Source organism: Sphingobacterium sp. PCS056 (assembly GCF_023273895.1).
Classification (GTDB): Bacteria; Bacteroidota; Bacteroidia; order Sphingobacteriales; family Sphingobacteriaceae; genus Sphingobacterium.
Window position 1 is genome coordinate 1,326,441 of record NZ_CP096883.1, and the last position, 57,671, is coordinate 1,384,111.

Genomic DNA, 57,671 nt, shown 5'->3' on the forward strand with positions numbered 1-57,671 from the left:
TTGTCACATCACTGCCCACCGTATTGCTGAGCTCTGTATTTAATCTTCTATAGTCAATTTTTAATCTTTAGGTTAAGAGATCATCAGCGTAATTGTGTGTTTTTTTCTTATGCTTGCATATGACATTATATTGTCCTATTTTCTTTTATAAAGCTTTTGATCATTCGTTTTTATACTGTTAAACCAGCTATTTGCCACGCTGTCTCTTTTTTGTCCCCCTTTTGTCCCCTTTGTAAAATTGGTACTCGACTTCGTAAAAATTATATTTGCCTTCGAGTTTTTAGAAGTTTGATCATCTTCTAAGGAATTAAATATCTGTATTTTTTATTTTAAATTAATATGTTTTACATCTTTGTTTCTATTGCTGTTTTGATTCTTTTTGCTGGTTTTTATTTTTGGAAGAGATTCAACCTATCCCGACAATTTTTAGATCGTGCTTCATTGACATTGCAATATCGATTTTATCCTCTAGAAAGTGATAGCTCCCCATCGGGCAAATCAAAGAATGGTGCGCTTTTATTTTTAGTGAAAAGAATAAGTCTAGATACACGTAATATTGTGATCAAAGAAGTAAAGCTGGATCATGCTGTTATCCATGTGAGTTTAGATCAGTTGATCATGATTACATTTCCCGCAGAATCAAATCAAGCTTACGAAGCTTCAATTCGTTTTCGCATTCGAGGACAATCGCGCCCATCTGATTTGATGAACCAGCGTCATGCTACCGTCGTAGGTTATATCACTTCCGAGTCAGCAGGTCGTATTCCTTTTCGCATTCAGATTCCTGTTTCACAATTTATAGAGGAGAGTGAGCAGGTTAGAGGATAAATCGCGGTGGCCAACGATTCGCTCGGAATGTTTTAGCAGTTTACTGCATGGGTGATTAGCTTGTATTGTTTTATGTTACATTCATAGTTAGGATAAGGCTTATTCACCATCTACCCAAGTTTTATTCTTCATGCCCTGATTCGTCAGGGCATTTTTTATGCTAGATTATTTCTATTTCCATTTGCTTTTAACTAGATCTTGCAGGAAATTATCTACCACGCTTATTTCTTTTAGAAACAATCGTCACATAGACAGGTCATCACCTATTAAGTTCTATTTTATGCATTTTGCGATCAATATCAACCCTAGATTGCAATCAGGTGTCATATTGAGGATCAAATTTGCGACATATGCTTGTTGCATATAAGCTTCTATTTATATAAGTTTGTATATCTTATAGATTTAAATATGAAATTATTTTCAATGCAAATTTTAGAGAAAGGATTATTTTTTTCTCTGGTTGCACTTTTTTTTATTAGCTGTAAAAAGAATAATCCACAGCCAGAGCCCGAACCAGAGCCCGTAGTACGTACGAGCGATCAAATGATTCGGGACAGTATCTACTACTACTATAAGCTATACTCGTTATGGGCAGATCAGTATATTCCCCAATATGATAATACTTTTGAATTTACAGATCAATATACGTCTGCCGATGCGATTTTGCTCGGACTGAAGAGTTTGACCCCTGCTTATCCCAATTATGCTAGTTATGGTGGTTTTCTCGATCGTTTTTCCTTTCTCGATGGGCTCAATAATTATCATACCGGAACACAGTCGCGATTGAGAATGGATAGAAATAGCGGCTATGGTTTGTATATTTCTATGGGTACTGCCGACTCCAAAGTCGCCAGACCTGTTATTTATTTTGTTGAAGGGGGATCACCTGCAGATAAAGCGGGTTTAAAACGTTCAGATATGATTACCTCCATTAATGGAGATAATGACTTTGCTGTTGCAGTTACCTGTGATGCTTCAGGATGTAAACCCGTTGATCAAAACGCGCTTAACCAGATGAGAACTCGGGTATTAAATGCATTGGAGGGCGGTGGGCTTCAACTTGAATTGTTGCGTCAGGATCAATCCACCTATAGTCAAAAGCTCGCCTATACTTCTTATATTATTGATCCACTTTATCGCGACACTGTGTACCAATACTCAACTAAGAATGTCGGTTATCTTGCCCTATCTTCTTTTGAAGAAATAGAAAATAATAATGACAATCAGCAAAAAATTGATGCTGCATTTCAGGGTTTTGAAAACAAACATATTGAGGACCTGATTGTCGATTTACGCTATAATACTGGCGGATATGTCGATGCAGCCGTATATGTGGCCAATAAAATCGGCGGATCGGTTGCAGCAGGAGAGCTGATGTTGACCTATATTTGCAATGCCTATATGGACAAAACACATAAGGGAACGAACGGCATGTTTAGCGATACCTATTATAGAAAGACAAGTAATCTGAACCTGCGTAAAGTTTATTTTTTAGTGAGTGAGACAACTGCCTCAGCAGCAGAAATGCTTATTAATGTACTGAAGCCTTATCTTGATGTCCAGATTATCGCTACAGGTACACATACTTACGGCAAACCAGTTGGTTTCTTTGAGCAAATTATTGAAAATAAGGTATCTTTTTGGCCAGCCTCTTTTCAGTTGAAAAATGCCGCTGGCTTTTCAGATTATTGGGACGGTCTTCTGGCAGACAGAATAGATGTCACCGATTATATCTTTTTAGAATCCGGAGATACTCAAGAAACCATGTTAGAGACTGCTTTGGAAGATGCTGTACCAGGCAGTAAAAAGAAGGCTAATGCTCGAAAATCGACCAATCAAATTGCACCTCGCATGCTGCAGGATCAGCAACAGATCAATCGAATCCCCGAAAGAGGGCTATTGAAGAGTCAATAAGAACGTATTCCTCTAGCAGATCCTTTGCCATCGTGATTTTCTGTACGCTGTTCACCATTAGAAATTGAGCGAGCTGTAGGCAAAGTCTGGGCTAGCCTCTAGAATAAAAGATCAAAAAAAGCTAGGAGCTTTTGTCTTTGCTTTATTGTTGAGGGCAACACTCTTTACTAGACAGCGCTATCAAAAATACGTTCGTGACACAGCTCAGCTGCAGCCTGATCCGGTAAGCATTTTAGAAAACCCACTTGTACTTTGCTTATTACTTTTTCGAGCGTTGTATTCATTTCGGCAAAAAGATCTTTGTTCCATCGGATTGCTGTACAGCTGGGCAATACCGCAATGAAACCCTTAATGCCTGGCATTAGGTCGAATTTATTTTCAGGAGCCTGCTGCAGTCGTACAAAAGCTTTTAATACAATACTTTCATTTTTATAACAGGGAGTCTTACCGCTCCAAGGTGTTCCGTAGATCAAGACGCCATCCTCCTTGATCCGTATCGCAGGATTATCATCGTTGAGCAACGAGGTTTCCGGGATATGCGATAGCCAAAGGCGACTATGGGTACTTTTGCCTGTTCCGCTCTTCCCCAAGAAAACAATACCCTGCCCATTTAGATTAATAACCGACCCATGGATCATGATGACCTCATGCAATAGAGCAGCCTGACCAAATAGCATCATTAACATCCAGCAGATCACCGTACTTTGCTCGTACGCGCTACTTTGAGGAATATAAATAGTCGATTGTGCAAAATCGCGGTCGCTATAGAGATACCACATGCCATCCCCCTGTTCATTTACGATGGTGGTGATATAGCCTTTTTCCTTTTCATAAAAACAGAAGCGGTCGCCCCAGGAAATGGACAAGTCACTGCGAAGAACCCCCAGATCTGCGACCTCCGGAGCTTTATCTGTACTCAAATTAACTTGGATTGCGGCCTGATCTCCCTGCTTGTACCACTCAAAATCTCGGAATGTCGGCAAGAGCTTCTCCAGATCCAGATCCGTTGTATAATTGATCTGCAGGGTCAGATCTGCTATTTTATATTGTTTTTTTATAGTTTCAGTTGATGTTGTCAAAGTCATAGCGTGTTCTTTAGTCCAAGTATAGGCGTTGTTTGCATATATTGGCCAAGGTTAAGTCATGTGTTACAAAAAGGCATAATTTATTTTCCCCATAGTCGAGCAGTCTATGGATCAGTGTATCGGCTGTTTTACGATCTAATGCAGAGGTTACTTCATCAAATAACCAGATATCCCCGTCGTGCATGAGCGCACGTGCAATAGCAATGCGCTGTGCTTGTCCTTCCGATAGGCCCATTCCAGACTCGCCCACGACCGTATCGATCCCCTCAGGCAGTTCCATCACAAATTCGGCACAGGCCACCCACAATGCCTTTTGGATATCGATATGTTCAGCCTTTTGCACATGCAGCATCAGGTTTTCCCGAATAGTGCCACTAAAGAGGGAGTTGCCTTGTGGTATATAGGCAAAATTGATGCGGTGAGCAGCAGAGAGCGGTCGCGTACCCGCTCGATCTGTTAATAAGATCTGCCCCTTTTCCGCTTTGATCAGCGATAGCAGCAAGCGTATCAGTGTGGTTTTTCCTTTTCCGCTAGGTCCTACGACAGCAACGGGTTCGCCAGCACGTAAAGATAGATTAAGATGATCCAAGACCCATTTATCCTCATATCGAAAAGACAAATTCTGGATTTCTAGAGCAGCTATACCCCGCAGGCGTTGCTGATCCATCTGAGATTCAATTTCCCCAGACTTCAGTTCCAATAGCCGATCTGCCGCAACCCGGAATCGCACGAAACCAGGGATAAAGGTGATGAGCGCTAAGATCGGTGTCTGGATCCGGGCGACCAATTGAAGAAAAGCAGTCATGGTACCAAAGGAGATCTGCCCACTCTGCAGTCGGTAGATTCCCCAGATAAAGGTCAGTAGATAGCCCGCATTGATGCTGACTTTCATGACACTCTGTGTATAAGTCGAAAAGTTGAGCTGTTTCATTTTAAGTCCAAAGAGGTCTCGTTGGCTGTCGGTCAGTTTTTTTCTTCTCTTTGGGAATATGCCCATTGCGCGGATCAGCAAGCGAAACCGCAGGTTTTCTTGCAGGATATTGGAAAAATTACTTTCTTCACCCTTGACTTCCTGACTGAGCTTGCGCATTTTCTGAAAATAGATTTTTGAAAAAAGGAAGAGCGGCGACAGTGCCAATATCATCAGCGCCAACATCGGATCCATGTACCACAGAAAAGCCATCGATGCCAGCAGCTGTATAGCTGTGAGTATAAATGAAAGCAAAGTCTTCGCTATCATATTGGCGACTTCCTCACAGTCCGTTTGAATACGGACCTGTATATCACCGGTATGCCAGTTTTTGATGAGTCTCCATACCGATAGCATTTGTGCATCCAGCATATTGCGCTGCAGTTCGAACGTGAGCATCATTTTAATGCGTTCATTGAGCCAGCCCGTATAAGCACGTATACCAAGGCCAACACCTACAGTTGCCACAATCCCGATCAAGGTCCATCTGAGCGGAATATCTGTCGGAGAGATCGCCATATCCACCGCTTTTTTGGAGAGGTACACAAATAGCAGCGAGAGCGCAATAGCAAGCAACTCCAATACAAAATAGAGGAGGAGTTTAGATCGGTATCCCTGGCTGATGGACCAGGCCCAGCGGATATGATGTTTCAGGTTGTTATGCGTCATCAAAATAGCGGACTCTTGTGGTCTTTATTTCTCCAATAATCCCTGCTGTTCGAAATCCTGGATAAGGATCTGAGCATCTTTATGTGCTTGTTCGGCAGTCACATCATATTCTTCACAAAGAAGATCGACCACTGTCGCTTGAGAAAATGCGGTTCCCTGTAATTGTTCCCAAAGCCATGCTGCCGAATCATTAAGGGTATATACAGTAGAGAGGTCAACCATATCCTGACCTGGATCCACAATCATGTGATCCGGACCAATTGTTCTTAATACTAAATCTGCTCTTAATTTCATGCTGTAAGGTTTAAAAAATAATTACTATTAGGTTTAAAAAATAAGTATAATCAAAGTTAATCATTCATATTCAGTATAGAAAATCAGCTTAAAATCCTTCGTTTTAAGCTGGCAAATAGGCGTCTTACCATGCGCAAGTGATACCATATCATTCCTCTTAATCGAGGCCAGCGGCTGTTGATATTTCGCGTGGTATCACTGTTATTAGGGTAGTGTAAAGTCGCAATCGCCAAGATATGCGGAGCAGATACATATTCTTTCAAGACCAGATTGCCATCTCCAGCAAGAACAAATTTCCCATTTTTTTTTCCCACATATCGGTGAAAAACAAATTTCCCCTCATATTGAGCTAAAATAGGAGATCCCAATGGTAAAACAGTGCCAAGATGAGCTACCACGATGACTCGATCGCCATTTTTGATAAAAGGCATCATGCTGTTTCCCTTCACACGGATACAAACCTCCTTACCTTCCTTCAGTAGTCGCTGCACTTCTTCAAAGTAAAGATCATTATTGACCATCCGCGATTGTGTCTTGTTCATTGTGCTTAATTTAAGGAAGTTGGGTCATGATTTGTAGGGCAAGTTGCAGTTCGACATCTTTTAAGAGCACTCTTTTCATACCATCTAACAGATAGATCGTCGGTGAGGCCTTCGTGTCGTAAAGTCGTTGACGCTGAATTGTGCTGTTGTTATCAAATCCGTTAATCCAATTTTTCGCCAGATGAGGTTGGTAATTGATCCACCTGTCACGATCACCCCAAGGTTCGATCGTGACAATCTGGATTTGCTTCTTCTCAAATAGATCCGTCACCTCAGGCGTATCTTGAAGTAAAGCGATTATTTGTTTACAGTGGGCACATTCCGTGTCGTAAAATATGAGCAATATATATTTGGCCTTCACATCGGATAATTTCTGAATATGACCATCATAACGTTCAAAGCTGAAATCCTCCGCGACTTTCCCCATTTTATTACGCTGTACCAATTTATAAATAGGACGATAAGCCTCTTTTTCCAGATCCGTCAATTGATCTGACTTGATCAGGTACCGGAGCACCGATTCATAGCGTACATCATTGCGCATAGGGGAGTTTCCATCGTACAAATAATGTTCATATAATTTGATATAATAATCGAAACTAGTTTTATTTACTTTTGCCCTATCCAGCATGTTGGCAATAGCATGATCAGCAGTTGAGTCCGAAGTGCCGTTCAATGCGTTGAGAAAATCCGCCAATTTCTGTTCACCCATGCTTGGATCTTTTATTTTTGCCGTATCCCGCATATCCACCTGGTCCCAATAATGGAGTGCTTCAAGATCTGCGGCAGTATATACCGATGCGGTGGTATCGGTTGTAGCCATATCTTGTTTAGTCGATTTGTTGCGCTGGTTGCACGATATCAATAACCAAGTTGTCGCGCCAAAGAATAACCAAAGTTTAAAAGGTGAACATTTCATTATAATTGAGATTATGACAACAAACTTAAATAAATTGAACTTGATATACAATATCATTGAGGTGAAGTTAAAAATAATTGTTGCATGTAAATTTTTCAGCAGGACATACCGCTACTCATTGATTTAATTTGAAGCATCGTCAAAGAAAGCCAGGGAGGTCCATCCACATGCTTCAATTCAATAATTAGTTTGACGAGAACTTTTCATCACAGCTTTTGTTTTATAAATAATAGCTATCTTTGAGATAGCTAAAAAAGGAGCTTAATTAATTTATTTTTGTTTTAAATATGATTACAATACCTGCTAAAGAAATGCGTATTGGCATCACTTTCAGTGCATTTGATCTGCTTCATGCCGGTCATATTAAGATGCTCGAAGATGCTAAGCGTCAGTGTGATTATTTAATCTGCGGATTGCAGACTGATCCTACATTGGATAGACCAGAGAAAAACAAACCAACACAAACTGTTGTGGAGCGCTATATTCAACTCAAAGGCTGTAAATATGTTGATCAGATCGTGCCTTATGCCACTGAACAAGATCTACAAGATGTCTTGCGCTCCTTTAAGATAGATGTCCGTATCGTTGGTGACGAATACCGCGAACGTGACTTTACCGGACGTCAATACTGTGAGGAATCAGGTATCGAGCTCTATTTTAATAGCCGCGATCATCGTTTCTCCAGTTCCGGATTACGTCGTATCGTCGCCGAACATGAAGTTGAAAAAGGATAGAAAGTAACGGAGTGACCAAGTTAGAAAGTAACGGAGTGACCAAGTTAAAAAGTAACGGAGTGACCAAGTTAGTTATTAAATTAAAAGAATAGAAGACGTTTACATGAAAATAGGAATTACATTTGGTGTATTTGATTTATTGCATGCTGGCCACATTATGATGCTGGAAGAGGCGCGTCGCAATTGCGATTATCTGATCGTTGGGCTCAATACCGATCCTTCAGAAGTGTCACCAGAAAAATCAACACCTACACAGACAGTCGTTGAACGTTATATCCAATTGGAGGGATGTCGTTATGTGGATGAAATTGTTCCATACGAGACCGAACAGGATTTAATTGATATCATCAAAGCATTGCCCATTCAAGTACGTATCATTGGAGAAGAATATCGTGATATGGATTTTACTGGAAAGAAATATTGCGTTGAAGAGGGTATTGAGATTTACTATAATAAACGTACACATCGTTTTTCAAGCACAGGCTTGCGCAAAGAAGTTGCAGCAAAAGAAGCAAAGAAAGTTAGTCAGTAAGTAACCGAGTGACGGAGTGATGAAGTAACCAAGTGATCAAGTGATCAAGTAACGAAGTGACCAAGTAACGGATTTACACGGGTATTAAGTAAAAAAAAAGATTTATAAAAAAACAGAATGAGCAATATCGTACATGTGATTTTATCGGGTGGAGTGGGGAGCCGTTTATGGCCTTTATCTCGGAAAAGCTACCCCAAACAATATCTTTCCCTATTTAAAGAGGGATCGTTGTTTGAGATGACTGTCAACCGTAATCAGGGACTCTGCAATCAGGTGATTGTCGTGGGCAATAAAGATAACAATCAATTAAGTCGTGAGGTGATGGAAAGCAACGGTGTGGAGTATATCGATATTGTGGAGTCTACGCCTAGAAACACGGCAGCGGCGATTGCATTTGCTGCGTTTGCGGCCCAACCCGACGATATCTTGGTCGTGACACCCTCGGATCACGTTATCGTAGGTGACCAAGGCTACACAACAGCAATCCAAGAAGGTATTGAAAAAGCCAATCAAGGCTATATTGTCACCTTTGGTATTCAAGCGACCAAACCGGAGACGGGTTATGGGTATATCGAATACAAAGGAGACCAAGTATTATCGTTTCGTGAAAAACCAAATAAAGAAACAGCTGAAGATTTTATCGAGAGGGGTAACTTTTTATGGAACTCCGGTATGTTCTGCTTTCGTGCAGATACGCTGTTGCATGAGTTGCAGCAATTTGAACCTCGTGTGTATGCAACCGCTTTAGCCGCATGGCAACATCAAAAAGATGGTATTCTCGACGAAGCACTGTCAAAAGAGATTCCTTCCATCAGTATTGATTATGCTGTGATGGAACGCTCTAAAAAGATTCGTGTTGTAGCGACCGACTTTACCTGGTCAGATCTCGGTTCATTTGAGTCGATGTATGACTACTTGAAGGAAACTGGACATCCTACCGATGAAAATGGTAACATGGTGATCGGAACTGATGTCTATAGTGCATTTGTCGGTCTCCGGAATACTATTTTTGTCTATACAAAAGATGCCTTTTTGGTATTACAGAAAGAAAGTTCACAAGACGTCAAAAAAATATACAATACCCTCGAGCGGCATCAGTCAAAACTGATCGATTAATAGCATACCGCGTTGTTATTTGCTGCTTACTAACAGATCAATACTAAAAAATAAGCGCTGCACATGCAGCATAATAGATCAAAAGAAAAGGAATTGGAACTTGGGTAGCCCTAAGATCCAATTCCTTTTTTAAGCGCTTTACTCTTCGCAATGCCTACGCATTAATTTGCTGATGTTCCGCTAGGTATGTCGCCTTTTCTTTTGATCTTTCCTGCTTTAATCGAGGCAGTTACAGCAAGTAACTATCGCTGAAATGATCAAGATTTTCAGCAGGCTATCTGCCGTATCTTCATATTCTAAATAAAAATAAACACTGGATTAAAAAAATTTCGAAGGATAATCCTACATTTGCACATGCATTACAAAATACACCATGCCACTATTTTATTGCTACTGGTATTTATTTCCTTAGGCTCATGCGTAAAAATGAAATCGTATGATATCGGATCGACCGTTCCCGATGCTGAAAAGCCGTCCAACCAAGGCGAGGTTAACCCCGCAGGTTACCTTTACCCATTTGGCAAAGAGGTACAAGGGGTCGAAGCAGAGATCAGCTTGACCTTAGCATCAGATGCACAGATAGGAGCAGATTTAATCGCCACCATACCTACATTAAAGTACAACAAGAATTTATTATTCATGTTAACACAGGACGACTGTAAGCAATCTGCCTTTAGCATGACTTGGGCTGCTATCCATGGAAAACCCATCGATATCTCCGATCCCAAAAGAAAATACTATTATGATATCGAAAACCTGGAGGCAGATGATTTACCTCCCAATGCCTATACATTAGGAAAAACATTGGGCAGTACAGATGGTTTTGGAAATGAAGTCAGGTTTCATTTTACAACGACACTGGCGCCAGAATGGGATTATATGAATGTGCCAACGACCGTAAGACCTGGGTTTACGGGCAACTATTACCGTTTCTATATGAAATCCGGTCTGCGTTGGAACAATGTTAGGGAGCTGTTAAATACGGGCAATGCGGTTGCTCTTCATGATGTTAAAACATTAGCCTTAAATGATGTCGATTCTTTAGTAAAACATTTTGCAATTGCACAGCAGATCACGCAGCAAGCGCTGGCGGGTCGGAGGGTGAAATTTCTTGCAGAACCCAATGGCAACAAAACTTATCTAGCTGCTGCGATGCAGTTTCCAGATATTCAGACCATGACCGCACAGTCAGGAGCATCCGTATTGATCCCCTATCAGGTAGCTAGCGATCTTCATAAAACAACCTTAGCACGTGTTTTTATCAACGATCCTGCGCAAGCAAAAGATCTTGTTCTTCGTGCACAATCGATGACGCCACAAGATCGTCCTGCTGTGTATCTGGGTGTACATGAGACCGATCGCGAATGGGCCGAATTTCTCTTGTGGTTAAACGATACGTATGGCAAAGATGGTCTCGACAACATCTGGTTCCCCTCACAAGAAGAGTATTATGAATATCATTATTACAGACAACATTGTGCTATAAATGTGAGCAGCCAGGGAGATGCGGTAAAAATAAAGGTAAAATTTCCGAGCCAACCGCATTTTTATTATCCAGCCTTGACATTAAATATCCCAGGTTTAAAAATGAAGATGATCAAATCAGTAACTTCCAGTGCATCCGTAACGGGATTATCCTATGGCGATTTTGATGAAGGTATCAGCATCAATTTTGATACGAGACAGTATCTTTTTGAGCACGCCGACCATTATGTCAAAAAGTACCTCTCCAAAAAATCAACAAGTAGTCTTGCTGATGCGTACTATCATATTGGTGCTTTGAAAAATAATGAGCAGAAACAAGAATTGCTAAAAATGTTGCCCTAAATAAAAACGCCAAAGTGCAGCCATCGATTGCGGGAGATTTCATTTAAAATTCATTATCTGGATTGGATCTTGTCGTTATATTTTAGCAATTATTCTCTGGGGAAAAACAGCGTTTAAGCAAGCGATACAAACACGTCAATAAGTAGAGCTATACAGGGTTTGATAATATTAAAATGGTATGAAATCAATCGTCCCCTTAATCCAGTTGAGAATTGCAGTTGAGGACGATTTATCAGTATTAGTTTACGAATTGAAGTCAAGCAATTTATGTAGCCGATTGATTGTAGTTGTAGCGCTACAACTTTATGAATTTACTTTACATTACGTCGTTTTTTATCCATCTATTTGAAATAAATTATAACTTTGTCATAAACAGTTTTAATATTATAATCAATTACTTACTTAAGACATAAAGAGCGGGTTTATTATTTATCCAAACTGTTTATATTAATCTATTATGTTATGTATAAAGGAAAAAGATTTCATCTCTTTTTAGTTAGCCTGGTTTTCGTTACGCTTATTGCGTCAAGTTGTTCCAAAGTGAAGGACTTGTATGAAGAGCCAGAGACTGATTCTTCCACATTATTTCCGGGTGGGGGTAATGTTCCATCAGACTTCAAATGGAATTCGGCGAAGTCTATGGATATTCGTGTTGCTATCGATGACAAGTTCGATGGTCAATTTTTTTATCGCGTAGAAATTTTCGATAACGATCCATTACTTGCGGCAGGGTCGAATTTATTGGCGGCAGGGCAAGCGAAAAAAGGGCAAGATTTTGTCGGCAAATTGATGTTGCCAACAATGGCCAAATATCTTTATCTAAGAGAAACGTCGCCTTTAGGTATTGCTTCTGTTACCATGATCGCGGTTGATGCCACTAAAGGCAGCATCAATATCACATCTGGCTCGACAACTTCAATTCTAAATTCCAATAAAGCGAGTGTAGCTCGAGCTGCAGTTCGTACAACGATTTCAAATACGAATTCATCCTCAGTAAGTACTCTTGTCGGACCTGCTGTTGTCGTTCCCAATGATGCTATTGAAATCAGCGGAAACGGAACGGTATCGGTTGTTGACAATAAATCCTATGTCATTAAATCAGGTACAACTTTTACCGGTAAAATTGATGCCAACAATGGGACGAGCAATGTAAAGATCTATGTACAAGGTAAATGGAAAAATCCAAGCTTTGAATTTAATTTAGGTAATAACAACGGTCTTTATATCACAGATGCAGGATCGCTCGAATTGATCAATGTGACGCAAAATACCAATGGCGGTTTTGTCAATTATGGTTCCGCAAATCTATCGAAGATGGAGACCAAAAACAATACGTTGTATGTCAATTACGGTACTTTAGATGCAGATAAAGCAGATATTACCAATGGTAGCTTTACCAACTATGGTGTAGCCACTATTCAAAACTTAAGTAGTACTACAACTTCTACAGTCGTTCGAAATGAAGGTACACTTGTCGTGCAAAATGCCAGTTTGACCAATGCGACATTAGAAGCTGTTTGTCATACCACCATTCAGTCGTTGACGACAAATGGTGCGACGATCTCGATATCATCAGGAGCGTTGCTAAGCTTGGATAAATTGGATGCAGGAGGTACTAAATTTAATTTAGCTTCTTCTTCTATCTTAGCCGTTACTACATTGGCCAAATTCAATAGCCAGGCAAGTACGATGCAAGGACCAGCGTCTGGACAGGCATTAGCCCGTTTAAAGAAAGTAGATGTCAATAACCAGTATATGGCGATTACCTATTCAGGTAATTTAGAAGTGGCTTGTTCTGATCATACTGCAAATGGACAGTGGAATACCTATTATGTGATCAATAGTCCAGCCAAATTAGTTCCTTATGACAAATCTACTGTTGTGATTGCAGGTACAGCTTGTAATGCGGGAGGAAATAATGCGCCAGGTGGCAATCCAAACGATCAAACAGTAACAGAAGTCAACTTAGGTACTTATTCGTACGCTTTCGAGGACAACTGGCCTAATAAAGGTGACTACGATATGAACGATTTTGTGGTGGATATGAATATCACAAAATTCCAAAATACGGCTAATAAGGTCACTAAAGTTACTTTAAAAGGGAAATTACGCTCTGTAGGCGCATCCAAACGTTTGGCGGCAGCGGTTCAGTTGGATGGTGTTCCTGCAGCAAATGTAAAAGCGGTCACCTATTCAAAAAAAGATCTGGTTGGAACAACAGTAGCCTTGGCGGCTAATGGTACTGAAACTGGACAGACCAATGCAGTGGTAGCGATTGTTGACGACGCACATAAAGCATTCGGTGTAGCAGATACACGTTTTATATCAACGCAGAGTGGTGCATATGCTCCAATTGATGTTGTGATTACAATTGAATTTACAACCCCATTGGACAATTTTACTTACAGTACATTGAATATGTTTATTGTTAACTATGCGCAAAACATCGGTGGCAGAAACGAAATTCACTTAGCAGGTTATGCAGCAACCGATAAAATCAACAAAAGTTTAGTGTCAAGAGAAAGTGGGAAACTTTTATCAGCAACAGATCCTTTCAAAACACCGAAAGGTGATCCGTTTGCATTAGCAATCCCAGTTTCATTCAATTACCCAGCAGAAGGTGTTATTATCAATAAGGTATATCCTTACTTTGAGACTTGGGCGCGAAGCGGTGGTATTGAGAAAACAGACTGGTATTTAAACCGTAAATAATTGAAATAATATTTCCTATATTACTAAATTAAGTACTCCAGATTATTGGGAGTACTTAATTTTTTTGCTCCAAAATATATCGGGACAGTTTGTTAGATAGATTTTGGAAAAAATAGTTACTTTTATATGCTAATATAATTCATGAAAAAGAAAATACTGATCATTGATGATAAGCCGGCAATAGGACAGTTGATAACCTTATACTTAAATGCGGATTATGAATTTCATTATTTTGCAAGTGCCATGGCTGCTTATAACTGGCTTAAAGATGGTCATCTCGTAGATTTGATTCTGTCGGATTATACGATGCCCGAAATGAATGGGTATGATCTCTTGGTGATGATCAAGCAAAATGAATTTTTAAAAAATATTCCGGTCATTATTCTTTCGGGAGAAGATAACACCAATACGCGCATCAGTCTATTAGAAGCTGGCGCAGATGATTTTATTTTAAAACCTTTCAATCCGTTGGAATTAAAGCTGCGAATTAAAAAAGCATTAAAATAATGCCACATTATAGCGATTATATTTACTATGGTAATAGTCTGGAAAACTTCGACTATTTTCAACTTCAAGTGCAGGACACTTTGGGGGTAGAGTTAAAACATTTCAGTTCTTTCGAGACCATGGATAAATATTTTCAAGAGTATAGGGGGCAGTTTGTCTCGGTTATTTTTTATGAACAGAGTTCAAGCCTGATGACCGATCTTCGCCAACTGACCAAGTTGAATTCCTACGGCAAAGAAACTGTAATTTTTTTGGTCGGCAATGGCTTTTCTATGCTGGAAAAGAAATCTTATCTTGAAGCTGGGGTGACCAATACCATCAGTCCCAAGGCCAATAAGGATGTTTTTCAATCCCTAAAAAAATATATTCATCTCTATTTTGAGGCGACTGCTCAAACAGAAAGGTTTACAGCTCCGGCATCTTCCTTTCCTAAGATTAAGATCCCAATAGGGAAGAGGCTGTTTGATATTGTCGTTTCTTCTTTCCTGATTTTGATGTTATCTCCGATACTCATCACCGCATACCTAGCCATTATCATTGAAAGCAAGGGTCCTGCGGTATACCGTTCCAAAAGAATTGGAGCTGGATATTATATGTTCGACTTTTACAAATTCAGATCCATGTATGCCGATGCGGACAAGCGGCTAAAGGAGTATATGATGCACAACCAATATGCCAAACAAGAGACTGCAGCGAACAGCAATTCTCAATCCTATGCCAATGCCGATATACCACAGTTTACCATCGATGAATTACGGGATGTATTGATTGATGATTATACCGTAGTCAAAGGAGCGGATTTTGGCGGCAAGCAAAAAAAGGCGGCCTTCTTCAAATTGGAGAAAGATCCACGTGTCACCAAGGTGGGCCGTATCCTGAGAAAATATAGTATTGATGAATTACCGCAACTGTTCAATACCCTGTTTGGCGATATGTCTATCGTCGGAAATCGTCCACTTCCTTTATACGAAGCCGAAATGTTGACCACCGACGATAGTGTCGAGCGCTTTATGGCGCCGGCTGGTATTACCGGTTTATGGCAAGTGGAGAAAAGAGGCGACAACGGGAGCATGTCCGATCAAGAGCGTATCAACCTCGATATTGATTACGCTAAAAACTATTCCGTATGGATGGATGTTAAGATATTGTTTAAGACATTTTCTGCCTTTATCCAAAAAGCAGATGTGTAGTTACACCGATAAATAATTATTTCAATGAATAAAGTATATAGCAGGTTATTTTTGTTTGTTTGCTTGATGTCCACCGGGATGCGATCTCAGGCTCAATCCGCCATTGATCAAATGGATATGATTGATTTGACGAGATTGACCCTACCGCCTTTGGAGACACTTTATGAAAATGCAAAGAATAGTCCCAGTGTCGAAATGTATGAGGCAAAAATCGAAACAGAACGTAGTAAAGTGATCACCGAGAAAAGAAACTGGTTAAAATACTTTAAAGCAGGCGGATCCTGGCAATATGGTAATATCGCCATCAACTCTTCATTTACCAATGAAAATACCCCATTATTTTTTCAATCATCTGGACAATCCCAAAGTTCGTACTATGGAACTGTAGGCGTTAGTGTTCCTTTTGATGATATCTTTGATCGTAAGAATAAGGTGAAAAGACAACAAACTGAACAACGTTTTGCAGAACTCGAAAAAGGAAAATGGCTAGATGAACAGCGGATTCGTATCGTAACTGCTTATGTGAAAGCCAAAACCGCCTTAGCGATGCTTAAGAAAAATGTCGAAGATCATAATGTGGCTTTAACAAATTATCGAATGATAGAAAACGAATTCAAATCAGGTAATGCCAATATTACAGATCTCAATGCCGCCAAGAAATTGGAAACCGAAGCTTACGAGTTATTTAAAACCAGTGAAGCTAATATTGTCAGTGAGATTCTGACTTTAGAGATTTTGAGTAGAACCAAAATAATTAGTCAATAGCGTAATATGAATATTTTCCATTATATTTTTCGTGCCGTATTTAGGATCAAATGGTGGCTTTTGATTTTGCCATTGCTATTTGCTCTACTGGCCATATACATGACTCGCAATTTGGATAGGCAGTATAAAACTGACGTTACGATCTACACAGGGGTTATTTCCAGTTATGGAAGCGATCCGGGCGAATCCAATGCATCGTCCAATTGGAATGTGCTGAACAATTCAATTCAGAACATCATCAATACCATCAACTCCAAAGAGACACTTAAACGCTTGTCGTTAAACCTCTATGCCCGTTTGATGATTCATGGTGACCTTAAAAAAGACAATGTCTACATCTCAGCAAAACATTATAAACAATTATTGGACATCACTCCAAAAGATGTGCGAGCATTGATAGATAAAAGTTCGGAGGAAAATACCGTACGCAATCTAGAAAGATATGAAAAGCCTGATCGCAATAATTTTGTCTATGGCTTATTCAATTGGAATCATCCCTACTTTAGTTATGGTGCGCTCAAGGAAAATATTAAAATCTCCCGGATTGATAATAGCGATATCCTGCAAGTCAACTATCAGGCAAATGATCCCGGTATTGCTTATCAGACGCTAGAAGTATTGAGTAAAGTCTTTGCTATCGAATACACCAACTTGCAATTTGGAAGTACCAATAATGTGATTCGCTATTTCGAAGCAGAGCTGGCACGTTTAGGGAGAGAATTGCGTGGTCAAGAAGACTCATTAACAAATTATAATGTCGAAAACAGAGTCATCAACTACGATAAACAGACCGAAGCTATTGCCGTTTTGGATAAAGAATATGAGTTGCGCTACCAAGATGTCGTATTTGCTTACAATAGTGCTCAGGCAGCATTAAAACAGTTGGAGTCCGGTATGGATGCCAATATGCGATCGATCAAAAATAATTCCGAATTCCTATCTCGGATGAATCATATCGCTGATCTGAACTATGATATTTCTAGGATCAAAACTTTAGGTGCAGATTCCTTAACCCTACAAAAGGCCGGAAGTATCAATACACTATCGAGCGAACTGAACAAACAAGAAAAGGAATTCCGAACCTTTATGGATCAGTATTCTTCTGAAAAATATACGCGCAATGGATATCCAAACGCCAATTATGTCAAACAATGGGTGGAAGAACTATTGAAGTTCAAAAGTGCAGAAGCCGAGTTGAATGTGGGGAAAAATTTTAAACAAGAACTTGATCAAAAATATACCCAGTATTCACCAATAGGTTCGGTACTGAAGCGTAAAGAAAGAAGTATCAACTTTTCGGAGCAGAGCTATTTGTCGATTCTGACTAGTTTAAATGCTGCACGCCTCCGATTGAAAAGTTTAGAGATGAATTCGGCGACCTTGAAAGTGATCAATCCGGCAACTTTCCCGCTCAATGCACTTCCTTATGGTCGCAAGGCGATCGTGATCGGTGTTTTTTTAGGTACAATCGCCTTTATATTAGGTATCCTACTTATTTTGGAGCTTTTTGATCGTACATTACGGGATAAAATACGCACGGAGCGCATCACTAAAGGCAAGGTTGTGGCTGCATTTCCAAAATTATTAAAAAGTAAAAACCTCCCTGCAATAGAAGAGCGTGCTGTACATGTATTGGCCAATCGCCTTTATGGCTATTATGACAATGACTCAGCGGTCAATTTTATCAATGTCGTCAAGCTATCGACCACCTTAGACTCCAGTCGTATCACGGAATTATTGACCGATTATTGGTCAAAAATGGGATTAAAGGTGAGAGGATATTATGAAGGACAGGATTTTGAGTCTCAATCTCGGGAATATCTGGTCGGTCAAGAATGGGTCAATCAATTGGTAGACTACGATCTTTCGCTTGTTCAGCATGGTTCAATGGCTTTAACCCCCATACCCAATGTCTTCTTGGAAAGAGGGATGGCCACATTGCTTGTGCTGCGGGCAGATACCGTTTGGAAGACAGAAGATGAATTGTTATTTTCAGATTTATTAGAACGATCAGCAGGCAGACCTATTGTCATCTGTTTGATGAATGCACAAAAATATGTCGTAGAGGAATTTACAGGGATGCTACCTCCTTTTACATTTTTGCGTCGTTTGGAATATCAACTGGCCAATTTTGGTCTGACCTCTTTAGGTAAATAAAATAGGACAGGTATGATGCAATCCGATCATAACAAGTGGTCAACTTTAATTACAGAAAGTCATATGCTTCTGCTTATACTCATTTTGGGAGGGTTAGCAGGAGCATACCTATTTGTATTTGCGGGGATGTCGGTGGGGCTGGCATTCTATTTAGTACCGCTCCTGCTGTTGTTTATCATATTCTGCCTATCATCACCCGTATGTTGCTTCTTTCTCTTATACAGCGCATCCTATTTTGTTATGGGGGTAGCACGTTACGTCACATTTCCCATGCCTGCCGGTGTGATACTGGATATCTTGATCTTATTTAACTTCCTGTGCCTGTGCTTGCATTACATTCGAGGAAATCCCATCGGAAAGCTCTATTTCAATCCCTTTTTGATGATATCTATATTCTGGATGCTCTTCTGTCTGTTAGAGATTATCAATCCCATGTCCAGCTTTTCCAATTGGATCACCACGGTAAGGAATATCGGTATCCATATCGTTGTATTTCAATTGCTGGTGTTTCTCAATCTGGACAACCTCGATAAGCTGCGCTTGTTTTTTGGTTTATGGGGTACGCTCATTGTCTTAGGAGCATTAAAGGCCATTGGTCAAAAGTATATCGGTTTTGATCGCTTCGAGTCTGCTTGGTTATACACCTATGGAGCACATACACACGTCATTTACAGTGGTATCCGTTATTTTTCTTTCTTTACAGATGCCGCAAATTTTGGTTGTCATATGGGATTGGGGATCGTCGTTTTTACGATCTTGTCATTTTATGAAAAAAGAGTCAATAGGCGTCTTTTGTATATTGCTGTTGCCCTGATTGCTTTCTACGGTTTGATGATCTCCGGCACTCGAGCGGCAATAGCTGTACCTTTTGTTGGTTTTGCTTTTTTTATTGTTTTAGTCAAAGAGTGGAAGTGGATCGTCATGGGCGCTGTCTTCTTAGCTCTTGCCTTTTCCTTTTTTAATCTGACCACCATTGGCAATAGCAATGGCGATATCCGCCGTATGCGGACTGCGTTCTCCTTTTCTCAAGATGCTTCATTTAACGTGCGTTTGGAAAACCAAAAGAAGATGCGTCTCTTCATGAGCGATCATCCGTTCGGGATCGGCCTAGGTGCTTCCAAACATGCCAATGAAGGCGATCTGATCCATGGTATCGCGACCGATTCCTCTTTTGTCTTCATTTGGGTGGAGACCGGGATCGTCGGTTTGATCCTGTATGTCTTGTTGTGTTTGACCATCCTCGGTTTTGGCACTTACTACGTGCTAGTTGTATTACAAGATACCCGCATCAAATCAATTGTAGCAGCTTCTACTGCAGGTCTTGCCGGAATTATGGTCGCGGGTTATGCCAATGAAGTACTCCATCAGATGCCCACTGGGCAGACTGTTTATATCCTGATGGGTATTATTATGCTATCTCCTGTTATTGATAAAAAGTTAGCTCATGACACTTCAACCGTATAAACTTTCCTTTATTACTGTCAATTACAATGGACTGGAAGATACCCGGGCATTTCTAGCGCGTATCGAGAATATCACATTTTCGTTCTCATATGAAGTGATTGTTATTGACAATGGATCGCGACAAGACGAGTATGCGCTATTAAAAGCTGAATTTCCGTTTATTACAGGATGTTATAGCTCCGCTAATCTGGGTTTCGCAGGGGGCAATAATATCGGAATACGGATGTCTCAAGGTGAATTTTTGTATTTCTTAAACAACGATACCTTGCTTCCTTTGGAAGCCGACACACAAATAACGGAGATGCTCTTCTTTTTGGAGCAGCACCACGAAGTAGGAGGGATAACACCTAAAATCAGGTATATGGATCCGCCCGATATGATCCAATTTGCAGGTTGCACTCCTCTGACCGCCATCACACTGCGCAATAAGCAGATTGGTTACCAAGAGATGGAGCTTGGACAATATGAACAAAATAGCGAAATTCCGTATCTCCATGGAGCTGCAATGCTGATCCCCCGTCGTGTTGTTCAACACATCGGCTTGATGCCCGAGGAATTTTTTTTATATTATGAAGAACTTGACTGGTGCTATCGGATCAATAGGCATTATTCCTTATTTTACTATGCGGGAGCTTTGGTTTATCATAAAGAAAGTGCCTCTACGGGAATTGATTCGCCTTTTAAAACCTATTACCTCACACGCAATAGGTTACTATTTGCTTATCGCAATCGGGTTGGAATGACACGGATTCTGTCCTTGTTTTATCTCGTATTAGTCGCAAATACTTCAAAAATGTGTAGCTTTATACTGAATGGAAAGTGGAAACATGTCTTTTCCATCTTCTCCGGCACACGCGCTGCCTTCAAGCTGTTTAAATCAACGTAATTAGGACTATGGAATTAGTATTGCACATTGTCGAAGGAATCTTTTTTATTCCGTTTTTGATCTGGATCGTCTATTTTTTGATATTTTCCATCGGATACCGTATTCCCAGAAATCAGCAATTCAAGCAAGCTGCTCATCAACATCGGTATTTAGTTATTTTCCCAGCATACAAAGAAGATGCGGTTATTGTAGAAAGCATTCGTTCTTTTTATAAGCAAGATTATCCTGAGGATTTATATGAAGTTGTAGTGGTTGCAGATAGCATGCAGGACGATACGAACGCTGGGCTGCGTCAGTTGGGAGCTACTGTTCTGATTCCAAATTATGAACCCCGATCCAAAGCTGCAGCCCTCAATTTGGCCATCACGCATACGCAAGGCCAGCCATTCGACGCAGTTGTTATTCTAGATGCAGACAATTTGGTGTATCCGGATTTTCTAAAACAGGTCAATCAAGTATTCGATTCAGGTTGCAAAGCCGTACAGGCACATCGCATCGCCAAAAATGATAATACCGATACCGCCTATCTCGATGGAATCAGTGAGGAGATCAACAATTCCATTTTCCGACAAGGTCATGTCAATCTCGGACTTCCTGCAGCATTGACCGGCTCGGGTATGCTGTTTGAAATCAATTGGTTTAGGCAAGTGATGCCCAAAATAAGCTCCATGGGTGAAGATAAAGAATTAGAATATCACCTTTTATTGGAGGGTATCTTCACCAATTATTTAGAAGATGTGTATGTTCTCGATGAAAAGGTACAGAACCGAAAAGATCTTTCCAATCAAAGGAAAAGATGGATTGCAGCGCAAATCGATACTTTTTTAATTGCCTTTAGTGGATTGGGCACTATTTTGAAGACCCGTAACTGGCCGATGTTGGATAAGGTGGTACAATGGTCGATCCCCCCACGTATTATATTACTCGGGTTCGTCCCCATTTGGATCTTTATTTTATATGTCTTAGCACCCATATTGATGTATAAATGGCTGATACTTTATCTGTTGTTCCTGATAGCACTGGGCTTGGCCGTTCCAAACCGATTCTATAATAAGCGAACATTAGTGTGCTTTTTGAAATTACCCTTTATTTTTATGGCGATCTTGCGTAGTTTTATGGGAATTAAATCAGGGCGTAGTACTTTTGTTCACACACCACATGGCGAAAAAAAAGAAGATTATAGTAATTGAGGCACAACGCATATTCCGCAAGAATAAGCATGGAATGGACTTTGTCGCATTGGAAATGATTCGTGGCTTACAGCAACTGGATCCCTTCAATCAGTATGTTATTGCGGTTGGCCCTGGTGAAGACCGATGCCTCAGCGAAACGCAAAACTTTAGCATTGTTGTATTGGATAGTTCCAATTACCTCATTTGGGAACAGTTACTCCTTCCTCGGCTCTTAAAGAAGGTAAAGGCCGATCTGTTGCACTGCACTTCCAATACCGCCCCTTTGAACATGCATATTCCGCTGGTACTGACGCTGCATGACATCATCTTTATGGAAAAGAAGATCGGTAATAACGCCTCGATGTATCAAAATCTGGGTCGTATCTACCGCCGCTGGGTGGTCCCCAAGATCTTAAAAAAAGTCCACACCGTAATTACGGTTTCCGATTTCGAACAACATAATATTGCAACAGCTTTTCCACAATTGCGTCAACAGATAGTCACTGTTTATAACGGCGTCAGTTCGCGATTCAAGCCACTTACCACCTTTGTAGATCCTCGATTTGCATCATGGGAAAAAGGAAGCTATTGGTTGCTTTTAGGCAATACAGATCCTAAAAAGAATCTTAAAAATACACTCAGAGCTTACGCTTATTATTTACAGGAAAGCAGCCTTAAGAAAAAATTGCTTTTAGCAGATCTTGATCCACAACATTTGGATAAGTTATTAACCGAACTGGATTTACAGGGCATCAAAGATTACCTGATCGTCGAAGAGTATATTGCACACGACCTCTTGGTCCAAGTGTACAATAAGGCTTTTGCATTTCTCTATCCTTCGATTCGAGAAAGTTTTGGCCTACCGCTCTTGGAGTCGATGGCCTGTGGTACTCCTGTTGTGACTTCCAGCACATCTGCCATCCCAGAGGTTGCGCAGGACAATGTGGTGTATAGCAATCCCCACGATATCGCTTCCATTGCTGCAGGCATGCTGCAGTTGGAACAGGACGGTCCATTGTACGACAGTTTAGTGGCTAAAGGACTAGCAAGAAGTACACAATTTGACTGGAATCAAACAGCAGCAAAAACATTGGATATTTATGAAGCAGTACATCTATCAAAATAAATCGCTGAAGCACTTGGTCCATTGGTTGATCATGAGCCCAACACGGACCAGGCCTCGGTGGTACTTGCGTATGTTGCAGTTTTTGTATGTAAAAAGAGGTCGTGGATCCGTTATTTACAACAGCGTACGTCGCGATCTCGTTCCTTTTCGCCAATGTTCTATAGGTACACGATCGGTCGTCGAATCATTTTCTGTGCTCAACAATGCTGTAGGCGATCTCCACATCGGAGATTATACACGCATCGGTATTGGCAACACGATTATTGGTCCTGTTAGCATTGGCCATCAGGTCAATATTGGGCAGCATGTCTTGATTTCGGGATTGAATCACCGCTATGAAGATGTTCAGATCAGTATCGCAGAGCAAGGAGTTAGCGTAGCCCCTGTTACGATAGCCGACGATGTATGGATCGGAGGAAATGTCGTTATTTTAGCAGGTATCCGCATCGGTCAGCATGCCGTGATCGGAGCCGGATCTGTTGTGACCAGAGATGTCCCAGCCTATAGTGTCGCAGTGGGCAATCCTGCAAAAGTGGTCAAAACATATGATTTTAATTTAAATTGTTGGGTAAAAGTATGAAAGAACAGCCGTTGATCAGTGTTATTATGCCTGTTTATAATACAGAAGCGTATCTTGATATGGCTATTCAGAGCATATTAGAACAAACAGAGAAAAATTTTGAGCTGATTATTATCAATGATGGCGCGACCGACGGCAGCCCGGACATTTTGTTTAAATGGCAACAAAAGGATCAGCGCATACAGATCATCGCTCAAGATAATCAAGGCCTTTCTGCTGCGCGCAACACTGGATTGCGGCATGCCATAGGAACATTTGTCTATTTTATGGATAGCGATGATTACCTGCGCCCAGATACCTTAGACAAATGCGTACGTTATGCAGAAGATTCGGTACTGGATCTCGTCTTTTTCGATGCTGATATTTTAGACGATCAAAATAAGGAAAATCAGCAGTCTGCTACGTTTCATTATATCCGAAAAAAAACAGCCCCGTATCAAGTGATGAAGGGAAGTGAAGCCTTAGCGCAACTATTGGATCACCAAGAGTTTTTTTCTCCCGTCTGGATGCTCTTCATTCGACGGAGTTTGATTTTAACCGAAAATTTACAGTTTGAAGTCGGTATTATCCACGAGGATGAATTGTTTACCATGCAGGTATTTTTGCTTGCCCAGCAAGTGGGTTACTTACCCGAACCGTTCTTTTTCCGACGTGTACGGGCCAATTCCATTATGACCAGTGCCTTCAAGTGGTACAATATATCATCCTATTTAAAAGTTGCCGAACAACTGCAATTATTTGTGCAGCAACATCCAGTTTATCATGCCGTGGTCGATCAATATCTCGCACGGATGCTCAATGCTGCGGTCTGGAAAGCACACGGATTGCCTCCTCATCAACGCGTTAAGCTTTTATTTATCCTCATCAGCCGCTGGAATAAATACATGAATATCCGTACGTACGGAGTCTTATTATTCAAAAAGAAAAAATAGATGAAAGATATACAAGGACAGTTGATCTCAGGCGTGTTTTTTACCGCACTGGCCAAATACGCCAATCTGATCATTTCGTTGGTCGTAACAGCCATATTAGCCCGATTACTTGCTCCCGATCAATTCGGGGTAGTCGCCATCGCTACTGTGGCTATTGCTTTTCTCAATTTGATCGCCGATATCGGATTGTCTGCAACGGTTATACAGCACAAAGAATTAGACCGAAAAGCTTTGAGCGCTTTATTTTCGCTATCGGTCTATATTACCCTGTTGCTTTCCTTGATTTTCTTTTTATGCGCAGGGGTCTTCGCCAACTGGTATGATCAACCTGAGCTTCGCCCTATCTGCCAGTGGCTTGCCCTCAGTTTGCTTTTTTCTGGGATCACCGTGGTGCCCAATGCTCTTTTTTATCGGGATCGCCTCTTCAAGGCCATAGCTTTACGGAGTCTGGTCATACAGCTTGTCGGTGGCGCGATGTCAGTCGTGGCCGCTTATCAGGGTTATGGGGTATATGCGTTGATCATTAATCCGATCTTCTCTTCCATCCTGATCTTTGGGATATCGTATGCCAAGTTTCCATTGAAATTTACGTTTAGCTTCTCCTTACAAGCACTGCGACCGATTTTTTCCTATTCATTCTATCAATTTTTATTTAACATCATCAATTACTTTAGTCGCAATGCCGACACCCTATTGATCGGTAAATATTTGGGTATGGTACCTTTAGGTTATTACGATAAATCCTATCGCCTCATGTCCCTGCCTCTTCAGAATATTACACAGGTGATCACGCCCGTTATACATCCAATTTTGAGTCTGCATAGCAAAGATCTGGGATATTTAAATCGAGTCAACCTCAAACTGGTCAGTTTTCTAGCTTTAATCGGGTTCCCCCTGGCCATCTTTCTGTATTTTTCTTCAGAAGAACTGATCCTGTTATTCTTTGGACCGCAATGGGAATTGGCCATTCCGACATTTAAAATATTGAGTCTTACCGTTGGTATCCAACTGGTATTGTCCTCTTCAGGCTCTATTTTCCAAACTGCAGGAGATACCAGGAGCTTATTTATCTGCGGATTATTTTCAGCAGTCGTCAATGTCACCGGTATCCTACTAGGTGTATTTTATTTCAAGAGTATCGAAGCTGTAGCCCAATGCCTGCTGGTCACATTCGCGATCAATTTTGTACAGACCTATTGGCTCATGTATATGGTCATATTCAAAGCAAGTATCGTCCCTTTTTTGACCTGTCTGTGGAAACCTGTTCTTTTTGCAGGTATATTAGCCGGGCTGTTATATAGCGCAGACCTAATCTTCAATTGTAACCAGCAATTGTATAGCTTTCTATTCAAAAGTTTGGTATTTGTCCCATCATTTGCATTGTTGGTCTGGTTTGGAGGGTACCAAGCAGATATTAAGCAGTTTATAAATAGAAAAAGAGGAAATAACTAAAAACATGTTTTTTACTTGCGATGTTTGCCTATTTTTTTGTAATTTCTTGGAGTCAAATAAAGGCCATTAAATAAAATTAGATGTCATGGGGTTGAAGGTGCTTTTTTTTATCTTTCATGGTTTTAGTGAACATAACGGGATCAGTAAAAAGATCTGGGGACAGATCAATGGGCTTCAACAAAATGGTGCCCAAGTTACTTTATGTCACTATCAGGTCACGTCCGATGGACATCGGGTATGGAAGATCGATGAAAAGGTCCTCGCGGATTTGGGTACCGGACCAAGGGCCAAGATTCGGAAACGGATCGATTATAGCGCTATCGCTAATTATGTCTTAGCAAATCATTTTTCACTTATTTATATGCGCTCCGATCACAATGCCAATCCATTTACGATTCATTTAGTAAAAAAGATGCGTCGATCTGGAGCAAAAGTCATTATGGAAGTTCCGACTTATCCCTATGATCAGGAGTACAATACACCCAAAATGAAGTTGGAATTGTTTGTAGATCGGTTGTATCGAGATCAGCTGGCCAAGCATCTCGATGCGGTGGTCACTTTCTCCAATGTCGATGTTATATTTGGTCAAAAGACGCTCAAGATTTCTAATGGGATAGATTTTGATGCTATCCCCATTCGTCATCCCCGTGCTACACCGCAGCAAGAGATTCATCTGCTGGCCGTTGCCGAGATCCATTACTGGCACGGCTTTGACCGGCTCATTCAAGGTCTGGCGCTGTACCAACAGCAGCATCCTTCACGTCAGGTGATCTTTCATCTCGTGGGCGAACTCAGCGGTGAACGCGAGCGTCAAGATATTCTCGTCCCCATTCAGCAGCATGGTCTGCAGCAGCAAGTCATCCTACATGGTGCACTTTGGGGTACAGCACTCGATGCGCTATTTGATCAGGCAGATTTTGCGATCGGAAGTTTAGGGAGGCACCGGACCGGTATCGATGTGATCCGCACCTTGAAAAACCGGGAATATGCGGCACGCGGTATCTCATTTATATACTCCGAATCAGATCCTGATTTTGATGACCGCGATTATATTATCAAAGCAAAGCCCGATGAATCACCTATAGATATTCAGCAGCTGATCGCTTTTATAGACCAACATCAACCATCGCCAGAAGCAATTCGAGCGAGCATTCAAGAACTGTCTTGGAAAGGACAGATGAATAGCTTGTTGCAATCCGACCTGTTACGGTAACGATTTTTTTAGCAGATCGCATTTAAATAGAAACAAAAGAATAGATGCCATTTTCAGGTTTGCATCAAGCAACAGCTGCATGACGGATCTATTCTCAAAAAAACATCATACTCGATACGATCAATAAAACCAAATATTTAATATATTTTTGTCATAAATACCGCGATCTCCTATGTTACAGTTTATATTTTGGTGCAGTTTATTCTTAGTCTTTTACACCTATGTGGGCTATGCCATAGTCATTTATGTATTAGCAAAATACAGGGCTTATCAACCTCATGTACAGGTACATTGTCTTAGCGAAGAGGAGATGCCGGAGGTCACGCTTTTTATTGCAGCCTACAATGAAGCCGATATTATTGCCGAAAAAATGGCAAACTGTAGGGCCTTGGCTTATCCCAAGCATAAGTTAAAGATCCTCTGGGTGATTGATGGCAGTAGTGATCATAGTGAAGTTTTATTGCAGCAGTATCCCGACGTGCAGGTCGTGAGTTCGCCCTCACGTAAGGGCAAAACTGCGGCGATCAATCATGGGATGAGTGTTGTCCATACCCCCATTGTTGTTTTTAGTGATGCCAATTGTTTTCTAAATACCGATGCCTTGACGATTATCGTCCATCAATTTAATGATCCGAGTATTGGTTGTGTGTCGGGCGAGAAAAGAGTAGCTTTTACAGACGATGATACCATCTCGTCCAAAGGAGAGGGCACCTATTGGCAATATGAATCACTGTTAAAAAAACTTGACTATCAATATTATTCGGCAGTAGGAGCAGCAGGAGAGCTATTTGCGATCCGTACGGCCTTGTTTACGATGATGCCAGAAGATACCCTTTTAGATGATTTTATGTTATCGATGGGCATTGCACAAAATGGCTACCGCATTGCCTATACACCAGATGCCTATGCTGTAGAATCTGGGTCGCTCAATATGGAAGAGGAAGCAAAGCGCAAGCGTCGCATCGCGGCCGGCGGCTGGCAATCCATCATCAGGCTATTGCCTCTGCTCAATATTTTTGATTATGGCAAACTAAGCTTTCAATATCTGTCGCACCGCGTACTGCGCTGGTCAGTCACTCCTTTTGCTTTATTTGCTTTATTGCCATTATCTTTCATACTAGGACTAGGATATGTATCACCTTATAATGTGTTTTATATCATTTTTGTAAGTCAGGTCGTGTTTTACCTTTGCGCAGGCATTGGATATCTCCAACGCGATCATCCAAATGTGTCAAAGTTGTTTTATATCCCCTATTATTTTATATTTATGAATATAAATGTAGTGCTGGGGATTTACTACCTATTGAGCAATCAGCACCGCGGCGGATGGGAAAAGTCTCAGCGGAAATAATTTAGCAAAACATGATGGAGCAAAGAGCATTACATAACTTAAAATATTTGGAGAAGATCTTAGATCTGACCAGCGATACTTTATTCTTGATCGATCAAGATAATGTATGTGTAGATGCCATTATCAAGACCGACAATCCGATTATCAATCCGCGTATCCAGTTGATCGGATCCAATCTGCTCGATCTTTTGCCGGCATCCACTGCGCAACTTATGGAGCAGGAATTTAGCAAATGCCGTCAGACTGGGGATACATCCAACCTGAACTACGATCTCCCGGCGAGCGATCAAACCTACTTCTTTAAATTTATTATCCATAAGTTTGACGAGGAGCATTTGCTGTGCCAGTATCGCGATATTACGCAGCGCAGTAATATGAAATACCGGCTCAAATCCGCTTTGCAGGCGCAGCTCGAGGTAGGTAAAGTTGCGCAGATCGGTCATTGGTCGTTTTACACCGAACAGCAAAAATTTTTCATCAGTGGTTTTTCTAATATTCGAAATACAAATATTTTAGAGCCTGAAATATTTAAGCTCAGTGATTTATTACCTTATATTCATCCCGATGACAGACAGAAGATCATAGATTTTTTAAATATGAATGATGCTGAATACGGTACGTTGGAATATCGCATGTTGCTTCCAGACAAACCTATCACTTATGTAAGGGCCACAAAATATGCCAAACATCTGGAAAATGGTTATTGTATCGTCGATGGATTCTCTCAGAATGTAAGTGATTTTATGAAGAATAGGAATGAGCTGGAAATGGTGTTGGCTGTCGTTAATAATGCTCCTTACAGTATTTTCGCTTGCCATTTAGATGGTCGACTGGCATTTGCCAATAAAGCTTGTCGCCAGCAAAATGGTCTGATCGAGGAAGGTGATATCAGTGCGCTTGTCGTATATGAAAGTCTGAAAAATTTTGATACAAGAAACCAGTGGTGTACGTTTATTGAAAAAATACAGCGTGCCCATGGATATTTGCAATATCGTTGTGATATTGCCTACCCGGAGTTTGATATGATTGGTTCCGAGTGCAGTTCGCTGATTATAAAAAATGGTATCGGTGAAGATATTGTATGGACCATCCAGCGCGATATTTCCGATCAGATCAGGTATGAAGAGCAGCTTTTGAAGTCCAAGGAGGCTGCCGAAGAGTCCGAAAAATTAAAGTCAGCCTTTATTTCCAATATGAACCATGAGATCCGTACACCATTAAGTGCTATTATTGGTTTTGGTAATATCATTGCCGACACACCAGATCCGGAGTTGCGCAAAGAGTATGGTCAGATTCTGACTACCAATAGCAGTCAATTGTTGCGGTTGATTTCAGATGTATTGGAGATGTCCCAGATGGATGCTGGTAAAATGCGGTTTAATGCAGAAGTGGTCTCACTCAAAAGCATCCTGAATGAGCTTTCATTAAGTTTCAGCAACTTAGAAGATCATCCGGTTCTTATTATCGATATACCCGAAAAAGAGCTCACGGTCCAATTAGACCGCGGTAGAATCATGCAAGTACTCGTCAATCTGATCAACAATAGTATGAAATTTACCCCCCCTCATGGAGCTGTTCATATCGGCTACCTCATAGGCGACGAATTTTTTGAGTTTTATGTCAAGGACAATGGGATCGGTATTCCCAAACATCTTCAGAAATCGATCTTCAACCGTTTCTTTAAGATCAATGAAGCGGCCAAAGGTACCGGGCTTGGACTGTCTATTTGCAAAGCAATCGTTGAGCAGATGCATGGTGAGATCACGGTTGAATCCGAAGAAGGTCAGGGAACCACCTTCCGTATCAAATTACCCCTTCATAATTCTGATTTATAAAGCTGATACTGATTTATGACCAACCATTCAATACCGAAACCGCTTCGCATCCGTGCATCATTGGGTAAAGTCGCTGCTGTTTTATTGATGGTGGTCACCTCCCTGTCTTTTCTGGCGTTATATGTCTCGCCGGAGACTTGCGTGTTTTTTCAATGGATCGGTGTTGTTTTACCGATGTTGCTTTTTTGCAATTTGTTTGTCTTAGTTATTGCCTGGTACAAAAGGAGTTGGTATAGTATTTGTCCCATAATTGCGATACTGGCCAATTTTCATTATTATCCGCATAAATTTCAGATGCATAAGCCGGAGGAGGATTATCAGGCCGAGATTAAGTTTGCGACATACAATGTCCATGAGTTTAAAATGATCTATAATTTATCTTCTATGGAACAGATCGCAGCCTATTTTTCGGACAACCAAGTCAATACGATTTGCTTGCAGGAGGTCCCTTCAGATTGCACAGAGGCAGATCTCAAGCAGATCTTTACAAATATGCCTTATGTGATCACAACAGGGGGGCTAGGTTCACACTTTCAATTGGCTATTCTCAGCAAATATCCCTTAGATTCTATTGCTACGGTTTCCTTTCCCGAACGTCCAAATTGTGCCCTATTGGCCGATATAAAGGTTAATAATGAAAAGATTCGTATTGGCAACTTTCATTTACAGACGACCAACTGGAACCAGGTCAAAGGGACACTCCTCTACCAGGAAGATACACGTCATAGCTGGACTGATGCCCTGGGTACAATCTCTAATAATTTCAAATTCAGAGGTCGACAAGTGGATTCCCTCAGGCGTATATTGGATCGCTCGCCCTATCCGTTGGTCGTGAGCGGAGATTTTAACAATACCCCCGTTTCCTACGGTTACAAAACGATCAAAGGGGATTTGGAAGATGCGTATCTTGAGGCCGGCAATGGCTATGGCTATACTTACCGTTATTTTATGAAGCTGTACCGCATAGATTTTGTTTTGTATTCGGGAATAAGACTGAGAGCGAAAAATTATCGAACCGGCGATATTGATTTTAGTGATCACTCCCCTGTATTGGTCGATATGGCCATAAATTGATCTTAGATGTAACAACTTTGGACAAAATCACGTTTATACTCTTAAAAACTTCGTTATTTTAAAAAAAATATTTTAATTTAATAGTAGCGAATTTTTTGATTTTAAATTATATTTACAAATAATGTTATGGATGTATTCCAATTATTGTGTAAGCTGCAAATGACTTATGGAAATTGATTTTTCACTTTATAATATCCTCATCGTCGAGGATTCAGATGTCAACCTCTACCTATTGAAGGGTATTCTTGAAAAGGAATCATTCAATGTGTTTTCAGCTTCAGATGCTGTTTCTGCGCTGGAGCATCTTCGCACAGAAACAATCGACCTGATTTTAATGGATGTCATGCTCGGTGAGATCAATGGCTATGAGCTCACCAAACAGTTGAAGTCGATCGCAGCCTATCAGTTTATTCCTGTTATATTTATCACAAACCTAAGCAGTCCCGAAGATATTGTACAAGGCTTTGATAGCGGTGGTGTCGATTATGTCACCAAGCCTTTTAATAAAATGGAGCTTCTGCAGCGCATCAAACATCAGATCCGCATTATCGCCTCCAATCATACCATTAGCCGACAGACGGCAGAGCTCAAAGAAGCTATTCTCAATCGTGACCGCATGTATGCGATCTTGGCACATGATCTGCGCAGCCCCATTTCCTCCCTCAAAATGATCCTCAATATCCTCACGATGCAGACCGAAACACAAGATAATGGCTATGCCGCGATGGTCCATACCGGAAATGATATTGCCGAACAGCTTTTTAGTGTACTGGACAATTTGCTCAAGTGGACCAAATCCAGTCTTGGTATGCTGAGTTATATTCCTCAAAAACTGAATCTGAATGAGCTCATTTTAGGAGTTGTGGAGACCTTATCGCCCACAGCGAAATTGAAGAATATCAAACTCGACATCGATCTGCAGTCCGGATTAGAGATCTTTTTTGATGTGGACATCATGAAAAGTATCTTACGCAATCTGTTGATCAATGCGGTCAAATTTAGTCATAGCGACTCTTCGGTTACAGTCAATCTATATCGGGAAGAAGAATGGGCAGTGGTCGAGATCATCGATACTGGGGTGGGCATGAGCCCTGAGATTCAGGAACAATTACGTAACCAGGTTTCGCGAGAGGGGTCGGTCACTCCGATGCATGATCAAGGGAAGGGCCTTGGACTGTGGGTTGTCTACCATTTTATTCACCGTCATGGAGGAAAGTTCTTTTTCGAATCCGAGGAATACCACGGATCCCGTTTTGGATTTAAGGTCAAGTTGGTTGCTCATGAGCAACCAACGATATAAAAACAACTTTTTATAGCCAAAATGCACCATATCCGTTGGATGGATACCGTGCATTTTTATTTAAGATAGAGATTTAAAATAAGCAATCGTCTTTTTAAGACCTTCCTCCAACTGGATCTTGGGCTCCCAATTTAATTTGGATTTTGCCAGGTCGATATCCGGTTTTCGTTGTTTCGGATCATCAGAAGGTAAAGGCTGGAAGATGATTTTTGACTTGGATCCGGTCAGTTCGATCACTTTCTCCGCAAGCTCACGGATACTAAATTCATTTGGATTGCCCATATTGATCGGACCGATCGTATCGCTCGTACTTCCCATCATTTTGATCATCCCTTCCACCAGATCATCCACATATTGAAAACTTCGGGTCTGTGAGCCATCTCCATAGAGTGTGATATCTTGGTTGTTCAAGGCCTGAATGATGAAATTAGATACCACGCGCCCATCATTCGGATGCATGTTGGGTCCATAGGTATTGAATATCCGGATGATTTTGATCTTGACATGATTCATGCGGTGATAGTCCATAAACAGCGTTTCGGCACATCTCTTTCCTTCATCGTAACAGGAACGGATACCGATGGGGTTGACATTTCCCCAGTACGATTCTGTTTGCGGATGCACGATCGGGTCACCATAGACCTCACTGGTAGAAGCTTGCAATATTTTGATGTTTAACCGTTTTGCCAATCCCAACATATTGATTGCACCCATTACCGAAGTTTTCACGGTTTTGATTGCATTAAATTGATAATGTATAGGTGAGGCAGGGCAGGCCAGATTATAGATTTCATCTACCTCGATAAAGTAAGGCATCGTGACATCATGTCGGATGGCCTCAAAGTATGGATTTGATAATAGTGGCGCTATATTCTCTTTAGACCCGGTAAAATAGTTATCCAAAGAAATGACCTCATTGCCCTCATCGAGCAATCTTTTGCACAAGTGCGAGCCAATAAAACCAGCTCCGCCCGTTATCAATATTCTTTTTTTCATGTATATTCTTTTATAAGAAGTTGAACATTACGAAGATATAGATATCGCAGTTGTCAGACAAATTTATTCCGCTTCGTATTGAAATTTAGTAAATAATTCACTAATTTCGATACATGCACGTATCTACGGTAACCGCCTTATATTTTGAGAGTTAAAAATGGTTGCCGATGATGTTGTTTTAGTATACTTAGATGAGAGAAATTAAGAGAATAGCCTGTGTTGGAGCAGGGTATGTAGGTGGTCCGACCATGTCGGTTATTGCTCAAAAAAATCCAAATATTACCATCACTGTTGTTGATTTAAATCAGGCCCGTATCGATGCTTGGAATGACCCCGATCTAAACAATCTTCCTATATATGAGCCCGGTCTGGATGCAGTGGTCGCTGAGGCCAGAGGGCGCAATCTTTTTTTCTCGACCGATGTCGATAAAGCGATTGAAGAGGCCGACATGATCTTTATTTCGGTCAATACCCCAACCAAGACCTATGGCAAGGGCAAGGGACAAGCAGCCGATTTAAAATATATTGAACTATGTGCCCGTCAGATTGCGCGAGTCGCCAAAGACGATAAGATTGTCGTCGAAAAATCCACCCTGCCCGTCCGCACAGCAGCAGCTCTCAAGAGTATCTTGGACAATACCGGAAATGGTGTTAATTTCCATATTCTTTCCAATCCCGAGTTTTTAGCAGAAGGTACGGCTGTACCCGACCTGCACAGCCCAGATCGGGTATTGATCGGTGGAGAAGATCAGGAAGCTATTCAAGCTCTGGTGCAGATTTACGAAGCTTGGGTGCCCAGAGATCGCATATTGACCACCAATCTATGGTCTTCCGAATTGTCAAAACTCGTAGCAAATGCTTTCTTGGCACAGCGCGTATCTTCGATCAATGCCATTTCCGAGCTGTGCGAAGTGACAGGAGCCAATGTAGATGAAGTGTCACGTGCCATCGGTTATGATTCGCGTATCGGATCCAAATTTTTAAAAGCATCCGTTGGATTTGGAGGGTCATGCTTCCAAAAAGATATTCTCAACCTGGTTTACATCGCCCGCACCTATAATCTCACCGCTGTAGCAGATTATTGGGAACAAGTGATTCTGTTAAACGATCACCAGAAAGACCGATTTGCGCAAAAGATCATCCAGACCATGTACAATACGGTCAATGGTAAGCAGATTGCATTCTTAGGCTGGGCGTTTAAAAAAGATACCAATGATACCCGCGAATCGGCAGCGATTTATGTCGCCGATCACCTCTTGGATGAAGAAGCCGAGATCGTGGTGTACGATCCCAAGGTTTCGGCCGAGCAGATCTATCGCGATCTGGATTACCTCGGTACGCGTTCTCCGGCAGAAAACCGCCGTTTATTGACGGTTGTAAACGAGCCTCATCAAGCCCTGACAGGAGCACATGCGGTAGCGATATTGACCGAGTGGGATGAGTTTAAACAATACGATTGGGCACAGATAAAAGAAGGAATGAAAAAACCAGCTTTTGTATTTGATGGCCGCAAGATTTTAGATAGAAAGCAGCTCGAAAGATTCGGTTTTCAGTACTATGCTATTGGCGAGTAGCAGTACGCAAGTTGTTTAGGATCCTGTCCTAAACAACTTTCAATTTTCCAGCATATGCTGATGTTCGATCGCCCAGGTCAATAGCGCATTATTTTCCTCCTCCAGAGAAAGCTTCCTGCAGATGCGGTGACGTGTGTTTTTGATGGTATATGGACTTAAGCACAGTTTATCTGCGATATGTTTGGTGGTGTAGCGATTGGCGATGAGTTTGAGTACCTGTATTTCGGCAGAAGTCAGTTCGGACAGATTAGGGCTTATTTTTCGGTTTCTCTTATCCTGAGCGATACGTTGTATAGCGATATGGGTTCCAGCATATAGCCGACTTTCATTCAATGGTTTTATAATATAGTTTTCAGCATTGACCGCGATGGTCCGATCGATGCAGTGTTTCGAGTCATAAGAAGTGATGAAGATCAGCGAGAATTGCTTTTCAGCCTTATATTTCACCATCAGGTCGATCCCGTCGCAATCATCCTGCAGCTGAATATCGCAAAGCACCAGATCCGGCTGCTGCTCCCGCATGTAGTTGTCCACCTCTTCCACAGAAAGCGCGATATTGATCTCGATATTTTGGTAGAAGGCATAAAAATGTTGCTCGATAAAACGGGCAATGATCATTTCATCTTCAATAATTAAGATCTTTATTTCCATAGTCCTTTTTTAAATTCAAAGTGATAGTGATACCCATTTTTAGGGTTGATGCTGATCTCACCCTTGATCTGGCGGGCAAGATCCCTGATCAGCGCTATACCTAAGGACGAGTCTGCGACCAAGGTATCCGAACCTACGCCATTGTCCCAAAATACGATCGACAATTTGTCCGTTGACTGTGTGATCTCCAGCGTGATTGTAGGAGACTCCTCCCGTTCAGTCGGAAAGGCATACTTGTAAGCATTGGTCAGCAGCTCCGTGATGATCAGTCCCAGTGAAGTTGATATATGGGTCGGGATCCAATAGTCGAGCACACAGTACAGATCGATCGCTATCCTCTGTTTGGGATCATACAGCATCTGCAGGTAGCTGATGGTTTCCATCACCAATTGATCCAGTTTCAATTTATTGCCCTTGTTGTGTACCAGGAGCTGATTGACCAGCATCATGGTATGGATCCGGCTTTGCATCTCCTGAATAGCAGGATTGCTGGTCACGCTATTTTTATCCCCTTTTTGATATAGGCTGCCCAGACTGTACAGCAGTTGTAGATTATTTTTGACCCGGTGGTTGAGCTCATCGATCAAGGTTTCGATATATGTATTCTTTTCCAAGAGCTCCGATTGCTGCTTACTTAAAGCTGTATTGGCCATGTGGAGTTCAGCGGTGCGTTCTTCCACACGAATCTCTATCGATTTATGGTATTCCAGTTCCTGCTTACGGATGCGCAGTCGGATTGCAATCAGAAAGATAATCGTGATGCTCAGTACAAAAAGCTGGATCACGGCAGGGATATAGAGGAGTGATTTTTCATCCATTTTGATCAGCAAGATCACAATGAGCCCGATCCCTAATGAAAAACAGGTTGTGCCATAGGCAAGGAATCGCTGTGGTTCATCCACCTTTTTCCAGAGATATATAAATAGAGTCGACAGATACACAATATGTATCGCACCCAAAATAAAATTAATACGGTTGGAAAGATAGTAATTTGACGTGGTATAGCAGTAGATAAAGCTGAAAACAGCAAAAGAAACCACCAATAAGCAGATGATGAGTGCCAGTTTATAAAACAGCGGGCTCAATTTTTTCAGATTTAGAAAATCCAGGAGCAGCAGATAGAAACTGATGGTTCCGAGCCGATAGAACAGCGGACCTATGGTCCATCCCATGCGCGGGTTTTCAGCAAAAAACAAGTCTATAAAGTCTTTCTGCAAGGCAAAACTATACATGCCCACAGCCATTAAAAAGGTAAAGATCCAGATATATGGTCGGTAGCGTGACACGATCCATGCCAGTGCAATATACAGGAGCAGTACGATGATCGCGCCTTCTAAGAAAGCGTAGATATTGGATTCTTTTTGCTGCCTTTTGAGATAAGCCAGCTGATCTTCGATATAGAAATCCAGCTGGGGGCTATAGCCTTTGATATGATGGATTTTCAACAGGCAGGTGTAGGTTTTGGTGACATCTAGTTCCAGTGTGAAATGATTGCGATCATCACCAGGACTGATCTCCTTGAGAGGTCTGAACAGTCCCGCTTTTCGGCTATCGATCGCGACACTGCTGCGGTCGTCGATCAGGGTCAGGTCCACATAGGTCAGGTTGTTAAAAGAAAGAACATAAGTTTTCTTTTTATAGTCTTTACTGGCCGGGATATGGATGCGGAGCCAATAGATACCTTTCGCATCAAAATCATCCTGCTTGATTTTAGGGTTTTTGAAAATGGATTTATTATGGTAGTAAAACAGCGGACTGTCTTCGTTCAGCTGCTCCTGGGCAATGAGTACCGTTGGAATTTCATTTGTGCGCTGTATTGCTGCAGACCCTTTTAAAGATACTACAAGTAAAAAAAACAGCAAAAAAGGGGCAACGAGGTCAGGTTTCATTTGTCCCTACAAATGTGCATTATTTACCTGAATATTGAGGTTTATTACTGTGATTTTTTTTAAACTAAAGTTAAAAGAGACCCCAGGGTCTCTGTTATAACACCAATATTCACCCTACTTTTGATAGAAATTAGGAACTGTTTCATATTAAGTCTTTTAGATGTTTGGCAAAAGAACGTCAAAGTGGTCTATTATTTTTTATGAACAGCCTGATATGTTATTATTTGAGTGCGCTCACAATCGTACAAAGATTTTGTTTTATTGTTTAACATATACGAGGTATGATGATTTATGTTGTTATTTTAGTTTCCCTTGCTGCCTGTCTGCTATACTATATATATCAGGGCAAGTACAGGCGTTCACAGTTTGAAGAGCACGTTATATTAAGTGCTCAGTACCGTATCCAAGATCACGCAGGTCAGTATAGCGGCAATCTCAAAAGTCGTTACGGATCCCTTATTTTCAATGCATCCCGCAAGGATGAGCAGCTCAGGGCCGTTGTGATTAGAAAAGTTAAGATATATTATAGAGGCGTATCGGTCAAATTAAATCAGTCCGCCATTATCCCCTTTGTAGAAAATAAAGATCAAGGATTAGCGATTTCGGTCCGTTTTCGAATCACTTCAGATCGGCAGAGCGTCGATCTTTTAGGTTGTCAAGTGTTGTTGTCTGGTGTATTAAACCTGAAGGGCGGCGACCGGGTTCCTTTCAAAATGAGCATGCCCATCGAAAATGTCTATCAGCACGAAGAAGAAGTCCATATCCAGCAGTTGGATCTACCGATATTCCATTAACCTAGTTTGTTTCCAAATTATGATTTAGTTGCTTAGTGCCTTGCTTGTCAAGGCACTATTTTTATGTTTCAACAACAGATCCACATCGCGATATCTGGAGCATTAAAAGATGAATCCATGCTGATGATTTAATATTAAATAATGATTTGCTTCATGTTCAGCAGCTATATTTGTGATCTGAGGTACTGCAGTATTTCATCATCTTAACAGAAACAGTTTTTAGTTGAAGTGAAAAGTTTATGAAAACAATTTGATTCGATACGATGTTAAACTTCACGACGTTAATAATATAGGTGATTGCAATACAAAGTAGCCGTTCACCCGTTACTTGGTCACTACGTTACTTGTTCACTGCGTCACCATTTTACTTTTTAATCCTTAAACCACTATGCTATTTATCCCATTGATCGCCCTATTGTTAATAGGCATTTATTATTTCTGGAACGCAAAGCAAATGAAAAACCAATTGGCCCAGCATGGCGCTATGTCCGTGAGCTATCTTTTTCAAGAACATCCGGGACAGTACAGTGGCGACCGGACGGTGAAGAGTGGGGTGATTGTGATCCATACCTCCAGTCACAATCAAAAATTAAAGCATGCTACATTAAAACGTGTTTCTGTCAAACATCCCGATCTACATATCCAGCTTGATCAATCGCTTTCACTTCCATTTCATTCTGAATTATTGCCCAAGCCCGAAGTCTCTATCCGTTACAAGTTGACCAATAAAGCATTGAGCAAGCTCGACTTGACCGGAGTTCCGACTTGTATTTCTGGTAAACTTCACTTTGAAGGCGGAAAGACCAGGCCTTTTCAGGTTATGGTACCCATTTCTGGTTTGTACCATCAGCAGAGCAATCATTAGAGCGGTTGTCATCGTCCAGGCTAACTATTGTAGTCGGTTTTACTCATCTCGCTTTATTGTTTGTTCATAAAATCTTATTACTTTTGATGCTATTCCCTTAATTACAGTTAGGGGGTTTTAAGCTGTTAAGAAATATTTGCACATCATGATGACTAAAACGATCATTATTACAGGTGGAGCGGGTTTTATAGGTTCGCATGTAGTCCGCACTTTTGTACATAAATATCCAGATTACCATATTGTCAATTTAGATGCATTGACCTATGCCGGCAATCTTGAAAATTTACGGGATATCGAAGATAGACCCAATTACACGTTTGTTAAGGAAGATATTACCGACGCTGCGGCCATGTTTCGTATTTTCACCACATTTCAACCTGATGGTGTGATCCATCTGGCAGCAGAGTCTCATGTCGATCGCTCCATTGCAGATCCTTCCGCATTTGTGATGACCAATGTTATTGGTACGGTCAATTTACTAAATGCTGCCCGTGAAACCTGGAAAGATAACTTCGCAGGAAAACGTTTTCATCATGTTTCTACCGATGAGGTATTTGGTGCATTAGGAGCAGAAGGATTATTCACAGAGAAAACCGCTTACGATCCACATTCCCCTTATTCAGCCTCCAAAGCCAGTTCCGATCATTTTGTTCGGGCATACCATGATACTTATGGCTTACCGATGGTACTGACCAATTGCTCCAACAATTATGGACCCAATCATTTCCCGGAGAAACTGATTCCGCTATGTATTCACAATATCTTAAACCATCAACCCTTACCGATCTATGGCGATGGTCAGTACACCCGCGATTGGTTATTTGTGATCGATCATGCAACCGCTATTGATATCGTTTTTCATGAAGGAAAGAATGGCGACTCGTACAATGTTGGCGGATTTAACGAATGGCAGAATATCGATTTGGTCAAAGAACTGTGTAAGCAGGTAGATGAAAAATTAGGTCGACCAGTAGGAACTGCGGAGCAATTGATCACTTTTGTGAAAGATCGTCCTGGTCACGATTTACGTTACGCCATCGATGCCACCAAGATCAATCAAGAATTAGGCTGGTATCCTTCCGTCACTTTCGAACAAGGGCTATCCAAAACCATCGACTGGTTTTTAAATAATCAAGAGTGGCTGGACAATGTCACCTCAGGAGATTATCAGAAATATTACGATCAGCAGTATAAAGGTTAGATAGTAAATACGTGACCGAGTAACAAGTAAAGAAGTAACAAGTAACGAAGTAACAAGTAAAGAAGTGACGAGTACTAGGTCACTAAAAATAACAACGTTACTAGTTAACTAGCGTTACTATGTCACTAAAAAAACAAACAATGAAATTCCAAGAAACAAAATTAAAAGGCTGCTTTATTTTAGAGCCCACTATAATTGAAGATGAAAGAGGATACTTTTTCGAAGCCTTCAATGACCGAAAGTTTGAGCAGATTGTAGGCGCTAAACCCCCATTTGTACAAGATAACCAATCCCAATCCCAGTATGGCGTAGTCCGTGGATTGCATATGCAAGCAGGTGAATATGGGCAAGCGAAGTTGGTGCGTGTACTCGAAGGAAAAGTATTGGATGTTGCGGTAGACGTGCGTCCCGGATCGGACACTTATGGCCAATCTGTCGCAGTAGAATTGTCCGCAGAGAATAAGAGACAACTGTATGTTCCACGTGGATTTTTACACGGATTTTCGGTCTTATCCGATAGTGCAGTGGTGTTTTACAAATGTGATAATTATTATCATCAAGTAGCAGAAGACGGTGTTCATCCGTTAGATACAACAATAGGTATTGATTGGCAAGTTCCAAGGGAAGATATGATCCTTTCCCAAAAAGATGAACAAGCACAATCCTTTACAGCATTTAAAAATAAAAATGGAATCGGTTAATCAAAAGCAACGGATCGTTATTACAGGCGCATCAGGACAGCTGGGGCAGGAATTAAAAGTGCTGTTGGAACATGATGCCGAAAAAGAATGTTTCTTTTTAGATCGCAAGCAGCTTCCGCTGGATCAGACCTTTATTATTCAAGATATTCTGGGGATGTATCAGCCCGATGTGATTATCCATGCTGGAGCATATACCGCTGTCGATCAGGCCGAATCCGAACCCGATCTTGCTGATCAGGTCAATCACCTGGCTTCGGAAGAGATTGCGCAGTATTGTCATGTACATGGCACCAAGTTGATCGCCATTTCAACCGATTATGTATTCGATGGAAATAGCCGTATGGCGCTAACAGAAGACGCACCCGTGCATCCCATCAATGTATATGGACAGACCAAGTTACAAGGAGAGCAGGCGATTCAGAAATGGTGCCCCGAAGCGATTATTATCCGTACCTCATGGGTGTACTCCACTTTTGGAAAAAACTTTGTTAAGACGATGTTACGTCTGCTATCCGAGCGTGATTCGATATCTGTGATCAACGATCAGATCGGTTCACCGACCTCAGCAGCAGATCTAGCAAAAGCGATCGTCCATATTGTTGATGGAGAAAGTTGGCAAGGTGGGGTTTATCATTATAGCAATGAAGGCGAGATCAGCTGGTATGATTTTGCTGTTGCCATTCGCGATCTCAAAGGACTCGAGTGTGAAATCAATGCAATTCCCACGACAGCCTATCCCACACCTGCAAAGCGACCCAATTATTCGTTGTTAAATAAAACAAAGATTAAAGCGACATTTGGAGTAGAAGTGCCATTTTGGAAAGACAGCCTTGTGAAATGTTTGAGTGACGAAGCGATTAATTAACAGGTGATTAAGTAACAAGTAACAAGTAACAAAGTAACAAGTAACAAAGTAACAAGTAACAAAGTAACAAGTAACAAAGTAACAAGTAACAAAGTAACAAGTAACAAAGTAACAAGTAACAAAGTAACAAGTAACATTGCACAAATTAAAAGGATAAGAAATGAGGAGTCATAAAGATTTAATTGTATATCAGCGTTCTCTTTTATATGTTAAAACTATATATGACCTATCTCAATGTTTTCCAGAGGTTGAAAAATTTGGTTTGACCAGTCAAATTCGAAGAGCTGCCGTTTCAGTTCCAAGTAATATTGCAGAAGGAGCAGCCAGAAGATCTGCTAAAGAATTTCTTCAATTCTTATATATTGCATTAGGTTCACTGAGTGAAATTGAAACCCAAATTGAAATAGCTAAATTATTAGATTATTCCGTTGATATCGATTCTATTTTAGAAGAAAATATACAACTGAGAAGAATGTTGTTGAAGTTAATAGAAAATATTAAAAATAAAATATACTAATGTCACTACGTCACTACTTGACTAGTCACTATGTTACTAAGAGAAACTACGTCACTAATTATTACGTCACTAAAAAAGACTGCGTTACTACTTTACTAGTCACTACGTCACTAATTATTACGTCACTAAAAAAGACTGCGTTACTACTTTACTAGTCACTACGTCACTAATTATTACGTCACTAAAAAAGACTGCGTTACTACTTTACTAGTCACTACGTCACTAAATTTAAAAAAATGAAAGGAATTATACTAGCAGGAGGATCAGGAACACGTTTGCATCCCATGACATTGGCGGTGAGCAAGCAGTTGATGCCCGTGTACGATAAACCCATGATCTATTATCCACTATCCACCTTGATGTTAGCTGGGATCAGTGAGATCCTCATTATTTCGACACCTCAAGATCTGCCGCAGTTTAAAAGACTGTTGGGAGATGGTTCGCAGTTGGGCTGCCGATTTGAATATATCGAACAGCCTAGTCCTGATGGACTGGCGCAAGCCTTTATATTAGGAGAAGAGTTTATTGGTGATGATAAGGTGGCTTTAATCTTGGGAGATAATATTTTCTATGGTTCGGGTATGTCTAAGCACTTACAGTCCTGTGTAGATATTGAGGGCGGGATGGTGTTTGCTTATCAGGTCAACGATCCCGAGCGCTATGGCGTGGTTGAGTTTGACCAAGATAAAAAAGCCATTTCGATAGAAGAAAAACCGGTAGCACCAAAGTCAAACTTTGCCATTCCAGGATTATATTTTTACGATAATGATGTGGTTCAGATAGCCAAAGAAATTAAACCATCACCCAGAGGGGAATTGGAAATTACCGATATTAACAAAGTCTACTTGGAGCGAGAAAAGCTTCATGTGGCAGTTTTTGATCGCGGCACAGCTTGGTTGGATACGGGTACTATTCAGTCCCTCATGCAAGCGGCACAGTTTGTACAGGTCATCGAGGAGCGTCAAGGGATGAAGATTGGATCGATTGAAGAAGTGGCTTATCGTATGGGGTATATCGATAAAGCGCAATTGTTAAAAATTGCCGAACCGTTGCGTAAATCCGGATACGGGGAGTATCTCAATCTCTTAATTAAATAAATTTACCTACTTTTGTGAAAATTGCACTGTATAGAATGAGAAGAGTAATATTGTGGTTGTTTGTCATGAGCCTAATGGTTTCGGTACAAGCACAAACCAATCCAGCAAATATTAAAGTGGACGATTTAACGGATGCTCAGATTGAGCAATATGTGAAGCGTGCTGAATTAATGGGCTATAGTGAGTCACAATTGGATGGATTTGCACGTGCTCAAGGTGTATCAGCTGTCGAAGCTCAAAAGCTGAAAGACCGTTTACAGAAAATCAAACGCAATAAGCAACAGCCTAAAAATTTAGATGCAAGGCAACCGGCAGGAAATGCGACTACTGGCCGTCAGGTCAATGGCGCTGCGCAGCAAGATTCTTTAAAAAATAAAAAATTACCTCAGGACTCCTTAGAGATCGATGAAAATAAATTAAAAGTATTTGGTTCAGATCTTTTCAAAAATAGTGATATTACATTTGAGCCCAATTTGCGTATGGCGACGCCAAGCTCTTATATTATTGGACCTGATGATGAGATACTATTAGACATTTCTGGAGATAATGAAGCCTCCTATAAATTGCCGGTCAGCCCAGACGGAAATATAACGGTGGAGTATGTCGGCAAGATTGCGGTCTCAGGTTTATCGGTTTCAGCTGCAAAAAACAAGATTCAATCTCGCTTGAGCAGTACCTATCCTGCCATTCGCTCAGGCAATACGCATGTGGATGTCAATATTGGTAATATTCGGAGTATCCGCATTACACTCACCGGAGCAGTGACCAAACCGGGCACCTATACTTTACCATCTCTAGCGACGGTTTTCAATGCTTTATATGCTTCAGGCGGTCCAGGTGAAAATGGCACATATCGTCAGATTCAAGTGATCCGTAACAATCAGGTGGTGACTACCATTGATTTATATGACTTTTTAGCGAATGGGATCCAACGGGGTAATATTCGTTTACAAGATCAGGATATTATTCATATCCCAGTATACGGCAGTCGTGTGCAGTTTGAAGGTGAGGTGAAACGACCTGCCATCTTTGAGACCGTATCCGGCGAATCTTTATTGGATTTAGTAAAGTATGCAGGCGGCTTTAGCGAAGATGCCTATACCGCCAAGATTAAAGTATTGCAAAAGACCGATAAGGAACGCAGTGTCAAAGATATTTATGCCGATCAGTTTGCCGATTACAGTCCCAAAGCAGGGGATCAGTTTATTGTAGAGCCTATCTTAGAGCGTTTTGCCAATCGTATCAGTATTTTGGGCGCGGTCTTCCGTCCAGGTTTATACGGTATGGAGCCAGGTATGACGTTGAAGCAATTAATAGAACAAGCAGATGGTGTCCGTGAAGATGCCTTTTTAGAGCGAGGCATTATTAACAGACTAAGAGCAGATAACACAGCCGAGTTGATCAATTTCAATGTTCGCGAAGTATTAGCTGGAACTGTTGCAGATATTCCGTTAAAAAGAGAAGATAAAGTAGAGATTGCTTCTATTTTCGATTTAAGAGATGAATATAAATTTACGGTACAAGGTGAAGTACGTTTGCCCGGTGATTTTCCTTTTGCGAGCAATGCGACATTGGGCGATCTGATCCAAAAAGCAGGCGGATTAAATGAAGCCGCTAAAAATGCACGCATTGAGATTGCGCGACGATTAAAAAATCGCGATGTCAGCGATCCAAGTTCTTCACAAACCATCCAAGTCGATATTAAAGACGGTATTGTATCGGATTTGAACGTCGAATTACAACCTTATGATGTCATCACGGTATTAGGTGACGCCGGTTTCCGAACCCAAAGACAAGTAAAGATTGAGGGAGAAGTTTTATTTCCGGGTATCTATACCATTTCAAGAGAAGATGAGCGCATTTCCGATATCATTAAGCGCGCTGGAGGTTTAACATCTTATGCCTACACAGAAGGAGCATCGCTAAAACGTACCGGAGTTTCTAAATTAAAGGCCGAAGAGAAAAAAGAAAAAGAACGTCTAAAAAAGGAAATGGCAAAAGATTCCGTTGAAGAAGTTGAATCGGAGGATGAATTTGATAAAGAAACAACAGCCGTTAATGCCAATGCTAAGAATAGTGCATTAGCAAAGGTGTCACAGCAGCAGGGCGCTTCGGCTACCGAAATTGAGCCAAGTGATTTAGTCGGTATCGAATTGAATAAAATACTTATTAATCCGCATCAGCGAGGAGATTTATTGGTCTTAGATGGTGATATTATTACAGTACCTAAGGAGTTGGAAACGGTTAAGGTAATGGGTGAAGTATTGAACCCTAATAATGTGGTTTATGTCAAGGGTAAAAGCTTAAAATATTATGTCAATCAAGCAGGCGGTTTTACCGACAATGCCTTAAAGAAAAGGGTCTTTGTTCAGTATGCGAATGGAGCGGTTAAAGGAAAAGATGGTGCATATCCCGAAGTAAAACCAGGAGCGGAGATCGTAGTTCCAAAACGTGCTCCTCGAGAGAAAATGAATGTGCAGGCTTGGGTAGGGTTAGGTACAGGTATTGCTTCTTTAGCAGCTATTATTGTCAGTCTTTTAAGAAATTAAGATTAATGGAATCGGGAAATCACACAACTCAAAATTCTAAGGATGAAATCACATTGAAAGAATTGTTTCTTAAAATACATTATTGGTTTAAATACTTAGTCTCCAAATGGTACCTTTTAGCAGCAGTTGGTATAATAGGTGGAGTTTTAGGTTTTATGTATGCTAAATCAAAGAAGCCATCTTATACAGCAATAACTACTTTTGTATTAGAGTCATCAGAGGGTGCTGGGGGCGGTGCGCTATCTCAGTATGCAGGAGTTGCTTCTATGATGGGTATCGATCTTGGAGGAACAAATGGTAATATTTTTCAAGGGGATAATTTACTTGAATTTTATAAATCCAGAAAAATGCTTGAGGCTACCCTTTTGAAAGTTTCACCTTCTGATACCAGTAAGTTGCTGATTGATACATATCTATCGCTAGGAAAGAAGGACGTTAAAAGTCAAAACGAAAATAAACTAATCGTTGATTTTAAAAAGAAATTTAGTGGTAATGAATTACGTCTGCGAGATAGTATTATGAGTCGTGTCATTGGAGAAATCACAAAGAATCATTTAAAAGTTGATAAATTAGATAAGAAGTTGTCGATTTTAAAAGTTGAGGTTACCTCTAATGATGAGATATTTTCAAAAGAATTTAACGAAGCTTTGGTTAGGGAGGTCAATGATTTTTATGTTCAGACTAAAATTAAAAAATCTGTCGATAACATTAAAATTTTGCAGTATAAAGCTGATTCGGTACGCGCTGTGATGAACGGTGCTATATCGAGAGCTGCAGTAGTGGCAGATGCTACACCAAATATGAATCCTACCAGATTAGCACAACGCGCAATACCGACACAACTATCTCAATTTTCTGCTGAAACCAATAAGGCCATTCTCGGCCAATTGGTGCAAAATTTGGAGCTGGCAAAAATGACTTCTTTGCGCGAAGCACCACTAATTGAAATTATAGATGAGCCAAAGTTTCCCTTAAGCAAAACGCAAGTCGGTAAGATTAAATTTGCTATTGTTGGTGCCGTTTTTTTTATTTTTATAACCACATTCATATTGATTCTTAGAAGATTTCTTGCTCTGATATTTGCAACATAAGAATCTAACAAAAGAATTAATAGCTTATATAAGCTTTACGGAAATATAAGCTTACCTGCTATATAACAATCTATTTTCAGCAAAATTTATGCTAAATAAATGAAGAATTTTAATAAAATCAAAGTTGGATAAGTACTTCCTATTTGATATTAAAAAAAATAAAATACACATGAAGGAATCAGTTAATCAAGTCGAAATCAATTCAGAAAAAAATCAGTGGTCATCGATTATCAAACCTGAAGAGAGTTTGTTATCCGTTAATCTACGCGAAGTTTGGAATTATAGAGATTTGCTATTTTTATTGGTTAAAAGAGATTTCGTCACCTATTTTAAGCAAACAATTTTAGGTCCAATTTGGTTTTTTTTAAATCCTATTTTTACGACGATTATTTACACATTTGTGTTCGGTAGTATTGCAAAGATATCGACAGATGGAGCGCCTCCTGTAGCATTTTATCTTTCAGGGATCGTGCTATGGAATTATTTTTCAGTGAGTGTTACAGCAACATCAACTGTTTTCAATACCAATGCGGCCATTTTTGGAAAGGTATATTTTCCAAGACTTATTATGCCTTTAGCGATTGTGACATCCAATTTAATGCAATTTGGAGTTCAATTTTTATTACTCGTGGGAGTCGTCATCTATTATACCATTGGAGGAGAGTTACAACCTAATTTATGGATCTTAATGACGCCATTTATTGTTTTGCTTATGGCAGCGTTTGCATTAGGAGTAGGTATGATATTTTCTTCGCTTACCACTAAATATAAAGATATGACGATGTTGCTAGCGTTCGGTGTACAGCTATTTATGTACGCGACGCCTGTCATCTATCCAATTTCGGCAATGCCGGATCGTTTAAAACCAATTGTAGCGTTAAATCCATTGACAGGAATTTTTGAATGTTTTAAACATGCCTATTTGGGTGTAGGAGAATTTAATATTTCGTTACTCATCTATCCAACAGTAATTATTGCATTTGTTTTAGTGATAGGGACTTTTGTATTTAACAAAGTGCAACGAGGATTTATGGATACCATTTAAACAGTTATAGAACAGGAATTGATGAAAAAGAATATAGCTTTAGAAACGGTTGATATATCAAAGCAATATCGTTTAGGTCAGGTTGGAACAGGAACTTTAAGCCACGATTTAAATCGTTTTTGGCACAAAATACGCGGAAAAGAAGATCCTTATCTGAAAGTAGGGGAAGCAAATGATCGCACAGTAAAAGGAGATTCAGACTATGTTTGGGCATTACGTGATATTAGTTTTCAGATCGAACAAGGTGATGCAGTCGGCATAATCGGTCGTAATGGTGCAGGTAAATCCACTTTGTTGAAGTTGCTGTCGCGTGTTACAAAACCGACTACTGGCGAAATCCGTTATAACGGACGCATTGCTTCATTGTTGGAGGTCGGTACGGGATTTCATCCAGAAATGACTGGACGGGAGAATATTTATCTAAATGGAGCGATTTTAGGTATGACGAAGAGAGAAATTACTCGAAAATTTGATGAAATAGTCGATTTTTCAGGAGTGGAGCGTTACATTGATACGCCAGTAAAACGCTATTCTTCGGGTATGTATGTTCGTTTAGCATTTGCAGTTGCAGCTCACCTGGAATCTGAAATTTTGATCGTTGATGAGGTTCTGGCAGTAGGTGATGCTGAGTTTCAGAAAAAATGCTTAGGAAAAATGGGCGATGTTTCTAAAGGAGAAGGCCGTACGGTTTTATTTGTAAGTCATAATATGGCTGCGGTTAAATCTTTATGTAACTCTGGAATATTTATGCAAAATGGTCAAGTCCAGTATACAGGCGAGATAAATGAAACCATTAGTAAGTATAATGAGGCGAATTTGAATAGTTATAGCGGGGCATTCGTTTATAAAAAAGATGTAATTAAGGGGATTCAAATAAAAGAGATTCTCTTCAATAATAGCGATACAGCAGAATTAAACATTGTTGCTGGAGGCATACTGACAATCGCATTTATTTTTGACAATTTAGTGGAAAGACAGATTGCGTTTGAAGCTAAATTGTACGACAATAATGATGTTCCTGTTGCTTTTTTTAGCCCGACTCATTCCTGCGGAATTTTGAATACTTACACGATTGGCGAACACAGACTTATAGAAGAGATTCATTTTCCTGAAAATATAACTTCAGGAACATTTTATTTAGAGCTGGCACTCACTCATCCAAACGTTGAATACCTCTATCTGTTGGAAAACCGATTGAAGATTAATATTGATGGTAAGCTCACAGCAAATGGAAATACATTTGTGTATTCCGATCGCGGTCTGATCATTTTAGATTAATTTAAATAATAGTGATGAAACTTTCGATAATTACGATTAACTATAATAATAGAGAAGGACTCCAAAAAACATTGGATTCTGTTTTTGGTCAATTCTGTAAGGATTTTGAATATATCGTTATTGATGGAAATTCAAGTGATGGTAGCAAGGAACTGATTCTTCAAAATACAGATCAAATTAATTATTGGGTCTCCGAGTCTGATAAAGGTATTTATAATGCGATGAATAAAGGAATTCGCGCGGCTCAAGGTGAATACTTACTGTTTTTAAATAGTGGTGATAAACTTGTTGAAGACGTTGTCGCTATGATTATGCAAAGGTTGCATACGTACGATATTATTTATGGAGACTGGTATCAAGTATTTAGTGAAAATCATATTCAAAGAGAAAATTTCCCAGATCTGATTACCTTTAATTTTCTTGCGTTTAAATACTCATTACCTCATCAGTCTTCTTTTATAAAGAGGGATATATTGTTGAAGCATGGTCTTTATGATGAATCACTTCGGATGGTTTCGGATTGGAAATTCTTTTTAGATGCTATCTTTAAATTTAACTGTACTTATAAACATCTTGATTTACCCATTAGTTATTACGATAGAAATGGCATTAGTAGCAATATAGATAATAATGATTTTCTACAAAAGGAACGTTGTCGTGTTATTGATGAGGGCTATAGCAACTTTAAATATAGTGAAGAGGAGCAAAACAGCTTATTCACCAGATTAAGTCATTTCGAAAATTCGCGCATTATTAAGACTTTAAGAAAAATGAAAATTCTAAGATTTTAATTTTACTGCTATGTTTGAGAAACTTCGAGGTTCTGCTTTTTTATTGGCATTAAAGTTTTATGTTTATAATTCTTTTGCAAGCTTTTTCCCAAGTCATAAGTTGCGATTATGGTATTTACGAAAGGTTTTAAAAATTAGTATAGGCCAGCATACTTCCATAGGTATGGGCTGTTTTTTTGCAGGTAATCATATTGTGATAGGAGATCATACTGTCATTAATCGCAAGGTCTACTTTGACGGGCGTGTTGCATCTATACGGATAGGAAATAATGTGAGCGTTTCGCAAGAAACCAATATACTTACCATGTCTCATGATCCACGCTCAACGGATTTTTCAGCCTTTAGTCAAGATGTAGTTTTGAAAGATTATGTGTGGACCGGATTTCGATCCATTATCTTGCCCGGAGTTATTTTAGGGGAGGGTTCTGTTGTTGGTGCAAATTCGTTAGTTACCAAATCGTTAGATGCCTATGGCATTTATGTGGGATCGCCCGCTAAGAAAATTTCTGAACGCAATTGTAATTTAGATTATACGCTCGATTATTTTCCATATTTTAATACCGATATACAACGATGAAAATTAAACTATTGGTGCTTACTTCGCATATCCCGTATCCTTTAAACGAAGGCGGAAAAATTTCGCAGTATGTGTTTGCCGAAAAAGTGCAAAATATGGTCGATCTTCATTATGTCGTTGTCGCTTATAATGAGGAGATGATGACATATGCACAACAATTTAGAGAAAAGTTGACCGCTGCTCAAGTGCACATTATTGATCGAAGATCACCGAAGGTAGGATTATTTCAGATGATAAAACAATTCATCTGGAGCTCTTTAAATTTTATAAGTTCTATTTTCAGAAATCGTAGAAATAAGGAAGTTGCACATGTCCCTTATGATGATTACGAGCGAGATGCGCCCTTTTTTACCAATTTAGAACCTCAGCTTATTGATCGAGTAGGTCAGGTTATTACGTCCGTATCTCCAGATCTTATTCAGGTCGAACATAATGGTTTTTTAAATATCGTGGAATCTCTACCTCAGCATATCAAAAAAATATTTGTTGAGCACGAGATTCAGTTTGCTCGGTTAGAATCATCCAAACTACCCGTTACAAATTTCGAAATTTATAAAAGAAATCTAACAAAAACCTTAGAATTAGGCCTTTTAGCTAAGTACGATTATATATTTGTGTTTAGTGAAGAAGACAAAATCAGATTGTCACAAGCATTAGCAGATCAAGTTGACATCAAAGTATCCCCTTTTCCTGTTCAAGGTACTTTCTTTAAGCAAGTTCAGGAAGCTGATTTTGATATTCAGAAGGTGGTTTTTATAGGTCCCGAAGATCATAAACCCAATTACGATGCTATATTATGGTATCGAGAGACCATTGCACAAGATATTTTTGAAAAAACAGGACTTAAAACTCATGTCATAGGGAGATGGAGTGAAGAATCTATCAATAAACTGTCGACATCTTATTTAGTTTTTGATGGTTTTGTAGAGGATATAGTGGCACATAATAAAAACAGTTTGGTTATTGTTCCTTTACGAATGGGCAGTGGTATTAGAACAAAGATTATTTATTCAATGGCGCAAAATCTACCGGTCATTTCCACTTCCATTGGATGTGAAGGTTTAGCCGTCAGCAATGGAAAGGAAATATTAATAAATGATGATATTAATGAATTTAAACATGCGATGATTTCATTAATTACTGATAAGGAACGTGCTTTAAAAATTGCTTGTAATGGTTATAAATATGTTCAGGAGAATTTCTCAGAACAAGAATTAGTAAATAAGAGATTTGCGTTTTATCGTCATATTTTGGATGTTAAAAAGCATTAATAAGTTAAAGTAGTTATGCCCACAGTTTCTGTCATTATACCCAATTATAATCATGCTCAATATCTTGAACAGCGTATTGATTCTGTTTTAAATCAGACGTATCAAGATTATGAGGTCATTATCTTGGACGATTGTTCTCCAGATAACAGCAAAGAAATCATTGATAAATACCGTTATCATCCGAAAGTTTCGCATATCATTTTTAATGAAGAGAATTCTGGAACAACTTTTAAACAATGGCAGAGAGGAATTGAACTTGCAAAGGGAGAGTGGATCTGGATTGCTGAAAGCGATGACTGGTGTGAAGCTAATTTTTTAGAAGAGATTATTGGCCAGGAATTAAGTAAAGATGTGTCGATCGCTTATGCTCAGACCTACATTTATTTTGAAAATACGCAGGTGGTTTATGCTAATTTCGAAGGTAAGGGCTTTTCCACAATTATGGCTGGGAAAGATTTTATTGAGTCTAAAATGCTTCCGTTTAATGGGATTTGGAATGCCAGTCAGGCCTTATTTAGACGTGATTATTACTTACAAGTTTCCGAACAGTATCTTGCATACAGATTTTGTGGCGATTGGATTTTTTGGATAGAAATGGCTTTGATGGGACAGGTTTATGTCAACAGCAAGTTTCTGTCTTATTTTCGCAAACATGATAAAGATGTGACCTCTTCCGCTTCCAAGTCCGGCATGAGGTATATAGAAGAACTCCATGCTTTGGTCTATTTTAATGTTATTCTAAAAGGATTGCCCAGCACCAATAATAGCTTTTACACGCATTATTGCAATTTTTTATTACATAAGGGACATATGACTGAGACAGACCGCCGGTATTTGACGGCTCAGTATGCACGATATCTTCCTTTTAAAAAGCGGCTTATGGGTAGTATTAAATTATTTATCAAGAAAGGGTTAGGGCGTGGTACATCATAGTGAATTAGCAGATAAAATTACTACAGGCTTGGTTTCTGTCATAGTTCCAGTATACAATGTTGAGCGTTATTTGAAGCATTGTGTAGATTCTATTGTGGGCCAAACCTATACTCATTTAGAGATTATTTTAGTCGATGATGGTTCTCCAGACGGTTGTGGTGCTATTTGTGATTATTACGCGGAGCTAGATTCTCGTATACAGGTTATTCACAAGACCAATGGCGGCTTATCCGATGCAAGAAATGCAGGTATTCATCGCGCAAAAGGTGAATTTATAGCATTTGTGGACAGTGATGATCTTGTTCATCCGCAATTTATAGAAATTTTGATTTCACAGATTGGCGATGCCGACATAGCGATGTGTACTTATCAGGAATTTGAAGATGCGGTGGAAGTATCGCATATTAGCCATATCAATTCGGTTTCGTATTCTGGACAACAGATGAATAATATGTTGTATGATAAGACTTATCGTGTATCTCCGATTGTAGCTTGGAATAAATTGTATAGAACTGCGCTTTGGAAAGATTTAAGTTATCCAAAAGGACGATTGCATGAAGACGAATTTATTATTCATCACATTTATGATCGCGTAGATAGCGTTATATTTATGGCTATTAACCTTTATTTCTATCGTATCAGAGGAGGGAGTATTATGTCTCAAGTCAGTTTTAAAGGTGTACAAGATTATTATGATGCCTTGGAGAACCGAAAAAAATATTTTCTAGATAAGGGTAATAACAAGCTGGTTTTTGAAACTAACGCCTGTCAAAAGAATTTGTTTTTATATAAAGAAGTAACAAGCCGATTTCATCTTTGGAACACCTGGAGATTTTCTGCCATTTTAACGGAGGCGTTACCTTTTAAATTGAAATTGCATTTACTTTTAAAGAAGGTTTCCATTTCACTTTATCATTATTATCTAAAATCAAGGAGTAGCTGATGGCACAAATTTCTATAATCATTCCTGTCTATAATGCCGAGCAATTTCTCTCTCGCTGTTTAGATTCTGTATTGCAACAGACGTTTGTAGACTTTGAAGTGCTCTTGATCAATGATGGATCTAGCGATTCGAGCAAATACATTTGCGATCAATATCAAGCGCAAGACTCCCGTATTCGTGTTTTTCACCAAGAAAATTCAGGCGTTAGTGCTGTCAGACAAAAAGGAATTGATCTGGCAAAGGGCAAGTATTCAATTCATGTTGATGCAGATGATTATATCGCACCTACTATGTTGGCCGAGATGTATGCCCATATTGGAGAGCATGATATACTTGTTGCCGATTATTTAAAAGTATCGGATAAAGAAACACTGTATATCAGTCAGTCGGCTATACAGGGATTGGATAAATCTGCTATTTTTCTGTCTGTTTTTCTGAAGAAGATCCATGGATTTATGTGGAATAAATTGGTCCGACATGCGATCTACAAGGAGTTTGATATTCATTTCCCGATAGGTCACGATTATTGTGAAGATCAAATTGTCTTTTTGCAGATGGTCAATAGTAATTTGTCTATTGGATATTTAGCACGTGCATTTTATCATTATGTGCACAATCCTAATTCCATAACGCAACAAAGTACGGTAGATTCGTACAGTAAAATATTTAAATATTCCGATTTTATTGATAGGATGCCTTTTATTTCCGATCAATTAAAGTCGATCAATCATATTCAGATTAAGGTACAATGTATGTATAGTAAGCAATTTGATGCATCATTTATTAATCGCTGGAATAAACACTCTGATGCAATGATTCCACATGCTGATTTAACATTTTTCACACGTGTTCGTTTGTTTATGTTTAAAATAGGTTTATCACAGATCGCAAAATTGACATTTTAATATATGATTCCTAAAATTATTCATTATTGCTGGTTTGGTAGAGGAACGAAAGGTCAGCTCGAGCAAAATTGTATTGAAGGCTGGAAAGCTAAGTTACCTGATTATACTTTTATGGAGTGGAATGAAGAAAACTTCGATATCAATCAGTTTTCATTTGCTCGAGATGCGTATCACGCAAAAAAATTTGCTTTTGTATCCGATGTCTGCCGTTTGCATGCTTTGCGGGAATATGGAGGTATCTATTTAGATACAGATGTTCAGGTATTGCGATCCTTTAGCGATTTACTAAACGGAGATAAATTTATCATGGGTATGGAAGATGATTTTGTGGTGAGCAGTGCTTGTATCCTTTCCTCACCCAATCATCCGATTCTTAACAAGTTGCTTGATTTTTATCAAAACGCGGCATTCAAGGGTGAAGTTTTTGGAAAAGAGGGTTTGTTACCGAATACACATGTTATTAGCGAAATTTTGAAACAAGAGTACGGGTTGCGCTTGCATCGTCATTTCACCTATTCAGATGAAGCGGTTACCATATATCCAGTGGATTATTTCTCACCAAAAAATTATGCAGATAAACGAATCACACTAACCGTTAATAGCTATTGTGTTCATCTGTTCAATGGATCTTGGATTTCTAAAAGCACAAAATTTAAAGAATTTATTTTGAGAAATACGCCTCCATTTTTTTACGGTTTATATAAAAAATTAAAGCATGGAGAGCAGTAAGAAGACCATTTGTTTTTATATACCCTCACTTACCCATTTTGCCGGAACAGAGCGTTCGCTCTGTTTAGTTGCAAATGGTTTGTCAAGTTCCTTTCACGTTAAGGTACTTTGCAATGAATTGACTGACGAAAGCCAAACCGTATTTCCTTTTGATAAAAATGTTGAAGTCGTTTCATTGGGCCTTACGAATGTCAAACGGTCATATTTTTCGATTTTGTTTAGGTCTGCCCAGTTTCTTAACAAGAATAAAGTCGATTTCTTTATTTCGGTAGAGATGATGTCATTAGTTTTTACGGCACCAATAATACTGTTGTTGCGTTTATTTTATTTGTCGAAAATAAAATTTTTAGCTTGGGAACATTTTAATTTTAAGACTACACTAGGTAAGCCCCTTCGCCAGGTATGTCGTCGACTTGCGGGTTTTTTAGCCGACAGTATTGTCGTTTTGACACATGAAGATCAAAAGCTATGGAAGGAAGGTGCTTATATTCGTCGTGACATCGTGGTGATCAACAATGCTGCAACTTATCCGATTTCAACTCGTGCATATCCACATGAATCTAAAAATATTTTGGCGGTCGGTCGATTCACCTATCAAAAAGCATTTGATGATCTGATCGATATTTGGAAGAAGCTCTCAGAACGGGATAAAAATCATGAATTTAAGTTGCAGATCATCGGTGAAGGATCGGATAAAGAATTGTTGGAAAAGAAAATAGCAAGCTTGCAGCTTCAAAATTCGGTACAGTTGATCGATCCGACTTCAGAAATTCATCGGTATTATGAAGCTGCGAGCATCTATGTTATGACCTCACGATTTGAGGGATTACCGATGGTTTTACTGGAAGCAGCTTCTTTTGGAATTCCTATTATTGCTTTCAATTGTTTGACAGGTCCATCAGAAATCGTTAAAAATGGTGAGAATGGCTATCTTGTAGAGGAACGTGATATGGATACGTTTGCAGATCGGTTACAATTTTTAATTGCAAATCCAGATTTAAGAGCAGCTATGAGTCAAAGCAACAAAAATTTAGTGAAAAACTTTGATTTAAGTCATATTGTTGATAAATGGATTGTAGTATTGCATAGCTTATAACCTTATGGTAATTAAGAAAACATACCTCTATATTTTGTTTAGTTTAATCTATGCGTTATGGCTTTGTATGCTTCCGCACGAGATTTTTAAAGATAGAGATAGTTATCTTACGATATATGCGCAAGATTTTGACGGACATCTGGGGTTGAATAGCTCACCCTTGTTAT

The 57,671-nt window shown here is 39.9% G+C and carries 52 protein-coding genes (1 of these 52 only partly in view); 44 read left to right on the forward strand and 8 right to left on the reverse strand.

Annotated features, from left to right (window positions below; genetic code table 11):
• The first annotated feature begins 339 nt into the window (after positions 1-339).
• Positions 340-828 carry a hypothetical protein gene (locus MUB18_RS05650; protein ID WP_248755210.1) on the forward strand — a complete coding sequence of 163 codons (489 nt, stop codon included), beginning with the start codon at positions 340-342 and terminating at the stop codon, positions 826-828.
• Positions 829-1,236: 408 nt separating this feature from the next.
• On the forward strand, positions 1,237-2,742 hold the full coding sequence (locus MUB18_RS05655) for a S41 family peptidase (RefSeq protein WP_248755211.1): 1,506 nt from the start codon (positions 1,237-1,239) through the stop codon (positions 2,740-2,742).
• A 167-nt stretch (positions 2,743-2,909) separates the two neighbouring features.
• Here MUB18_RS05655 and MUB18_RS05660 read toward each other — a convergent pair whose 3' ends face one another.
• The 5 genes from MUB18_RS05660 to MUB18_RS05680 all read right to left on the reverse strand — a co-directional run bounded on the left by MUB18_RS05660 (position 2,910) and on the right by MUB18_RS05680 (position 7,221).
• Positions 2,910-3,827: a hypothetical protein gene (locus MUB18_RS05660; RefSeq protein ID WP_248755212.1), complete on the reverse strand. Its 918-nt coding sequence runs from the start codon at positions 3,825-3,827 to the stop codon at positions 2,910-2,912.
• Between the two features lie 10 nt (positions 3,828-3,837).
• On the reverse strand, positions 3,838-5,466 hold the full coding sequence (locus MUB18_RS05665) for an ABC transporter ATP-binding protein (protein WP_248755921.1): 1,629 nt from the start codon (positions 5,464-5,466) through the stop codon (positions 3,838-3,840).
• A 24-nt stretch (positions 5,467-5,490) separates the two neighbouring features.
• Positions 5,491-5,760, reverse strand: coding sequence for a PqqD family protein (locus MUB18_RS05670; RefSeq protein ID WP_248755213.1), 270 nt, complete (start codon positions 5,758-5,760; stop codon positions 5,491-5,493).
• An 83-nt stretch (positions 5,761-5,843) separates the two neighbouring features.
• Positions 5,844-6,302: a S24/S26 family peptidase gene (locus MUB18_RS05675; protein WP_248755214.1), complete on the reverse strand. Its 459-nt coding sequence runs from the start codon at positions 6,300-6,302 to the stop codon at positions 5,844-5,846.
• A gap of 10 nt (positions 6,303-6,312) precedes the next feature.
• Positions 6,313-7,221: a DUF5106 domain-containing protein gene (locus MUB18_RS05680; RefSeq protein ID WP_248755215.1), complete on the reverse strand. Its 909-nt coding sequence runs from the start codon at positions 7,219-7,221 to the stop codon at positions 6,313-6,315.
• 287 nt (positions 7,222-7,508) lie between these two features.
• Between MUB18_RS05680 and MUB18_RS05685 the strand changes: the two genes are divergently transcribed.
• The 21 genes from MUB18_RS05685 (at position 7,509) to MUB18_RS05790 (ending at position 33,146) form a co-directional block, all read left to right on the forward strand.
• Positions 7,509-7,955, forward strand: coding sequence for an adenylyltransferase/cytidyltransferase family protein (locus MUB18_RS05685; RefSeq protein WP_021188618.1), 447 nt, complete (start codon positions 7,509-7,511; stop codon positions 7,953-7,955).
• Between the two features lie 103 nt (positions 7,956-8,058).
• The gene (locus tag MUB18_RS05690; RefSeq protein ID WP_094772745.1) at positions 8,059-8,487 is read left to right on the forward strand and encodes an adenylyltransferase/cytidyltransferase family protein; all 429 of its coding nucleotides are present in this window, start codon (positions 8,059-8,061) and stop codon (positions 8,485-8,487) included.
• A 117-nt stretch (positions 8,488-8,604) separates the two neighbouring features.
• A complete protein-coding gene (locus tag MUB18_RS05695) occupies positions 8,605-9,603 on the forward strand; it encodes a mannose-1-phosphate guanylyltransferase (protein ID WP_248755216.1) in 999 nt (332 codons plus the stop codon).
• A 426-nt stretch (positions 9,604-10,029) separates the two neighbouring features.
• On the forward strand, positions 10,030-11,430 hold the full coding sequence (locus MUB18_RS05700) for a hypothetical protein (RefSeq protein WP_248755217.1): 1,401 nt from the start codon (positions 10,030-10,032) through the stop codon (positions 11,428-11,430).
• Between the two features lie 462 nt (positions 11,431-11,892).
• A complete protein-coding gene (locus MUB18_RS05705; RefSeq protein WP_248755218.1) occupies positions 11,893-14,142 on the forward strand; it encodes an LruC domain-containing protein in 2,250 nt (749 codons plus the stop codon).
• A gap of 141 nt (positions 14,143-14,283) precedes the next feature.
• Positions 14,284-14,649 (forward strand): PleD family two-component system response regulator, encoded by a 366-nt coding sequence (locus MUB18_RS05710; protein WP_248755219.1) that lies wholly within the window; start codon positions 14,284-14,286, stop codon positions 14,647-14,649.
• Complete coding sequence (locus tag MUB18_RS05715; protein WP_317233179.1) at positions 14,649-15,839, forward strand: sugar transferase; 1,191 nt, start codon at positions 14,649-14,651, stop codon at positions 15,837-15,839. The genes MUB18_RS05710 and MUB18_RS05715 overlap by 1 nt, the downstream gene beginning before the upstream one ends.
• Positions 15,840-15,863: 24 nt before the next feature.
• Entirely contained in the window at positions 15,864-16,604 is a 741-nt protein-coding gene (locus tag MUB18_RS05720; RefSeq protein WP_248755220.1) for a TolC family protein, read from the forward strand.
• A 6-nt stretch (positions 16,605-16,610) separates the two neighbouring features.
• Positions 16,611-18,761: a hypothetical protein gene (locus MUB18_RS05725; RefSeq protein ID WP_248755221.1), complete on the forward strand. Its 2,151-nt coding sequence runs from the start codon at positions 16,611-16,613 to the stop codon at positions 18,759-18,761.
• Positions 18,762-18,773: 12 nt separating this feature from the next.
• The gene (locus tag MUB18_RS05730) at positions 18,774-20,225 is read left to right on the forward strand and encodes an O-antigen ligase family protein (protein WP_248755222.1); all 1,452 of its coding nucleotides are present in this window, start codon (positions 18,774-18,776) and stop codon (positions 20,223-20,225) included.
• Complete coding sequence (locus tag MUB18_RS05735) at positions 20,206-21,111, forward strand: glycosyltransferase family 2 protein (RefSeq protein ID WP_248755223.1); 906 nt, start codon at positions 20,206-20,208, stop codon at positions 21,109-21,111. Before MUB18_RS05730 ends, MUB18_RS05735 begins: the two co-directional genes overlap by 20 nt.
• Positions 21,112-21,119: 8 nt before the next feature.
• The gene (locus tag MUB18_RS05740) at positions 21,120-22,301 is read left to right on the forward strand and encodes a glycosyltransferase (RefSeq protein WP_248755224.1); all 1,182 of its coding nucleotides are present in this window, start codon (positions 21,120-21,122) and stop codon (positions 22,299-22,301) included.
• Positions 22,270-23,409: a glycosyltransferase family 4 protein gene (locus MUB18_RS05745; protein WP_248755225.1), complete on the forward strand. Its 1,140-nt coding sequence runs from the start codon at positions 22,270-22,272 to the stop codon at positions 23,407-23,409. The genes MUB18_RS05740 and MUB18_RS05745 overlap by 32 nt, the downstream gene beginning before the upstream one ends.
• Complete coding sequence (locus tag MUB18_RS21905) at positions 23,384-23,989, forward strand: acyltransferase (RefSeq protein WP_317233180.1); 606 nt, start codon at positions 23,384-23,386, stop codon at positions 23,987-23,989. The genes MUB18_RS05745 and MUB18_RS21905 overlap by 26 nt, the downstream gene beginning before the upstream one ends.
• The gene (locus tag MUB18_RS05760; protein ID WP_248755226.1) at positions 23,986-24,921 is read left to right on the forward strand and encodes a glycosyltransferase; all 936 of its coding nucleotides are present in this window, start codon (positions 23,986-23,988) and stop codon (positions 24,919-24,921) included. Before MUB18_RS21905 ends, MUB18_RS05760 begins: the two co-directional genes overlap by 4 nt.
• Positions 24,922-26,373, forward strand: a complete 1,452-nt coding sequence (locus MUB18_RS05765; protein WP_248755227.1) for a lipopolysaccharide biosynthesis protein — start codon at positions 24,922-24,924, stop codon at positions 26,371-26,373.
• Between the two features lie 85 nt (positions 26,374-26,458).
• The gene (locus MUB18_RS05770; RefSeq protein WP_248755228.1) at positions 26,459-27,586 is read left to right on the forward strand and encodes a hypothetical protein; all 1,128 of its coding nucleotides are present in this window, start codon (positions 26,459-26,461) and stop codon (positions 27,584-27,586) included.
• Between the two features lie 172 nt (positions 27,587-27,758).
• Positions 27,759-28,937, forward strand: coding sequence for a glycosyltransferase family 2 protein (locus MUB18_RS05775; RefSeq protein ID WP_248755229.1), 1,179 nt, complete (start codon positions 27,759-27,761; stop codon positions 28,935-28,937).
• An 11-nt stretch (positions 28,938-28,948) separates the two neighbouring features.
• Positions 28,949-30,772 (forward strand): PAS domain-containing sensor histidine kinase, encoded by a 1,824-nt coding sequence (locus MUB18_RS05780; protein WP_248755230.1) that lies wholly within the window; start codon positions 28,949-28,951, stop codon positions 30,770-30,772.
• Between the two features lie 15 nt (positions 30,773-30,787).
• Entirely contained in the window at positions 30,788-31,846 is a 1,059-nt protein-coding gene (locus MUB18_RS05785) for an endonuclease/exonuclease/phosphatase family protein (protein WP_248755231.1), read from the forward strand.
• 166 nt (positions 31,847-32,012) lie between these two features.
• A complete protein-coding gene (locus tag MUB18_RS05790) occupies positions 32,013-33,146 on the forward strand; it encodes a hybrid sensor histidine kinase/response regulator (protein WP_248755232.1) in 1,134 nt (377 codons plus the stop codon).
• Positions 33,147-33,206: 60 nt separating this feature from the next.
• Here the strand turns inward: MUB18_RS05790 and MUB18_RS05795 are convergent, their stop codons facing one another.
• Positions 33,207-34,142: a UDP-glucuronic acid decarboxylase family protein gene (locus tag MUB18_RS05795; protein WP_248755233.1), complete on the reverse strand. Its 936-nt coding sequence runs from the start codon at positions 34,140-34,142 to the stop codon at positions 33,207-33,209.
• Positions 34,143-34,333: 191 nt separating this feature from the next.
• Between MUB18_RS05795 and MUB18_RS05800 the strand changes: the two genes are divergently transcribed.
• Complete coding sequence (locus MUB18_RS05800) at positions 34,334-35,716, forward strand: nucleotide sugar dehydrogenase (RefSeq protein ID WP_248755234.1); 1,383 nt, start codon at positions 34,334-34,336, stop codon at positions 35,714-35,716.
• Between the two features lie 39 nt (positions 35,717-35,755).
• Here MUB18_RS05800 and MUB18_RS05805 read toward each other — a convergent pair whose 3' ends face one another.
• Positions 35,756-36,367, reverse strand: coding sequence for a DNA-binding response regulator (locus MUB18_RS05805; protein WP_248755235.1), 612 nt, complete (start codon positions 36,365-36,367; stop codon positions 35,756-35,758).
• Positions 36,358-38,256: a 7TM diverse intracellular signaling domain-containing protein gene (locus tag MUB18_RS05810; protein ID WP_248755236.1), complete on the reverse strand. Its 1,899-nt coding sequence runs from the start codon at positions 38,254-38,256 to the stop codon at positions 36,358-36,360. Before MUB18_RS05810 ends, MUB18_RS05805 begins: the two co-directional genes overlap by 10 nt.
• A gap of 281 nt (positions 38,257-38,537) precedes the next feature.
• Between MUB18_RS05810 and MUB18_RS05815 the strand changes: the two genes are divergently transcribed.
• The 20 genes from MUB18_RS05815 to MUB18_RS05910 form a co-directional block, all read left to right on the forward strand.
• Positions 38,538-39,050 (forward strand): hypothetical protein, encoded by a 513-nt coding sequence (locus MUB18_RS05815; RefSeq protein ID WP_248755237.1) that lies wholly within the window; start codon positions 38,538-38,540, stop codon positions 39,048-39,050.
• 454 nt (positions 39,051-39,504) lie between these two features.
• Positions 39,505-39,915 carry a hypothetical protein gene (locus MUB18_RS05820; RefSeq protein WP_248755238.1) on the forward strand — a complete coding sequence of 137 codons (411 nt, stop codon included), beginning with the start codon at positions 39,505-39,507 and terminating at the stop codon, positions 39,913-39,915.
• Positions 39,916-40,063: 148 nt separating this feature from the next.
• The gene (rfbB, locus tag MUB18_RS05825) at positions 40,064-41,116 is read left to right on the forward strand and encodes a dTDP-glucose 4,6-dehydratase (RefSeq protein ID WP_248755923.1); all 1,053 of its coding nucleotides are present in this window, start codon (positions 40,064-40,066) and stop codon (positions 41,114-41,116) included.
• 140 nt (positions 41,117-41,256) lie between these two features.
• Positions 41,257-41,817 carry a dTDP-4-dehydrorhamnose 3,5-epimerase gene (gene rfbC, locus MUB18_RS05830; RefSeq protein WP_248755239.1) on the forward strand — a complete coding sequence of 187 codons (561 nt, stop codon included), beginning with the start codon at positions 41,257-41,259 and terminating at the stop codon, positions 41,815-41,817.
• Positions 41,765-42,682, forward strand: a complete 918-nt coding sequence (gene rfbD, locus MUB18_RS05835) for a dTDP-4-dehydrorhamnose reductase (protein WP_248755240.1) — start codon at positions 41,765-41,767, stop codon at positions 42,680-42,682. The genes rfbC and rfbD overlap by 53 nt, the downstream gene beginning before the upstream one ends.
• Positions 42,683-42,842: 160 nt before the next feature.
• Positions 42,843-43,199, forward strand: coding sequence for a four helix bundle protein (locus MUB18_RS05840; protein ID WP_248755241.1), 357 nt, complete (start codon positions 42,843-42,845; stop codon positions 43,197-43,199).
• Between the two features lie 236 nt (positions 43,200-43,435).
• Positions 43,436-44,296 (forward strand): glucose-1-phosphate thymidylyltransferase RfbA, encoded by an 861-nt coding sequence (gene rfbA, locus MUB18_RS05845; protein WP_248755242.1) that lies wholly within the window; start codon positions 43,436-43,438, stop codon positions 44,294-44,296.
• A gap of 35 nt (positions 44,297-44,331) precedes the next feature.
• Positions 44,332-46,845 carry an SLBB domain-containing protein gene (locus MUB18_RS05850; RefSeq protein WP_248755243.1) on the forward strand — a complete coding sequence of 838 codons (2,514 nt, stop codon included), beginning with the start codon at positions 44,332-44,334 and terminating at the stop codon, positions 46,843-46,845.
• Between the two features lie 5 nt (positions 46,846-46,850).
• Positions 46,851-47,936, forward strand: coding sequence for a lipopolysaccharide biosynthesis protein (locus MUB18_RS05855; RefSeq protein ID WP_248755244.1), 1,086 nt, complete (start codon positions 46,851-46,853; stop codon positions 47,934-47,936).
• Between the two features lie 169 nt (positions 47,937-48,105).
• A complete protein-coding gene (locus tag MUB18_RS05860; protein WP_248755245.1) occupies positions 48,106-48,981 on the forward strand; it encodes an ABC transporter permease in 876 nt (291 codons plus the stop codon).
• Positions 48,982-49,002: 21 nt separating this feature from the next.
• On the forward strand, positions 49,003-50,259 hold the full coding sequence (locus MUB18_RS05865; protein WP_248755246.1) for an ABC transporter ATP-binding protein: 1,257 nt from the start codon (positions 49,003-49,005) through the stop codon (positions 50,257-50,259).
• 14 nt (positions 50,260-50,273) lie between these two features.
• Complete coding sequence (locus MUB18_RS05870; protein ID WP_248755247.1) at positions 50,274-51,050, forward strand: glycosyltransferase family 2 protein; 777 nt, start codon at positions 50,274-50,276, stop codon at positions 51,048-51,050.
• 10 nt (positions 51,051-51,060) lie between these two features.
• Positions 51,061-51,627: an acyltransferase gene (locus MUB18_RS05875; RefSeq protein ID WP_248755248.1), complete on the forward strand. Its 567-nt coding sequence runs from the start codon at positions 51,061-51,063 to the stop codon at positions 51,625-51,627.
• Positions 51,624-52,898 carry a glycosyltransferase gene (locus MUB18_RS05880; protein WP_248755249.1) on the forward strand — a complete coding sequence of 425 codons (1,275 nt, stop codon included), beginning with the start codon at positions 51,624-51,626 and terminating at the stop codon, positions 52,896-52,898. Before MUB18_RS05875 ends, MUB18_RS05880 begins: the two co-directional genes overlap by 4 nt.
• Before the next feature lie 15 nt (positions 52,899-52,913).
• On the forward strand, positions 52,914-53,831 hold the full coding sequence (locus tag MUB18_RS05885) for a glycosyltransferase family 2 protein (protein WP_248755250.1): 918 nt from the start codon (positions 52,914-52,916) through the stop codon (positions 53,829-53,831).
• Positions 53,818-54,774 (forward strand): glycosyltransferase family 2 protein, encoded by a 957-nt coding sequence (locus MUB18_RS05890; RefSeq protein ID WP_248755251.1) that lies wholly within the window; start codon positions 53,818-53,820, stop codon positions 54,772-54,774. The genes MUB18_RS05885 and MUB18_RS05890 overlap by 14 nt, the downstream gene beginning before the upstream one ends.
• The gene (locus tag MUB18_RS05895; RefSeq protein WP_248755252.1) at positions 54,774-55,679 is read left to right on the forward strand and encodes a glycosyltransferase family 2 protein; all 906 of its coding nucleotides are present in this window, start codon (positions 54,774-54,776) and stop codon (positions 55,677-55,679) included. Before MUB18_RS05890 ends, MUB18_RS05895 begins: the two co-directional genes overlap by 1 nt.
• 3 nt (positions 55,680-55,682) lie before the next feature.
• Positions 55,683-56,408 (forward strand): glycosyltransferase, encoded by a 726-nt coding sequence (locus tag MUB18_RS05900; RefSeq protein WP_248755253.1) that lies wholly within the window; start codon positions 55,683-55,685, stop codon positions 56,406-56,408.
• Positions 56,395-57,504, forward strand: a complete 1,110-nt coding sequence (locus tag MUB18_RS05905) for a glycosyltransferase family 4 protein (RefSeq protein WP_248755254.1) — start codon at positions 56,395-56,397, stop codon at positions 57,502-57,504. Before MUB18_RS05900 ends, MUB18_RS05905 begins: the two co-directional genes overlap by 14 nt.
• A 4-nt stretch (positions 57,505-57,508) precedes the next feature.
• A protein-coding gene (locus MUB18_RS05910; RefSeq protein WP_248755255.1) for an EpsG family protein crosses the window boundary here: on the forward strand, positions 57,509-57,671 show its beginning. Its footprint extends 845 nt past the window's final position; 163 of the gene's 1,008 nt are visible here — the first part of the coding sequence; it begins with the start codon at positions 57,509-57,511; the stop codon falls past the right edge of the window.

Bases quoted from the DNA above. Each gene is read 5' to 3' on its own strand.
- MUB18_RS05870 (WP_248755247.1), top strand. From the start codon at position 50,274: ATGAAACTTTCGATAATTACGATTAACTATAATAATAGAGAAGGACTC.
- MUB18_RS05700 (WP_248755217.1), top strand. From the start codon at position 10,030: ATGAAATCGTATGATATCGGATCGACCGTTCCCGATGCTGAAAAGCCG.
- rfbA (WP_248755242.1), top strand. From the start codon at position 43,436: ATGAAAGGAATTATACTAGCAGGAGGATCAGGAACACGTTTGCATCCC.
- MUB18_RS05675 (WP_248755214.1), bottom strand. From the start codon at position 6,302: ATGAACAAGACACAATCGCGGATGGTCAATAATGATCTTTACTTTGAA.
- MUB18_RS05660 (WP_248755212.1), bottom strand. From the start codon at position 3,827: ATGACTTTGACAACATCAACTGAAACTATAAAAAAACAATATAAAATA.
- MUB18_RS05665 (WP_248755921.1), bottom strand. From the start codon at position 5,466: ATGACGCATAACAACCTGAAACATCATATCCGCTGGGCCTGGTCCATC.
- MUB18_RS05860 (WP_248755245.1), top strand. From the start codon at position 48,106: ATGAAGGAATCAGTTAATCAAGTCGAAATCAATTCAGAAAAAAATCAG.
- MUB18_RS05780 (WP_248755230.1), top strand. From the start codon at position 28,949: ATGATGGAGCAAAGAGCATTACATAACTTAAAATATTTGGAGAAGATC.
- MUB18_RS05765 (WP_248755227.1), top strand. From the start codon at position 24,922: ATGAAAGATATACAAGGACAGTTGATCTCAGGCGTGTTTTTTACCGCA.
- MUB18_RS05805 (WP_248755235.1), bottom strand. From the start codon at position 36,367: ATGGAAATAAAGATCTTAATTATTGAAGATGAAATGATCATTGCCCGT.
- MUB18_RS21905 (WP_317233180.1), top strand. From the start codon at position 23,384: ATGAAGCAGTACATCTATCAAAATAAATCGCTGAAGCACTTGGTCCAT.
- MUB18_RS05735 (WP_248755223.1), top strand. From the start codon at position 20,206: ATGACACTTCAACCGTATAAACTTTCCTTTATTACTGTCAATTACAAT.
- MUB18_RS05785 (WP_248755231.1), top strand. From the start codon at position 30,788: ATGACCAACCATTCAATACCGAAACCGCTTCGCATCCGTGCATCATTG.
- MUB18_RS05900 (WP_248755253.1), top strand. From the start codon at position 55,683: ATGATTCCTAAAATTATTCATTATTGCTGGTTTGGTAGAGGAACGAAA.
- MUB18_RS05905 (WP_248755254.1), top strand. From the start codon at position 56,395: ATGGAGAGCAGTAAGAAGACCATTTGTTTTTATATACCCTCACTTACC.
- MUB18_RS05770 (WP_248755228.1), top strand. From the start codon at position 26,459: ATGGGGTTGAAGGTGCTTTTTTTTATCTTTCATGGTTTTAGTGAACAT.
- MUB18_RS05655 (WP_248755211.1), top strand. From the start codon at position 1,237: ATGAAATTATTTTCAATGCAAATTTTAGAGAAAGGATTATTTTTTTCT.
- MUB18_RS05855 (WP_248755244.1), top strand. From the start codon at position 46,851: ATGGAATCGGGAAATCACACAACTCAAAATTCTAAGGATGAAATCACA.
- MUB18_RS05715 (WP_317233179.1), top strand. From the start codon at position 14,649: ATGCCACATTATAGCGATTATATTTACTATGGTAATAGTCTGGAAAAC.
- MUB18_RS05775 (WP_248755229.1), top strand. From the start codon at position 27,759: ATGTTACAGTTTATATTTTGGTGCAGTTTATTCTTAGTCTTTTACACC.
- rfbD (WP_248755240.1), top strand. From the start codon at position 41,765: ATGAACAAGCACAATCCTTTACAGCATTTAAAAATAAAAATGGAATCG.
- MUB18_RS05875 (WP_248755248.1), top strand. From the start codon at position 51,061: ATGTTTGAGAAACTTCGAGGTTCTGCTTTTTTATTGGCATTAAAGTTT.
- MUB18_RS05810 (WP_248755236.1), bottom strand. From the start codon at position 38,256: ATGAAACCTGACCTCGTTGCCCCTTTTTTGCTGTTTTTTTTACTTGTA.
- rfbB (WP_248755923.1), top strand. From the start codon at position 40,064: ATGACTAAAACGATCATTATTACAGGTGGAGCGGGTTTTATAGGTTCG.
- MUB18_RS05815 (WP_248755237.1), top strand. From the start codon at position 38,538: ATGATGATTTATGTTGTTATTTTAGTTTCCCTTGCTGCCTGTCTGCTA.
- MUB18_RS05670 (WP_248755213.1), bottom strand. From the start codon at position 5,760: ATGAAATTAAGAGCAGATTTAGTATTAAGAACAATTGGTCCGGATCAC.
- rfbC (WP_248755239.1), top strand. From the start codon at position 41,257: ATGAAATTCCAAGAAACAAAATTAAAAGGCTGCTTTATTTTAGAGCCC.
- MUB18_RS05820 (WP_248755238.1), top strand. From the start codon at position 39,505: ATGAAAAACCAATTGGCCCAGCATGGCGCTATGTCCGTGAGCTATCTT.
- MUB18_RS05680 (WP_248755215.1), bottom strand. From the start codon at position 7,221: ATGAAATGTTCACCTTTTAAACTTTGGTTATTCTTTGGCGCGACAACT.
- MUB18_RS05745 (WP_248755225.1), top strand. From the start codon at position 22,270: ATGGCGAAAAAAAAGAAGATTATAGTAATTGAGGCACAACGCATATTC.
- MUB18_RS05840 (WP_248755241.1), top strand. From the start codon at position 42,843: ATGAGGAGTCATAAAGATTTAATTGTATATCAGCGTTCTCTTTTATAT.
- MUB18_RS05720 (WP_248755220.1), top strand. From the start codon at position 15,864: ATGAATAAAGTATATAGCAGGTTATTTTTGTTTGTTTGCTTGATGTCC.
- MUB18_RS05850 (WP_248755243.1), top strand. From the start codon at position 44,332: ATGAGAAGAGTAATATTGTGGTTGTTTGTCATGAGCCTAATGGTTTCG.
- MUB18_RS05795 (WP_248755233.1), bottom strand. From the start codon at position 34,142: ATGAAAAAAAGAATATTGATAACGGGCGGAGCTGGTTTTATTGGCTCG.
- MUB18_RS05650 (WP_248755210.1), top strand. From the start codon at position 340: ATGTTTTACATCTTTGTTTCTATTGCTGTTTTGATTCTTTTTGCTGGT.
- MUB18_RS05760 (WP_248755226.1), top strand. From the start codon at position 23,986: ATGAAAGAACAGCCGTTGATCAGTGTTATTATGCCTGTTTATAATACA.
- MUB18_RS05880 (WP_248755249.1), top strand. From the start codon at position 51,624: ATGAAAATTAAACTATTGGTGCTTACTTCGCATATCCCGTATCCTTTA.
- MUB18_RS05695 (WP_248755216.1), top strand. From the start codon at position 8,605: ATGAGCAATATCGTACATGTGATTTTATCGGGTGGAGTGGGGAGCCGT.
- MUB18_RS05865 (WP_248755246.1), top strand. From the start codon at position 49,003: ATGAAAAAGAATATAGCTTTAGAAACGGTTGATATATCAAAGCAATAT.
- MUB18_RS05690 (WP_094772745.1), top strand. From the start codon at position 8,059: ATGAAAATAGGAATTACATTTGGTGTATTTGATTTATTGCATGCTGGC.
- MUB18_RS05895 (WP_248755252.1), top strand. From the start codon at position 54,774: ATGGCACAAATTTCTATAATCATTCCTGTCTATAATGCCGAGCAATTT.
- MUB18_RS05685 (WP_021188618.1), top strand. From the start codon at position 7,509: ATGATTACAATACCTGCTAAAGAAATGCGTATTGGCATCACTTTCAGT.
- MUB18_RS05725 (WP_248755221.1), top strand. From the start codon at position 16,611: ATGAATATTTTCCATTATATTTTTCGTGCCGTATTTAGGATCAAATGG.
- MUB18_RS05710 (WP_248755219.1), top strand. From the start codon at position 14,284: ATGAAAAAGAAAATACTGATCATTGATGATAAGCCGGCAATAGGACAG.
- MUB18_RS05730 (WP_248755222.1), top strand. From the start codon at position 18,774: ATGATGCAATCCGATCATAACAAGTGGTCAACTTTAATTACAGAAAGT.
- MUB18_RS05740 (WP_248755224.1), top strand. From the start codon at position 21,120: ATGGAATTAGTATTGCACATTGTCGAAGGAATCTTTTTTATTCCGTTT.
- MUB18_RS05885 (WP_248755250.1), top strand. From the start codon at position 52,914: ATGCCCACAGTTTCTGTCATTATACCCAATTATAATCATGCTCAATAT.
- MUB18_RS05800 (WP_248755234.1), top strand. From the start codon at position 34,334: ATGAGAGAAATTAAGAGAATAGCCTGTGTTGGAGCAGGGTATGTAGGT.
- MUB18_RS05705 (WP_248755218.1), top strand. From the start codon at position 11,893: ATGTATAAAGGAAAAAGATTTCATCTCTTTTTAGTTAGCCTGGTTTTC.
- MUB18_RS05790 (WP_248755232.1), top strand. From the start codon at position 32,013: ATGGAAATTGATTTTTCACTTTATAATATCCTCATCGTCGAGGATTCA.